This window comes from Helicobacter magdeburgensis, assembly GCF_000765825.2.
GTDB lineage: Bacteria > Campylobacterota > Campylobacteria > Campylobacterales > Helicobacteraceae > Helicobacter_C > Helicobacter_C magdeburgensis.
Genome location: NZ_JRPE02000012.1, coordinates 1 through 56,335, shown reverse-complemented (window position 1 = coordinate 56,335; position 56,335 = coordinate 1). Strand labels below are relative to the sequence as shown.

Below are 56,335 nucleotides of genomic sequence, written 5' to 3'. Positions count from 1 at the left end.
TTCAATATAAGCGGTATTGTTCGGATATGACACGCACAGCGGCGGTGGGCAAAGATATACACTTTAGCAAAAGACAAAAATTTAAAAATAAGCTTCATAGCAAGATTTATGATATTGTGTTAAAGGCTCAAGAAAAGACTATAAGCAAGGCAAGAAGTGGTATGAGCGGCAAGGAGATTGACGCACTTGCAAGGGCTGAGATTGAAAAAGGTGGCTATGGGAAGTATTTTGTCCATAGCACGGGACACGGCGTGGGCTTAGACATACACGAGCTGCCGCGTATTTCACGCTTGAGTGAGGATAGGATTGAAGATAATATGGTCTTTTCCATTGAGCCGGGCATTTATCTCCCCAATGAATTTGGCGTAAGAATTGAAGATTTGGTTGTGATGAAAAATGGACGCGCAGAGATTTTGTAGGAGAGAATCTTAGAATCTTGAGGCTAGATTCTAGACTTAAAGCTTGAGATTTAAAGCTTAAAAGGGCAAAAATAAAGATGAAAGAGCAAATCCCCACACTTTTACATATCGCACAAAGTGGTGATTTAAGCCCACTTGAAACCTATATCACCAAGCGATATGCTATTAATATGGACTTTTTCTCAACCCTTAATCCCAAGCTTTACAATGAACTCCAAGCTAAGCCTAGCCAATACACGCTTTATTGCAAGGATAATGAGCTAAATATCATTGATATACAAAATAATAGCTTTGTCTATCCGGTTGAGAATGCCAAGCGTACGATGATAGAGCAAAATCTTAGCTTGAGTAAAAATCCTTTAAACAATCCCGCCTTTAGCCTTTATACTAACCATCTAGCCCTTCACAAGCTAGATTCACAAAAAATCCCGCTCACGGCTGATATTTGTAACCCCATAATTGAGCTTATGCAAAATGAGTTTAGTGGGAACAATCGCTTTCATCTCCCTAACAACTTCCTGCCTAGCAGCACATTTTTTGGGCTTTTGGGCGGTATGTTTTTGCAGTTTTTACTTGAAAAGGGTTATTTTTTTCACTCACTGCTACTTTTTGAAGAAGATATAGATTTATTTAGAATCTCGCTTTATTTTGTGGATTATCCGCTGTTGTTTGAATCTGTGAGTGATCGTTCTTGCTATCTTTTTGTCAAGGATTTGTTGCATAAGGAATTTGTGCAAAATTACTTCACGCAAAGACGCATTACAAATAATTTTCTCCGCCTAGAATTACAGCTCTATGATAGTCCAAAGATTGAAGCTGTTAGGGATAATGTCGCACAGGCTTATGCGATTAATTCAAGGGGTTGGGGGAGCTTTGATGATGAGATGATAGGGGTGAAAAATACCTTTTGTAATCTTAGCAAGAGTGAGATTCTGCCCTATCCCATTTTGCATTTGCCACAAAGGGTGAATGTGCCAATATGTGTTGTGGGGAATGGAGCGAGTTTAGATTCTCTTTTGCCTTTTATCAAAGCAAATATGGATAGAATGATTATTTTTAGCTGTGGGACGGCATTAAAGCCGCTTAAAAATGCGGGGATTATGCCGGATTTTCAAATTGAAATTGAAAGGATAGATTATCTTAAAGGCGTTTTAGAATCTGCGCCTTTGGGGGATACGACACTGCTTTGTGGGAATATGGTGCAACCAAGTGCTTTAAGTCTTGCTAAGGAAGCCTATATGTTTATGCGTGGGGGCAGTGCGAGTGCGTATTTTGGTAGGGCAAAGAGTGTGGTGGAGTTTGCCGCACCTTATGTGGGGAATGCGGGATTTGCCCTTGCGTGTTTATTGAGCGAAGAGGTGCTGATTTGTGGGCTAGATTGCGGGTATATCAAGGGGCGGACAAAACACGCCAAAGGCTCGTTTTATGGCGATGAGCAAAGTGAGATTCCAAAAAATGCCTATGTCGTGCAGGGCAATGCGGAATGTGAGGTCTATGCCGATGCGTTATTTTCACTCTCTGCTGCGATGATGAGTAGGGCGATTGAAGTTTTTACTCCAAGGCTTGTGCTGAATCTAGGCGAGGGGGCATATATCCGCGGAAGTCGCTCTGCCAAGATAGATGAGTTTGATTTAGCCAAAGTGGATAAAGCCAAAGCCATAGCGGAGCTTAAGGGCTATATGTGTAAGGATAGACACAAGGTGCTAAGTAGCACAGATAGCCATATAAGCGAAGTTAAAGCGTATAAAGAGACTATTTTACAGGCGATGAAAGTAAGTGTGCGTGGGAAAAGGGAGCTTTTTGAAAGGATTGATAAGATTCAGGCTTTGAGCCTTAAGAAAGTGGTAGAACAGCCATTTGTGGGGGTGCTTTTTGAAGGGAGTATCTCGCATATTCTACATAGCATAATGCTCTGTGCGTTGCATATCCCAAATGATGATATTGCCTTATTTTACGCACGATGTGTGGAGCTTGTAGAATCTGGGCTTAATAAAATGGTGATGAGCTACACACTCCTTGCTACAACGCATACAAGCTAGATTCTATATCCACGCAAAAAAGGTGGCTATAAAGCACACAGGCGGTAAGCTTAAACTAAAACACACAAAAAGCAGGGGTAAAATCTTTTGTGTAAAGCGTAAGAGAGTGAGCATAAGCCCAAGGGCAGAGTAGATTAACCCACCGATATGAGCAGATAAAAAGACATCGCGTATGTAAGGCTGAAGCGAAGTAAGCCCTACCTCATTCATATCTTCTAGCGTGATGAAGCCTTGCGTATAGAGAAAAGTTTCTGTTTCTGCAAGGAAAGATGTAAGCTCTATGTCTTTTACTTCAATAAGTGAGCTAAAAAAGAGTAAAGAGTAGATAAAACACGCCATAAGCCACGCATAGCCCATAAGCATACCGGCTTTAGCAAATCGCCCTTTTTGTGAAAGAAGCACAACTCCTGCTGCAATTCCAAAAGATGCAAGCCAAGTAGGGATATTTGGGATATTATAGGCTCTCCAAAATAAAGAAAAAAGTATAATAAACCCAATGCCTACAAATAAGCAAAATCGCTGGAATCCAAAAAATTGCTGTTCTTTATAGTCTAGCGTGAAGTCAAACATAATGTCCCTTTTGTAAAAATTCTTATAAGACTAAGAATCTCATTAGATTCTTGTAGAAGTGGTATTTTAACAAAAAAAAATCCCCAAAACTGCATTATCAATTTAGGGATTTAAAACTGAATCTGGGAATAAGTTAAGAAGAAAGAGTTATTTGCGAAGCTCTTTGATTCTTGCAGCTTTACCGCGTCTTGTGCGTAGGTAGTAGAGTTTAGCACGGCGGACGCGACCGATACGCAATACCTCTATGCTATCCAAACTCTCGCTATAAAGTGGGAAAGTTTTTTCCACACCGATGTTGTTTGCACCCATTTTTCTTGTTGTAAATGTCCTATCTACGCCATTTCCGCGTATGGCAATGCACACACCTTCAAAGTGCTGGATTCTGCTCTTATCGCCTTCTTGAATCTTTATGCCTAGGCGGAGTGTGTCTCCAGCTTTAAATTGTGGCACTTTTCTCTCGCCGATCTGTGCTTTATTGAAGCTCTCAATATATCTATTTCTCATAGGTTGTCCTTTCTTTTTGGGTATGCTTTTTTGCTATCCGCCCGGTTGAAATATGGGCTAAAACGCGGTATGTTTGATACAAATCCGGTCTAAAATATTTCGTCTTGCATATCGCCAAGCGTTTTTTTAAGTCGGCGATTTTACTATGATTTCCCTTTGAATACACTGAAGGCACAGCTAAATTTTGTAAATTTTCATTTGGGCTTGTGGTAAATGGCGGACTTTTAGCAAAATTTGGTGCTTCAAGTAAATGTTCCGCAAAGCTTTCCCCCTGCAAAGATTCTGCATTGCCCAGCACACCTTGAATCTGCCTTGCAATACTATCGCATAGCACAAGGGCTGGAAGCTCCCCACCTGTGAGAATACAATCGCTTATGCTAAAGACTTCATCAGCATACATTTCTATGGCGCGTTCATCAAAGCCCTCATATCGCCCACATACAAAGCTTATATGGGATTCTTGGCTTAGGCGTTTGGCGTCATTGTTGTTAAAAGGTTTGCCACAAGGGCTTAGAAAGATAATATGGGAACTTTTAAGTGGCGCTAATGCTCTGCTTAATACATCTGCTCTCATCACTTGTCCTGCCCCACCGCTGATTGGCGGCTCATCAACCTTTTGGTATTTATCAAGGGCATAATCACGGATATTAATGGTCTCAATACTGATGAGGTTGGTGTTAATGGCGCGTTTAAGAATAGAATCTGTAAAGTAAGATTCAATGAGTGCGGGAAAAAGGGTCAAAAATGAAAAACGCATTTTGCCCCCTTAGCTTTCTTGCAGGAGTAAAAAGGCGTTTTGTGTCGCTATGCAATCTGTGCTAATGTTAAGGACATATTGGCTGATATTTGGGATATAAAACTGCTTTGGCAGCCCTTGAGAAACAAGCTCTGTGTGTGTTTGGATAAGAAAATAGTCAATCTTAGCAATACGCTCAATATCTTTCACAACGCCAAGATTCCTTTGTTTTATGTCTGTGGTGTCGCTAATGGCTGTGCCTATAAGCTCCTGCCATAAGATTTCACCTTTTTTTAGAATCTTTTTGCTTTCTGTCAATGTGGAGTAAAGCTCGTAATTAACTAGCTTTGCGGCACTCTCTCTGCTTTCATAGCCTTGAAAAATCACAAGATTCTTTGTTGTGTCAAATGAGTGAATGCGGATTGTATCAAGTGTGGCTTGGGCGTTTGGAGATTGATTAAAAGATATTTGAGCTGGGGATTGCAGATAAAAAGTCGCCTGTGGGGCAAAAATGGAGGGAAAATCACTCATAATGTGGAGTTTCAACGCTCCATTTACGCCTACAAGCCGCCCAATCTTAGCAACTAAAAGTAGGCAATTTTTATTTGAATGTTCCATTATGTGATGAGTTTAGATTCAATGGGCTTGAATGGCGATTCTATAATTTTTCCCATCTTTAGCTTTTAAGCCTGAAATGAAAGTTTTTAAAGAGCCTACCATTTTACCATCGCGTCCAATCAAACGCCCGACATCTTGAGGATCAGCAAAAATAGTAATTTCACAAGTATTGTCTTCTATATTCTCAAGCTTAATCTCTATCGCCTCTGGATTGTTGGCTATCTTTTTTGCATATTCTTTGACAAAATCTTCAACCATCATCGCTTCTTTATTTTGAAGTCAGTTTAGCTACCCTTTCACTCATCTTTGCACCAACGCTTTTCCAATATTCTAATCGCTGTGCATCATATTTGACAAGTGCAGGTTCAACCAAAGGATTGTAATAACCAAGAGATTCTATCCAGCCACCATCGCGTTTTTTGCGTGAATCTGTAACTACGATACGATAGAAAGGCTTTTTCTTGCGTCCCATTTTAGTAAGTCTAATCACTGTTGCCATATTTTGCTCCTTAACATATTAGCTTTTTAAAAAGCTGAAATTATAATGTGTTTTGCTTAAAGCACGATTATTTTGGCATACGCATATTGCCCATCATACTCATAAGCTCTTGCATACCGCCTTTTTGTGAAAGTTTTTTTGCTAACTTTGCCGCTTGGTCAAACTGCTTAATAATGCGATTTATATCGCTTACCTCTAAGCCACTACCTTGAGCTATTCTCTTGCGTCTTGAGCCATTAAGCAAGTCTGGATTCTCTCTTTCTTTTTTTGTCATAGAATTAACCATTGCACGGATATTTTTAATCTCATTTGATTTGTCTAAATCCACATCTTTTAACGCACTTGCCATTCCGCCAAGCCCGGGAATCATTGAGGCAATGGAACTCATTGAACCAAGCTTTTTAACATTTTCAATTTGATTAATAAAATCTTCAAAGCCAAATTGCCCTTTTTTGATTTTTTTAGCTATGCTTTTAGCTTCATCTTGATTGATGACACTTGCGGTTTTTTCCGCTAATGAAGCAATATCCCCCGCTCCCATAAGACGCGAGATAATGCGTTCAGGCACAAACACATCAAAATCCGCTACTTTCTCCCCACTTCCTATAAACTTCAGCGGAACGCCGATTTGATAGGCAATAGATAGGGCAATCCCGCCTTTGCTATCACTATCAAATTTTGAAAGGATCACCCCATCAATACCGATTTTTTCATTAAAGTTTTGTGCGGAGCGGATTCCATCTTGTCCGCTTAGAGAATCGGCTACATACAGGCACTCTGTGGCGTTAATAGAATCTTTAATCTCTAAAAGCTCCTGCATTAAAGCTTCATCAATGCTTAAGCGTCCTGCACTATCTATGATAACTACATCATAATGTGCGTTGATTGCTTTTTGCTTGGCTTCCTTAGCTACTTGCAGGGCATTTTCAGGCTTTGAGCTTTGATTTGGGGTGAAAATATCCACTTCAATACTTGCGGCTAATTGACTAAGCTGCTGAGTGGCTGCGAGTCTATGCAAATCACACGCCACAAGCAAAACTTTCTTGCCTTTTTGTTTAAGATAAAGGGCGAGTTTGGCACTTGAAGTTGTTTTACCGCTTCCTTGTAAGCCCATCATCAAAATCACGCTAGGCGGCGTTGGTGAGAAGCTAATCCCATAGCTTTTCTTGGATTTTAAAATCTCATTGAGAGAATCTTGCAGAGCATTCATAAAGCTTTGTTTGCCTATGCCATTGCTTTTGGTGCGTTGGCTCACTTCTTGGATAATCTGCTTTGTAGCTTTGTGATACACATCATTTTTTAATAAAGTCTTTTTTAGCTCATCACACGCCCTTTGAAGCGATTTTTCATCATCAGCAAAGCGGATTTTGTTAATAATGCCTTTAAATGAGCTTGTGAGTGTGTCAAACACGATAACTCCTTTGTGAAAATAAAATGCAATAAAAGGCGGGATTCTACATAAAAATCACTTTTATTATGCTTTTATTTGCTTCAAACTTATATATTTAAAGGTAATAATCCATAAAATAGCAAGGAATTGTAATGATAAATTTTGAACAATCTCTACGAGAGAATCAGCTCAAAATTACACCACAGCGACTCGCAATGCTTGATAGGATTCAAAAAAACGGGCATATGAGTGTAGAAGAGCTATATGAGCAGATTCGCTCTATTTTCCCATCTATCTCACTTGCTACGATTTATAAGAATATTCACGCACTTTGTGAAGCAAATATCTTGCGTGAGATTAAAGCTCCAAAGGATAAACAAAAGTATGAGCTAAGTAGTGATAGGCATTTGCACGTGTATTGTGAGGTATGCGGTAAGCTTGAAGACATTAGGCTTGATATACAAGCTTTAGAAAAAGATTGCAGTCAAAATAGCGGATATAGTATTTGTGATATTTCCGCGGTGCTTATAGGCAAATGCCCAGAATGCAGAATCTAGTCTAAAAATAAAAGCTAACAAAATCTTAAAAATCCCACCATACCTCGCGTTTAGGTGGAGTGGTGAAGTCATACACTTCGCCAAGCATAGGCACACTGATAGGGATATTTGCCCCATCGCATAAGGCAATGAGATTTTTGAGTGGCTCATTCCACGCGTGAGAGCCAGAGACAAAGCGTCCATAGTGAATGGGGATAATCATTTTTGCCTTTAAATCAACAGCGGCTTGTAGCACCTCATTTGTAAAAGAGTGTGAAAATCGCCACGCTTGATTGTATTGTCCATTTTCTAAAATCGCTACATCAATTCCGCCAAATTTCTCTCCAATCTCCTTAAAATGCGTATAATAGCCCCCATCACCGCTTAAAAATATTTTTATCCCAGCCATTTCTAGCACATACGAACTCCAAAGTGTCCTGTCCCATTCTATTGTGCGTCCTGAGCTGTGCTGCGAGGGCGTAGAAGTGATTGTGATAGAAGGGGCAAGTTTTAGGCTTTGCCACCATTGTAATTCTGTGATTTTTTGAGAATCCACACCCCAAAATCGTAGATGAGAGTCAACGCCAAGTGGCACGACAAATTGCTTCACCTTATCTTTTAAGGCAATGATAGTAGGATAGTCCAAATGATCATAATGATCGTGGGTAATCACAAGCACATCAATGCTATCAAAGTCTTCCTTGTCCCAATGGATATGAGAGGCAAAAGCACGATTGATCCAAGGATAGGGCGAGGCATAATTGCTAAATACTGGATCAACAAGAATCTTAAAGCCCTGCATTTCTAGCATAAATGAAGAATGCCCAAACCACACAAAAGCAGGATTTTGCGTGTGAAGTGTTTTGAGATTTGTTTGAGAAAATGGCAGGGGGTGTTTGGGTTTAGCATTTTTAGGCTTAAAAAGATAGAATCTTGCCACTTCCCACCACGCTGCGCGTTTAATGTGCTTTGTGTGTGGATTAAGATTTGTAAAATAGCCTTTTTTAATGCCATTTTTATCTTCTTTCCATTCAAAATTTGGCACTGAAGAAAATCTCTGCATTTCTTCAGTATTCGGGCTAGAGCCTTTTGCAAGGTTTTTAGAATCTTGAGAAATTCCACAAGTGGCACTACAAGTCATAATCACGCAAATTATGCAGATTCTTACATTTGACAGCAATGCGGTGCTTCCGTGCTGATGGGTAGTTTTAAATCTTTCCACGCGTTAAATCCACCAACAAGATAATAGACATTATTATAGCCTAGCTTCTTAGCCCACATAATCCCTACAACCGCACTTCCCATAGGTGAAAGTCCATACTCCCCACTATCATAAAATACGATTTTAGAATTCTTGTCTTTTCCAAGCAGGGCTATAAACTCATCTTGTTTGCGAGAGAGAGCATCAGCTTCCCAATTCCACTCACTGCCATTGTCGTTTAGACTTGGACTCAAAGCAAACTCAAAATGTTTGGCATTAGGGATAAGCCCTAGATTATACACACCGCGTGGCAGGGTAGCCATAATAGTATAAGATTCTATGTCTTGTGCCAACTCATCAGGCAGGATAATGCTATAGCCATTTTGCCCTGCGCGTTGAAGAATGGCTGTCGCATCTTGGCTTATCTTTTCATCTATATTGAGCGTTTGGAGTTTGCTTTGGGCTTCTTTGGCTTTATTTTCATCGCCCTTTAGCTTGGCACTTTCAAGTGAGCTAACCACAGGCATAACCTCCACAAGCTGTGTGTAATAGCTGCTTTGCTTAGATTCTGTGGTATTAGAATCTGAATCTCCACAACCTATCAACGCTAGGCAACATACCGCTAAAATAGCATTTTTCACGCTAAAAAATCTCATTTTACTTCTCCTTTTTGTGATTTGTGTTTATGATTGTGAAAGCGTTTTAAGCTCGCTTTGAATCTTAGCATACTTTTCTTGTGCGAGTTCAAGGGCTTGTGTATTTTGCTCTAGCACCGCTTTTGGGGCGTTTTTGATAAAATTTTCATTGCCTAGCATTCCTTGTAGTTTGGCTATCTCTTTTTCAAGCTTTGCTTTTTGATTGTTTAAACGCGTGAGAATGGCACTTAAATCAATGCCTTGAAGATTTATATAGCTCTCACTCAAATCGCTGACATCGCACACACAGCCCATTTGTTTATCTTTAACGATTTGTAAGTTTGTAACCTTAGCAAGTTTTTCTACAAAAAGTTTAAGCATATTTTCATCTACACTTGTATTAAGCTTAACAAATACCTGCTCCACATTCGCATTGCCAAGCTCAAGCATTGCTTTTAATCGGCGGATTGAAATAATCACATCTTCAATCACTTTAAAAGTCTGCTCTATGGCGGATAGCTCTTCACTCACATTCTCTGCCTTTGGATAAGGGGCTATCATAATAGAATCTGCGGATTCTATCTCACTGCCATTCAAGCTATGCCATAGCCAATCGGTAACAAAAGGCATATAAGGGTGCAAAAGTAACAACGCAGTTTTAAAAATCGCTCCAAGCTCATAGACAGAATCTTTACTTGCCTTTGCAAGTTCAATCCCCCAATCGCAAAATTCCCCCCACAAAAAGCGATATAAAATACTCGCTCCATCATTAAAGCGATAAGATTCTAAAGCCAAACGCACTTCATTAATCGCCACTTGCAAACGCACAAACATATACTGACCAAGCGGAGTTTGTATCTCTATCTCATTAAGATTTTTAAAGGCTTTAAAGGTTTTATTTTGAATCTCATCTTGTTGGGAGGCATACATTTTTAGAAACTGCGTGGCGTTATAAAGCTTATTTATAAAATTTTTAGAAATCTCACAGCTTTGGGTGGAGAGCTTCACATCTCGCCCTTGAGCGCATAAAATCGCTAGAGTAAAACGCAAAGTATCCGCCCCATAAGTGCTTATCATTTCCAATGGATCAATGACATTGCCCTTACTCTTACTCATTTTCTGCCCCTTTTCATCTCGCACCAATGCGTGAAGATAGACATCTTTAAAAGGCAGTGAGCCTAGCAAAGATTCGCCACTTAGGAGCATTCTAGCCACCCAGAAAAATAAAATATCAAAACCTGTAATCAGCAAAGAATTAGGATAAAAATCGCTTAAATCTGAATCTGTAAAGAGAGCAGATTCTGTATCTTCATCATCTTTGCTTGCTTGTATGTTGCCCCAGCCAAGTGTGCTAAACGCCCAAAGCCCCGAGCTAAACCAAGTATCAAGCACATCTTCATCTTGCTTTGTAATGAGTGCTTGGCATTTGGGACAAGTGGGATTATCGCTCTCACACGCAATCTTTTCTCCGCATTCGCAATACCACACGGGGATTCTATGCCCCCACCAAAGTTGGCGTGAAATACACCAATCTTTCAGCTCTCTCATCCACGCATTATAATTATTCAACCATTGATTTGGGAAAAACTTTAGCTCCCCTGCATTGACTTTTTTAATAGCCTCTTGTGCGACTTCTTTTTTAACAAACCATTGCTTTGAAATATATGGCTCTACAATACTGCCACAGCGGTAGCATTTGCCAACCTGATTTGTATAATCTTCAATCTTTTCAACAAAGCCAAGCGATTCTAGCTTTTTAATAATAGCTTCTCTTGCTTCTAGTCTTTCCTGCCCTTCAAACTCCCCAGCATAGGCATTTAAAATACCTTTTTCATCAAAAATGGTAATAGATTCTAAATTATGGCGTTTGCCTACCTCATAGTCATTGACATCGTGAGCGGGAGTTACTTTCACACAGCCCGTGCCAAACTCCATATCCACTGCTAAATCCGCAATAATGGGAATCTCCCTATTTAAAAGCGGCAAAATCACACTTTTACCGATACAATCCTTGTATCGCTCATCGTTGGGATTTACCATCACCGCACTATCGCCAAAAAATGTCTCTGGACGCGTGGTAGCGACAACAATAGTCTTTGAAGTGTCTTTAATGGGATAGCGTAGATAGTAGAGTTTGCCAAGATTCTGCTCGTATTCCACTTCAATATCAGATAACGCACCATCATTGACACACCAATTAATCATATAGTTATCCTGCACGATTAAGCCTTGATTATACCACTGAACGAAAGCTTTTTTAACCGCATTTTGCAAACCCTTATCCATTGTGAATCTTAGACGCGACCACGCCGGAGTGATACCTAGATGACGCATTTGATTAAGGATTGCTCCCCCGCTTTGCTCTTTCCACTCCCACACTTTTTTGATAAAAGCTTCCCTGCCTAAAGATTCTTTGCTTATACCCTTTTTTGCAAGTTGCTTTTGCACGACATTTTGCGTGGCAATTCCTGCGTGATCAAGTCCGGGTTGATAGAGCGTTTTAAATCCGTCCATTCTTTTAAAACGCGTGATAATATCCTGCAATGTAAAAGTAAGTGCGTGTCCTATGTGTAAAACACCTGTAACATTAGGTGGGGGCATCATAATACAAAACTTTTCTCCATTTTGAATATGTTTGTTCCCATCAATTTCAAAATATCCCCGAGATTGACAAATATTATAGAATCTAGATTCTATATCTTTGGGATTGTAGCCCTTTTTTTCCTGTGTCGTATTCTCCATAAAATGCCTTTGTGGTATTTAATTTGCTTTAGGTGTATTATAATACCAAATTGCTAAAAACAAATGGAGGTAAAAATGACTTATGAGCTAAAGATGCCAATTTTGGGTTTTGATGATGTTACAAAGGTGGAGCTAGAGCAGATAGATGAGACTTTTAGTAAGCTCCGCTCACTTGATGGAACGCGTCCTTTTGAAATCACACTTGTAAATCCCTTTTCACTTTGCGAATACAACTTTACCATTCCAACCGCTGATGAAAAGCTCCTTGATTTAGATGAGACAAGGGGCGATAAGGTGCTTGTATTTTGTGTAGTGGTGGTGCAAAAGCCTATTGAAAACTCCATTGTGAATCTTATGGCACCTTTTGTGTTTAATCCAAGCAATGCTTCTTGCTTACAGGTTACGACTTTGCCTGTGGCTGAATATCCGCAATTTAGCAAAGTCCAACCTTTAAAAGAGTTTTTATCCCCCGAGATTCTGCAAACACTTAGCAAATAATGCCACTCTCCAATCTTAACCCAGAGCAGTTAGCCGCTGCTACTGCCCCAAGCGGACATAATCTTATTATCGCTTCAGCTGGGACAGGCAAAACTTCCACGATTGTGGGGCGTATAGCCTATCTTTTGCAGCAGGGCTTTAAGCCTAAAGATATTTTATTGCTTACCTTTACAAATAAAGCAAGTAGCGAGATGATTGAGCGAGTGGGGAAAATCTTTGGCTCTAGCCTTGCTAAAGAGATAGAATCTGGCACATTTCACGCCGTGGCGTATCGGTATTTGCGACAGATGAAAAATATTCATCTTAAACAGCCTAAAGAATTGCAAATGCTCTTTAAAAGCCTGTATGAGAAACGCGTTTTTAGCCAAGATTCTATAAAGCCTTATTCTTCGCAGTATTTATATGAAATCTATTCGCTTTTTGTCAATGCCGCGTATAAGGGTAGTTTTGGGGCGTGGATAGTGGATAGGAATCCGCAGCAAGAGCCATACATTGCCATTTATGAGGATGTAATGGAAGAGTTCAAGGCACTAAAGCACACGCATCATTATGCGGATTATAACGACTTGCTTTTATTGTATCGTGAATCTTTGCTAGAGCTTAGCTTACCGCCATTTATGGAAGTGCTATGCGATGAGTATCAAGACACAAACCCTTTGCAAGATTCTATCCTTGATGCGTTAAAGCCCCAAAGCTTATTTTGTGTGGGGGATTATGATCAAAGTATTTATGCGTTTAATGGGGCGGATATTAGCATAATCAGTGGCTTTGGGGATAAGTATGCAGATTCAAAAGTTTTTACTTTAAGTAAAAATTACCGCTCAAGTAAGCATATCCTTGATTTAGCTAATAAGGTGATAGAGAAAAATGAACGGGTATATCCCAAAAGGCTGGAAGTGATTAAGCAAGGCGAGTTTGCCCCGCCAAAGCTTGTATGGTATGATGAGCTATTTTTGCAGTATCAGGGCATTGCTAAACGCATAGCTTTAAGCAACACGCCTTATGAAAATACCGCTATTATTTTTCGCAATAATTCAAGTGCTGATGGGATTGAGGCGAGTTTGCGAGAGCTAAATATCCCTTCAAAACGCAAGGGGAGCGTGAGCTTTTTTGACACAAAAGAAGTCAGTCTCATACTTGATATTTGCTCCCTTACGCATAATCCACGCGATATGATGGCACATATCCATACACTGAGCTATGGTAAAGGCATAGGCAATAGCATTGCTAAGGATATTTATGAGGCGTTGTTTATCTTAGGTGAGGGGGATTGTCATAGGGGTATGTTTATGCCAAAAAGTGATGTAAAAGCCTATCAGCAAAGGGCAAAAAATACACAACTTGGGCTTTTTGATGATTTTTTTGCTTTAGAATCTCAAGGCAGATTTAATGAATATATTACAGGGGGCTTTGCTTCACACCCACTTTTGCAACACCCAAAGATTCAAAAAGAAGGGGCGATATTTTTAAGTGATTTTTATGAAATGCTAGATTCTATAAGACATATTAAAGAGCCAAAAAGGCTGATTGAACGCATTGTGAATGCGAAGTTTTTTACTGATATTATGCAAAATCTAGCTAAAAATCGCTCTAAGACAAAAGAGGGCAGTATAGATTCTGCAAGGCTTGAACAAGCCTTAGAATCTATCAAACGCAAATGTAGCCTTTTGCTTGATTTGGCAAAAAATCACAATGATTTAGGGAAGTTTTTAAATGCGATGATTCTAGGCTCAAGTGAAGCTAGTGAAGGCAGCGGGGTAAATCTATTAAGCATTCACGCAAGTAAGGGGCTAGAGTTTCAAAATGTATATGTGGTGGATTTAATGGATGGGCGATTTCCAAATCGCAAACTCATAAGCAAGGGCGGGAGCATAGAAGAGGAGCGGCGGCTGTTTTATGTAGCCATCACGCGTGCAAAAGAGAATCTTATCCTTTCTTTTGCTAAAAAGGATAATGTGAAAAACATTGACTACACCCCATCAATCTTTCTGTATGAGGGTGAATTGTTAAGCAAGGATAGTGTGGTTTAGGATTTATGCAAATGAGCTATAATGACATTTTTTGCAAGGATTTAGAATGTGGGAGAGAGAAATTTGGAAGTTTTAATAAATGGTGATTTAGTGCCAATCGTGCTTTTTACCTACAATCGCCCAAGGCATACCAAAGCAACTTTGGACGCACTAAAAGCTAATCATCTAGCCCCAAGAGCCGTATTGTATATCTACCAAGATGGACTAAAGGAAAATGCCACAAAGGAGCAACGAGAATCTGTCCTAATTACCAGCAACGAGAATAGCAAATACTTTAAAGAAATTACCCTAATCCAAAGAGAGCGTAATTTTGGACTGGCAGATTCTATCATTGATGGTGTTACAAATATCATCAATAAATACGGCACAATCATTGTGTTGGAAGATGATATTGTTGTATCGCCTGTATTTTTGGACTTTATGAATGCTGCTCTTAATTATTACAAAGATCAGCCAAAAGTATGGAGCATAGCGGGTTGGGGCTACCCAATAACTACACAAGACTTGGGGGACTGCTACTTTTGGAGAATCCCACACTGCTGGGGTTGGGCAAGTTGGAGTGATAGATGGCAGCATTTTAAGCGTGATATGTCTTTGGATTTTAAAAACTCTTTTAACAAAAGCGACATTGCCTATATCAATCTTGATGGAGCTGCTGATTACTTTAGTCATTTTACACTTAATCACAAAGGTAAGTTAAAAACTTGGGCAATATTTAATTATCTTATTGCTCACAAGCATAATGCTTTAACGCTTTGTCCAAGTATCTCATATATCCATCAAATCGGCTTTGATGGAAGTGGGGTGCATTGTGGAGAGGAAGGCAATATGCTTAATCCCCCCAGCATAAATACAAAATTTCCCATTATCTTTCCTAAAGACATAGCAGAATCTGCTCTAGCATTAGATCGGATTAGATCTTTTGAGTTAGTGCATAAAAACACCATACCAAGGCGAATAAGGCATAAATTGGTAAAAGTCTCTACAGCCTTACAAACAAAACTATCACATTTAATAGTATGTAGGGGGGGGGGTATAGATTATCTCCTGTTGCTTATACAAGCATCTTATATAACCATGATGAAAGCAGGGCGGCATAATGACTTATGTCTGCCAAAATGCTATCCTGCTACTCTTTTTCAATCGCCTTGATACTACGCTTGCTACCCTAGAGCAAATTGCCAAAGTTCAGCCTAAAAGAATTTATCTAGCTGCAGATGGGGGTAGAAATGAGACGGAAAAAGAGCATATTGCCACTTTGCGCACAAGTGTATTGAGACATATTACTTGGAAGTGTGAGATACACACACGCTTTTTAAATGCGAATCTTGGCTGCAAAATGGCTGTAAGCTCTGCTATATCGTGGTTTTTCTCACAAGAAAAGCAGGGTATTATCCTAGAAGATGACTGTCTGCCGACTTTAAGCTTTTTTAGATTCTGTGATGAGCTTTTAGAACGCTACAAATATGAAGAAAAAATCTTTATGATAAGTGGCTGGAGTGCGCTTGATTTTGCCAAGAACGCTTCAGTAGAGACATTACACCCAAAGGCGCAGCTACAAGATGACTACTTTTTCTCCAAATATCCGCATATTTGGGGTTGGGCTGGCTGGGCTAGAGCGTGGCAGAAATATCAGCTAGAGTTTAGCGACTTTGAATCTGAATTTAACACGCTTGATAATTTTTACTCCGTGAAAGAAAAGCGATATTGGTATAAAATCTTTAAAACTTATTCTCAAGGCAAAATAAACACTTGGGATTATCCATTTACATATAGTATATGGAAGCATAAGGGGCTTTGTATTTATCCTAAGAATAATATGATTACAAACATTGGTTTTAATAGGAATGATGCCACTCACACCACAGGAGAGTCTAAATTTGCCACAATGCCAAGCTATGATATTGTTTTTCCACTCAAGCACCCAAATAGCACACAAAGAAACAAACAGCTTGATGCTGCAAATTTTGAGATAATTTTTGATGTATCGCCATTGCATAAGAGAATTGTTAATAAAATTAAAAAAATTAAATATAGATGATTGTTCTATGGATTGCACATTTGAATTAAGGCTCTGTGTTCTTTTATTTCTTGCTCTTTTTTAATCTCTTCTTGGGGGATAAGCTTAAAAGTCTCTTTGGCATTTTTGCAGTCTTTAAGCTTATAATATCCCCACGCTAGAGAATCTAAATACGCTGGGTTGCGAGGGGAGATTTCAAGTGCTTTTTTCACATACTCTACGCCCTCTTTGACATTCAGCTCATAATCAATCATCAAATAACCCAAAAAATTAAACAAAAAGCCTAGCTCCGCATTTTGCGAGTTTTGCAAAGCACTATCAATGCGTTCATCTTTTGGCGTGCTTATATCAGGCATTTGCATAAGGTTTATGGCATTTTTGAGATTTTGAGCAATATTTGCTATGGCTTTTTTATCTTTTTTATTGCCAGATTCAAAGGTATAAATCTGTTCCAGAGCTAGAAAATAGGGATTTTTATTTTCATCATAGGCATATTTTGCTTGTTTGGCGGCATTTTTATAATCTTGCTGTGCGATATAAAGCTCTAGGAGAATCTCTGGCTTAAAGGGGAATTGCGTGGCAATTTGCGAGGCTTGTTTGAATTTCTTTTGGTGGGCGTAAATAAGAATAAGATTTTGAGCATTTTCAATGGTGGGCTGGGCTTGAAAAGACTTTTCAAAGACATTTTCAATCTTAGCAATCTTATTAAATTTTCCATACACTTCAATGCTAAATTTACAAAAGCTCCCAAAACAGCCATAATTTTCAATATGGGAATCGAGGAGCTTCAAAGCCTTTTCCTGCTGGGATTGGCTCAAATACACAGCGACAATTTTTTGTAGCACTTCTTGGGCTTTACTCTCATTATAGGCAGATTCAAAATGGATAAGGGCATTTTTAAAATCCCCGAGTGTGGCATAAAGTGAGCCTAAAATATCATTAAGCAGGGCAGAATTTTCACTCTTAGCAATAATCTTTGCTTCCTGCAACGCTTCTTGCGTCATTCCTAGCTTAAGATAAGAATCTAAGAAAATCTTATGGATAATAAGATCTTTTTGCCCACCTTTTGCCACATACTCATTAGCAAAATCAAGCGTAGCGTGGGGGTTATTAAGCGTTGAAGAAAGGATGATTGCCTCTTTAAAATATTCTAGTTTTTTAGTCTCTTCATACAGCACAAGATACAAATCTCTTGCCTTGTCAAACTCCTTTTGTGCCTCATACTCAATAGCTTCAAACAGATAGCTATCCTCATCAAATGCCCCATAGCAAGAGCTTAGCACGATAAAACATAAAGCAAAAACACGCAAAATTTTCATACACATTCCTTTATCTTTATGCCTTTGCATTCATTGCACAGAGTTTGTAAATCTTGCTTATTAAGATTCTTATGAGCTTCCCAAAATGGATAAGTGCGACATTGCTTTGGACGATAGGCATAAATGCTGCATTGCTTAGAATCTGTATCAAAAAACACGCACGCCAAGCCATTTTGATAAGACTTTTCAATAAAGGAAAATCTATAACCCACTTTTCTTACATAAGCTTTGGTAAAAGATTCAAAGCTAAATCCCAAAAAAGAGGCAATTTCTTGCATTTCTTCAATATTCACAAACACATAGCCAGAATCCCCCACACAGCACTTGCCCCCACAGCTTTCACAAGCGGAGTTTTCAAAGCTAAAGGGATAATCTTTATCGGTATTCATAGAAGCTTTTTGCATCGCTTTTGTAGATTCTATTAATGTATTCAACCTGCCCATCTTTCACGCGTTCATTAAAAAAGCGTTTGCCTTGGTTGATTTGAGCGAGTATGAGCTGCTCCACACCCACAGCAGTGGCATAATTTACCCAATCATAGCGTAAATCACCACCTAGAAGCGAAGTGTATTCCACAAGTTTGGGATTTTGATTGTTAATCACATTAGCGATAAAGAGATTCTTGCGATCTTCTTTTTGGATAAGCAATAGAATCTGTGGGTGGAAGTTTGTTTGGACGGAGAGAAATTTATCAGGCTTATTTTTGGCAAGTCCCAGCTGTGAAGCCACAAGCCCTGTCCTTGCTGGGGGAGTGTTAAAAAACACGACATTATTAGCAATGAGACGATCGTGTTTGCTTAGCTTTTGCACAAAGGTTTTAGCAGATTCTGAATCTATTTCTTCTTCAAAGACAACGCGGCTACTTTTATTTTTTAAGATTCCACCAAGTGTTTTGCCAATAAGGCTTTTATCGTTATAAGCGATGATATTTTTGCTCCCAGCTAGAGAGAGCAAAAGCTCAATTTGTGCTTCATAATCAATCCCGCCAAAAATAAGATTTTTAGGCAACGAGCTTATGTTGATTTGTTTTCTATTAATGGTAGGCACATAGGTGGGAAGACTTATATCAAGTGTGGCAAACTCTTGCGCTCCTTTTGGCGTGAGAATGGCAATGACAAAATCATAATTTTCTTTTGCGATGTTTTTGTAAGCGCTGTTAAGATTAGCCCTGCTTTCATCGCCGCTATCAAAAATCTCAAACACAAAGTCATTGCCCCGCGTCATAAGATAGGCCAAAATGGTATCAATACTGCTTGCCGAGTAGCGTCCTATGATTTTTTTAGGCATTAAAAGAGCAAGTTTAATCTTCCCACTGCCCTGCAGTGTCGGTGGCAGCATTTGGTCGGCAATGCCTAAGTCTCCAAGGACTGAAGAGAGCTTAGAGCGAAGCTCGGTATTATCTATGCTAGGGTCAAAAAAGGCAACAAAAGAGAAAAACTCTCCCTTAGCAAAGTAATTCAGTAAGCAAGAGGTGCCACATTTTTCCGTGCTAATATTTAAAATTTCCTGTTGTGGCAAGGGTAGGGGTGAGATAATATAGCTTTTGGCAAAGGCGTGTGTAGCTAAACTCACACTTAAGATTCCATACAAACATAAGGCAAAAATAGGCTTTAAGTAGATGTTCATAATTGTCCTTTCGCAATTAAAAAGTCATTATGTGCTTGTGTTTTGAGTGAGGGATTCCGCACAAGCTCATTGAGTGCATAAGTAATTAAAAACTTTTTGTTATTGTGCCATAAGATTCTACTATGTTCCAAATGACTGCCCAAAATATGCTCACTGACCACATCGCCTAAAAGCACACAGAGCTTTGGTGTAAGGCTTTGAAGCTGTGTGAGCACATAGGGCTTGCAGCTAAGAAGTTCGCTCTTTTCAAAATGGGGATTGAGCGGATCGCATTTAATGAGTGAAAGGATAGAAACTTGTGAAAGGGGGAGCTTGAAAACATTGCTAATGATGTTTTGTAACATTATCGCACTTTTATTTTGCACAAATGCTTGAGATTCACTCACAAGAGGGATTTCACTGATAAAACACAAACTTGCATTTTGATTTATAAGCCCGATATTTGGGGCTTTACAATGTTTAATGCGATTGCAAAGTGAGCAATTTTTGATAAGGGTGTTTATGTCTTGCCCTATGGGAGCGTTGGATTTTGGGGCAAAAAGAGCATTTGCATATTTTTCCCCACAAGCTTGGCGTTTGTAGAGTTGCTTTAATTGAAGAAGTTTTAGAATCTGTGCTTTCATATCGCTTTATATATCCATACTTAAACCAACCGGGCAGTGATCGCTCCCAAAAATATGCGGATAAATCGTGGCATCTTTGAGATGAGATTCCAAAGAAGTAGAACATAAAAAGTAGTCAATCCGCCAACCAGTGTTATTTTCCCTTGCTTTTCCCATATAGCTCCACCAGCTATATGCCCCTTCAAGTGTGGGATAAAAATGGCGAAAGGTATCAATAAAGCCAGATTCTAAAAGCTCACTCATTTTGCCCCGCTCTTCATCGGTGAATCCTGCGTTTCTGCGGTTTGTCTTTGGATTTTTCAAATCAATTTCTTTATGAGCGACATTTAAATCCCCACAAATCACCACAGGCTTATGCTTTTTTAACTTTTTCACAAATGCCCTAAAGTCATTTTCCCACTCCATACGATACTCTAGTCTCTCTAGCTCCCGCTTGGCATTAGGTGTATAGACATTGACAAGATAGAATCTTTCATATTCTGCCGTGATTATCCTGCCCTCCTTATCGTGATGGCTAATCCCCATATCATAGGTTACTTGCAAGGGCTTAATCTTGCTAAGCACAACAACGCCAGAATACCCCTTTTTCTCCGCACTATTCCAATACTCACTATATCCTTGAAAGCTAAAATCCCCCTGCTCCTTTTGCATTTTAGATTCTTGGATACAAAAAATATCTGCATTCACTTCGTTAAAAAAATCCATAAAGCCTTTATTCATACACGCACGCAGTCCATTGACATTCCACGAGATAAGTTTCATTATTAATCCTTGCTTAGATAATGTGTAGATTCTAAAGTATGGCGACCCTTGAAAGATTTGAACTTCCGTTGCCACCGAGAAAGGGTGGTATCCTTGGCCAGCTAGATGAAAGGGTCAGCGGAAGTATAGCAAACTTTATTTAAGATTTTGCTACAATGTGCGGTTTGAAATGAATGCAAAAAATGAAAGGGTAGGAATGTTTTCTGTAAGGTTTTTGGTTTTTCAGGTGACTTTTTTTGGGTTGCTTGTGGCATTTTTAAGCGGGTGTTTTGGCACACAAGCAGAGCCAGGCAAACCCCAAACCCCATATGCTAAAGAAGCTAAAAAAAGTGAGATTATCACACTTAGTTTTGTGGGCGATAATGTGCTTGGGGATTATTATGGGAGCAATGGCGAGACATTTAATTGGCGTTTTGCACAGCAAAAGAGCGATTTTAGCTATTTTTTTGCTAAGGTAAAAGAAGTGCTAGAAAATGATGATATGAGTTTAGGGAATCTTGAAGGACCACTCACAACACATAATGGCGATAGATTAGTAAAGCCATTTGCCTTTAAGGGTGATCCAAGCTATGTGAAAATATTACAAGAGGGAAGTATTGAAGCGGTAAATATTGCTAATAATCACACACGCGATTATGGTGTGAAAGGATTCCAAGATACGCAAAAACATCTCAAAAACGCAGGGATTTATTATAGCGGAGAAGGGGTGCTAAGTATTTATGAGATTAAGGGTAAAAAAATCGGTATGGCAGGGCATAGAGGGTGGAATCTAGCCATCAAACCTCAAGTCAAAGCTGAAATTGCAAAACTGCGTGAGATGGGTGCGGATATTGTGATTTTTACATTCCATTGGGGTGAGGAAAGGGAGTATTATCCTAATAAGATTCAAAAAGAAATAGGCAGATTTGCTATTGATAGCGGTGCGGATTTAGTCATTGGACATCATCCGCACGTGCTTCAAGGCATAGAGGAATACAAGGGTAAAAAAATTGTGTATAGCTTAGGGAATTTTGTCTATGGTGGTGCGAAAAATCCCGCCGATAAAGATAGTGTGATTTATCAGGTGCGTTTTGCCTTTGGTGAATCTAGGGCGGATTTAAGAAATGTAGCACAAAAATATATTTATATTGATAATAAAAAACTCAAAAAAGTTGCGGATTTGCCGCAATGGAGTGAGCTACATAGCTTTGTGCCGGTTTTGATTAGTGGGGTAAAGACTTATAACAACTATCAGCCCATCATCGCCCAAGGGAGTGATAAAGAGCGTATTATCCAAAGAATGACAACCTACTCTGCACCTTTAAATAAGTAGTGTAGAATCTAAAATGAAGTGTTAGATTCCATCGGGGAGATAAAATGCAGGAGTATCTACAAGGCTTTTTTGTCGCTTTTGGGCTGATTAGTGCTATTGGGGCGCAAAATGCTTTTGTTATTAAATGTGCTATAAAAAAGCAGCATACATTTTTAGTATGTGCTGTGTGCGTGGGCTGCGATGTGGTATTTATGAGTATTGGTGTGCTAGGCTTTGGCTCTTGGCTCTCTCAATCTGCTTTTTTGAGTAAGATTCTAGCCTTATGTGGGGCGATATTTTTATGCTACTATGGTTTTTTATCATTTAAATCCGCCCTGCACCCTAAAGCTCGGCTAGATTCCACACAGGAGCAGAAAAGCATTCCCCATAAGGCTGTTTTGCTTCAAACCCTTGCTATCACGCTTTTAAATCCCCATATGTATTTGGATACGATTGTTTTGCTTGGTAGCGTTGGTGTGAGTATGGAATCTCAATTTGATTTTCTGTTAGGCTGTGTGAGTGCCTCCGCGGCGTGGTTTGCCCTGCTTGGCTTTGGGGCAAATGTGCTGTCGCCTTATTTCACTTCGCCAAAAGCCTTTGTTTGGCTTGATGTATGCGTGGGCTGTGTGATGTTTGGTATAGCTTTTAGTCTTTTGCTATGGGTGCTAAAGAATTGATATGATTAAGAATCTCCCTTGCCCCATTGGGCTTAATCTTACTCATCACTTGACTTGATTTTTGCTCCAAACTCTCCCCTTGCAAAGATTCTATAAAATCTAGCACAGATTGAATATCAAGCTCATTTTCTCGTATCACAAAGCCTAAGCTCTCATCAGTAAAGCTTTTAGCATTAAAATACTGATGATCTTTTGCTGCAAAAGGATAAGGCACAAATACGCCTATAAGCCCATTTGCCGCCATTTCCCAAAGGCTTGAAGCACCGGAGCGTGCAATACATAAATCCGCCTGTTGAAGACGCATTACAAGATTCTTATCAAAGGCAAATAAATCAACTTTATTTAAGATTCCAAGTTTCTCATATTCTTGCTTCACTCGTTCAAAATCCCGCTCTCCGCATTGATGAGCGACATTTATGCCTTTTTGTAAAAGCAAGGGAGTAAGCTTTAAGGCAAAGTCATTAATGCCCTTTGCGCCTTGAGAGCCACCTAGAAAAAGGATATTTTTACACTCCTGCCTTATGCGAGAAGTGGTAAAAAACTCATCTCTTACAGGATATGAAGTGTGAATGAAGTTTTTAGAATTTGAGCTAAAACTACCAAAAACGGCTTTAGCAAAGGGGGTAAGAATCTCATTAAGTTTGCCTTTAATGGCATTTTGCTCGTGGATAAAAAGGGGGATTCTAGCTAGAATCGCCCCCATACTTGCTCCACCGGCACTAAATCCACCAACACTTATCACGTGCGTAACTTTGTGAGCTTTAAGAATCTTCCTAGCTTCCAAAGTGGCTTGAAACTGCTTCCATAGGGCTTTGAGTTTATTCAAACCGCTTTTATTCACTACACCGCTAGATTCTAAAAAATAACATTGCGTGAAAAGCTCGCTATTTTCAAACCACGCTTTGTCTTGCCCTAAGGTTGAGCCTATGTAAATAGCTTTAAGATTCTGGGTTTTCAGTTCTTGTGCTAATGCTTTGGCAATGGCTAGATGTCCGCCACTCCCGCCACCTGTGATTGCAAACATAGTTTTCCTTTAAGTGAAATTCTAAGAGTGTCAAATTGTAGTGAAAAATATCAAATAAGGCATTAAGTTAAATTCCTATACAATCCCAAAATTTTATCCCTTATAGAATAGAAAAAAGGCAGAAAATGGAAAAGATTATCACACGCTTTGCACCTTCACCTACGGGCTATTTACACATCGGTGGGCTACGCACAGCATTATTTAATTATCTTTACGCAAGGGCAAATGGCGGGAAGTTTTTACTCCGCATTGAAGATACGGATTTAGCCAGAAACTCACTTGATGCGACAAAGGCGATTATTGAAGCATTTGAGTGGGTGGGGCTAGAATACGATGGCGAGGTGGTATATCAAAGCAAACGATTTGACTTGTATAAGGAGTATATAAAAAAGCTTTTAGATGAGGGCAAGGCGTATTATTGCTATATGAGTAAGGAGGAGCTAGATTTGCTTAGAGCAGAGCAGGAGAAAAATAAGCAAACGCCAAGATATGATAATCGCTATCGTGATTTTACAGGCACACCACCAGAGAGCGTAAAGCCTGTGGTGAGAATCAAAGCTCCGCTTGAAGGGAGTGTGAGCTTTAAAGATGGTGTGAAGGGTGAAATTAACATTCAAGCAAAGGAATTAGATGATTTTATCATAGCACGAAGCGATGGCACACCTACTTATAACTTTGTCGTGGCGGTTGATGATGCGCTTATGGGGGTAAGTGATGTCATACGCGGTGATGATCATTTAAGCAATACACCTAAGCAGATTATTGTGTATGAAGCATTAGGCTTTAAAATACCTAGATTCTATCACGTGCCGATGATTTTAAATCCACAAGGTAGGAAGCTAAGCAAACGCGATGGGGCAATGGGTGTAATGGACTATAAGCAAATGGGCTATTTGCCTGAAGCGATTTTAAATTTCCTTGTCCGTCTTGGCTGGAGCTATGGGGACAAGGAGATTTTCTCCCTTAAAGAAATGCTAGAGTTATTTAATCCAAATGACTTAAACAGCTCCCCTAGTGCATATAATGAGACGAAGTTTTTATGGCTTAATCAGCATTATTTGAAGCAAACTCCAAATGAGAATCTTGAATCTTTGCTGTTAGATTTTGGGGTAAAAAGCCTTGAATCTCACAAGCGAGATGTGCTTTATAATGCGTTAAAAGATAGGTGCAATACGCTTATTAGCTTTGCTCAAGGCTTTGATGAGGTGATGAATGCTCCAAGTGTGTATGATGAGAAGATGTATGCTAAGCTTGATAGGGCAGCTATTGCGGCTTTGGGGGCGTTTTGCGATGAGTTGAGCTTGGCAAAATGGGAGATTGTGAATCTTGATGAGCTGTTACATAGTTTTGCTGAAAAAAATGGTATGAAAATAGGTAAATTTATGCCGACTTTGCGTTGTGCCTTGCTAGGTAAAAGTGGGGGTATTGGTGTGTGCGAGGCATTGTTTATTTTAGGATTAGAAGAGAGTTTGGCAAGATTTAGGGCATTTAGGGCATTTGCAGGGTAGATAGGGGACTAGATTCAAAAAGGGTTAATCCTTGTTTGACACATTGGCAGAAAAGTTAGATAATGGCGGATTTATTTCGCTTAAAAAGGAATACACAATGAAAATCAGTGCGAGAAATCAGCTTAAGGGTAAGGTCGTTTCTATTCAAAAGGGCAGTGTAAATGCGATTGTAGAGATTGATATAGGTGGGGGGAATGTGATAACTTCTACCATTTCTTTAGAATCTTTACAAGCATTGCAACTTGAAGTAGGCAAGGAAGCCTATGCGATTATCAAGGCTACATCGGTTATGGTGGGTGTGGAGTAAGAATGCTCCATAGATACATTTTTATTAGCCTGTGTGCGTTTGAGTTTGCTTTTGGCGGGTGGTTTGTAGAATCTTGGAGTTTAGAAGATCCACCTACGCTAGAGCAAAGTCTAAATGCTTTGTTGGAAGTGGATTGCAAAAAAGTAGAATTGCTTAAAGGGATAACGCCAAAGTCTCATTATAAAGGTAGCGAAGCAGTGAAAGAATGTGAGATTGAGCAAAAACTGCTTAGAGTGATTATTGAAGATGACGCACAGGACTATCAAAAAATGCTTGACAATAATCAGTGGAGCAGGTATTTTTTATTCTACACAACCCAATCCCCAAGGCTTGAAATCACACCGCTTATGGTGTCAATCGTGTTTGATTCATATAATGTCTTTGAGCTTATTTTGGCAGAATCTGGCAGGGTTGATTTGCTTACAAAGGATAAGCCAAGATTTAATATTAATCGTATGATGTTAGATGACTACTCTTCGCTTGGGGCATTTCAATTACAAGATAGAATCTTTGATGTGAATGGTGTATCTGCACTTGATTTGGCTGCAATGTATCATCGCTATGGTATGTTTTGGGAGATTCTAAAAAAAGGTGCGGAGTATAATAATCGCAAACACCCAAACAGCAATGGTATTGTAACTTTTGGGGATTCTCATATTTTGGAGCTTATGCTGTATTTTGATGAGAGTTTTTTGCGTGATTTTGGTGGAGGGAATATGCTGCACTTTGTCGCACGCGATGGCAATATGGAGCTTTTGGAATATTTGATTAAAGAAAAGCAAGTCCCTATAGATTCGCTGAAAGCTGGTGAAACACCCCTTGATGTGGCACTCAATGCTAAGAATTTTCAAAAAAAGCCTCAAATTGAGATCGCAAAAAAACTCATTGAGCTAGGTGCAACACCAAGTGAAGCCAATGAGAGACGATTAAAAAGGCTACTACAAAAAGAGCAATAAGGGCAGGATTCTATTAGGTTTGTTAAGACACTAGGGTTGCGAAAATCTTATGTGAAATCTTGTGTAATACTTGCTCCTACAACACAAGATTTAAGAATGGTTGGTTTTTTGATGTAAAGGCTAAGTTTTTGGATATTGCTGTATTGTGTCTTTAGAATCTTAGCCATATCAAGTAAGGCTACTTCTAAAAGCCCATAGGCATTGTCGTGTAAAGATGTGGTGATGAGATTGCAAATCCCTACATAGTCTAAAAATGTGTTTGTATAGGCGTAGGTAATTTCCGCATTTATCTCAATGGGCTGGGGAGTGTGGCGTTCCTGCTCTAAGATTCCAATAATGGCTTGTATGCGGAGATTTTCAATGTGGAGTGTGATACTTGCACTCACAGCACTTTGCTTTCTTTACCGCTAAAAAGTCGTTTGATGTTGGGGATATGTGTATAGAGAATGAAAAGCCCTATAAGCACCACAGGCGTGTGCGTGTCAATCTGTGCGATAATAGATATAGAATCTGGCAAAGGCACAACATAAGGAATAACAAATGTAAGAATAATCCCGCTTAAAACGCCAACAAGTGATGAGATAGACGAGATTTTAAAGACTTTGCCTACAATGCCCCACACAATCAGCCCACAAATCCCTTCCACTGGGATAAGGAGTAAAACAGAGCCAATGGCGGTTGCTACGCCTTTACCGCCTTTGAATCCTAAATAAGGGCTATAACAATGCCCCAAAATCGCCAAAAGTGCGATAAGCCACTGGGCTGAAAAGCCTAGCCCAAGCATTTTAGCAAATGCCACGACAATAAGCCCCTTTATCGCATCAAGGATAATGGTAAGGATAGAAAAAGCTTTTGCCTTGCGTTCATCAAGCTCTTTTACCGCCCGATAGACATTTGTCGCACCAATGCTCCCAGAGCCAACTTGACGAATATCTTGCTTATAGATAAGCTTCACAAGAAGCCAACCAAATGGTATGCCACCAAAGAGAAAGGCGATGATGTAAAAAATCACATTGATATTTGAAAGTGTGTATAAAATATCTGTCATAACATTCCTTTTTTGCGATATTACTGCGTGATGAGCTGAATCTTTGCTTGAGCAAGGGAGCTAAACTCATCATCATAGAAATAGACATTCTCTAGCCCCTCTTGCACAAGCTCTGTGCCTAAAATACTTGCCGTATGCCCAGAGTAGCACACAAGCACACATTTTTTATCTTTATTTTTTTTGATATGTGCATACACATCGTAGGGATTATTAAGCTGCAGAGAATCTTTAATATGGCAGAGTGCGTAGTCTTCTGGATAGCGAATATCAATAATGCAATAGCTTTCATCTAAATCTTTAGCATAGAGTGGCTTGGCAAGGCTCATATTATTTTTGCCTTTGAGTTCCCCTTTGAAATCCATAGTGTATAGTCCTTTATGTAATTTTTGGCATTGTATCTTAAGTTGGTTAAAATCTCTTAAAAGGGGAAGTGAGTTTGTATTGACTTTGGGGATTAAGAAAAGTTTTTGGTAATTTATCACCTTCATTTTTGGAGATTCTATAAGTTTATAGAATCTCGCTTGATAAGCCCATTAGTGTTCTATGGCTTAGAGAGAAGTGTGTTGCTTTGGTCTGTTTCTTTTGCCTTGTTTTGGGACTTTGCTTTTGTGACTACTTTTGAATCTTTGCTAGATTTTGGTTTAGCCATTTTGGATTCTGCTTTAGATTCTTGCTTTGCAATTTCTTGTTTTTTTGTAGCATTTTTTTGGGCTTTTTTCTCTTTCTTTTCTGCTTCTTTGGCTTCTTTTAACTCTTTGAGCTGTTTTTGAATCTCTTTTGCAGGATCAAGATGAGTGCCTTGATATTGCGAGTAAGTCCATACAATGCTAGGATCTGGCAAAAGACATACGGCAGTTTGATCCTTGCCTTCATAGTCAATTTTGCTTAGAATATCTCGTGCGATATTGAGCCTTGCGCGTTTTTTATCATTTGTATTGACAATTGTCCAAGGGCAAATGTGTGTGTGTGTGCGTGCGAACATCTTTTCAAATGCTTCTGTGTATTGCTCCCACAAATCAAGCGATTTACCATCAATTGGGCTAAGCTTCCACATTCTTAAAGGATCTGTTTTTCGGCGTAAGATTCTGCGTTTTTGTTCATCTCTGCCTACATCAAGGAAATATTTAAAAATCATTGTTCCACTTGAGATAAGCATTTGTTCAAGGTTAGCAACCTGCACAATAAACTCTTTGTATTGCTCTTGGGTGCAGAAATTCATCACTTTTTCAACACCCGCTCGGTTATACCAGCTCCTATCGTAAAAGACAATCTCCCCACCGCTTGGCAATGTGCTGATGTATCGCTTAAAATACCACTCTGTTTTTTCTGTTTCAGTAGGCTTATTTAGAGCAACTACACGGCAACCGCGTGGATTCATATGGCTTGTTAGAGCCTTGATTGTTCCACCTTTACCTGCTGCATCGCGTCCTTCCATAATAATGATGACTTTTTGCTTTGTAGCTTTCACCCAGTTTTGAAGCTTTAAAAGCTCAATTTGAAGTTTTGTTAGCTCTTCAAGATAAAAATCCTCTTTCATACGCCCATTTTTTGCTTTGTAGATCTCTTGGACATTCCTTTCGCTCTCTGGTCGAATGACGATTTGTCGTTCTTGCTTTGCCATAACCCACTCCTTGTGTAAAATTTATGTTATTATAATGTATATAATGTATTGTTTTTTGATAAAAATCAAGTCGTAAGCAGAGATTTGTTTCAAGGAGTTACAAAATGAAGCCAAAAAGCGTTACAGATTCTATAATTTTGCATAGTGATTTAGCACAAAAAGCCCTTATTTTGCTATCTCAAAAGGGGCTTAAAGTGGGCATAGCTGAAAGCTGCACGGGCGGATTGTTGAGCTATCATTTCACTTCTCTTGCTGGAGCTTCTAATGTGCTTGATGGTGCGATGATAAGCTATGCTAATGAGATAAAAGCCTCTTGGCTTGGTGTAGATAGGGGCGATTTACAAAGTTTTGGTGCTGTAAGTGAGCAGGTAGTTAGAGGAATGTGTGAGGGGATATTACAACAGACACAAGCTGATGTGGCAATGGCTACAAGTGGCATTGCAGGACCAAGTGGTGGGAGTAGTCAAAAGCCTGTGGGAAGTGTATTTGTAGGTGTGCAGCTTAAGGGCGAGAGTGCGCATATTGCGTATTGTCATTTTGGTGGGGATAGACTATCCGTGCAATCTCAAAGTTGTGCTAAAGTGCTTGAAATGTTGATAATGGCATTGGACTCTTGACAAATTGAGTTAAACTCACTATAATTTCGCTCTTTTGTGTCTAAGGCAATAGGGCAATAGCAATGTTATGCTTGAGATACAATGTTGAAGGGCAGATGACCCGTTAGCTCAGCTGGTAGAGCAATTCCCTTTTAAGGAATGGGCCGTTGGTTCGAATCCAACACGGGTCACCACCAAGGATAAAAGTGGCCCCTTCATCTAACGGTTAGGATACCACCCTTTCACGGTGGCTACAGGGGTTCGAATCCCCTAGGGGTCACCACTTTTATTTTTTTGCTTAATCCCATTTGGTCGCTTAGCTCAGTTGGTAGAGCGCCACCCTTACAAGGTGGATGTCACAAGTTCGAGCCTTGTAGCGACCACCACTTAATTTTTTTTCGCTAAGCGATATTCTATGGAGCGGTAGTTCAGCTGGTTAGAATACCTGCCTGTCACGCAGGGGGTCGCGGGTTCGAGCCCCGTCCGCTCCGCCACCTTCAAGTCTCATTTTAATTCTTCTCTTTGTTACACACTTCTAAAACGAGTTATCAAACTTGTCGTGTTTTAGAATCTTTTTCTTATCTCATCAATAATGATTTCGTATTGATATAAAAATAATCTTTAAATGTCCTGTTGCGTATGGGATTGTAAGTGATAGAATCTCAAGTCTATAATTCATATTAAAATAAATTATTTAGAATATCTAATTAAAAAAATTTATAAAACTTTATATAAATAGGCTAAACTTTGATATTTTTAGCAATATTTTTATTTATTTGCTAATTTATTTACTTTTTTTATGTTACAATGCCACCTGTTTCATTAGAAACCTGAAACAAACTTAGCAAACAATACAAGATATTGCGAGTTTTTAAACAAATTACAAAGCAAATTGCAAGGTATGTCTATAAACAGAATGAGAGGAAGTGATGAGTAAAAAAGATTTACTGCTTTGCCGTGTTATCGTTGAGTATTTGCAGCATAAAGAACCTATTGGCTCTGAGTCGCTCAAAACCTTAATGAATACAAAAATCTCATCTGCAACTATACGCAATTATTTTAAGGCATTGAGCGATGAGGGACTATTGTTTCAGCCGCATATCAGTGGAGGGCGTATCCCTACACTCAGTGCGTTAAAGGCGTATTGGTATAGGCATATTGATGCAAGATCCACCATAGAAGCGGATTCTATGGAATGTATTCAAAAGGCGTGTTTGGCTTGTGATATATTTTGTGTTTTAAGCGTAGAGCAAAGCAATAAGCTTGTATCTGTGTCTCATATAGATAATAAGCTTTTGCTTGATTTTGAGCATATCGGTATCACTCTGCCTTTTAGCAGTGCTTTGGAAAGATTCTTAGGCGAGTTAAAGGGGCTAGATGTAATAGATATGAGAAAGATTGCCTATCAAGTTCGTGCGACAGGTTTGCTTGATGCGTTGCAATGTGTGCAGAGTCGCAACTTGCAGTTTTTTGGCGTTGGTGCATTGGCAGAAGTTTGCAAGGACGATGATGGCAGATTCCATCATATTATCAGCGGAGATATGTTTGATACGCTAGAGAATGGTATGTATTGCGAGGAGGTGTTGCCTAGCGGATATTTAGCCATTATGCAAGAGATAAGGCTAAAGTCCCACCTTGATAAAAAAGGAATGGATAAAAAAGCAAGAATGCTCTGCATTGGGGCGTTAGATAGAGACTTTACACAATTTTATTCGTGTATTCAATCTTAAAAAAAGGAGTGGTTTATATGGAAGAAAACAAACAAAGTCAAGATTTTGAGGATTTGCAGGATACAGATGAGAATCTAGAATCTGCAGATTCACAAAATCAAGCCCAAGATACAGACGGCACCGAGATTCAAGATGAGCAGAATGAAAATTGGGAAGGCAAATACGCAGAGCTAAAAGATCAATATGTAAGGGCTTTTGCAGATTTTGAGAATACAAAAAAGCGTTTAGAGCGAGATAAGAATCAAAGCTTGGAATACGCAAATGAGCGTGTGATGAGCGATTTGCTTCCTGTGCTTGATACGCTTGAAAAAGCCTTAGAATCTGCACGGCAAAATCCACAAGCTTCAGCCATTGCTGAAGGGCTAGAGCTTACACTTGAAAGTTTTATTAAGGTGCTAAATAAGCACGGCGTTGAGTTGATTGCCACAGATGGGGAGTTTGACCCTAATTTGCACGAATGCTTAATGCAAGTGCCAAGTCAAGAAAAAGCTGATGGAGAAATTCTCCAAACGCTACAAAAAGGGTTTGTATATAAACAAAGAGTGCTACGACCAGCGATGGTGAGTGTAGTAAAAAATAACTAAAAAAGGAGAACACAATGGCAAAAGTAATAGGAATAGATTTAGGAACAACAAACTCCGCAATGGCGGTATATGAAGGCAATGAAGCAAAAATCATTGCTAACAAAGAGGGTAAAAACACCACGCCTTCAATCGTGGCTTTCACGGACAAAGGCGAGATTCTAGTCGGTGAGCCGGCTAAGAGACAAGCTGTTACCAATCCTAAAAAAACGATTTATTCTATCAAGCGCATTATGGGGCTTATGTTTAATGAAGACAAGGCAAAAGAGGCAGAGAAAAGACTGCCTTATAATATTGTAGATAGAAATGGTGCGTGTGCGGTAGAGATTGCTGATAAGATCTACACACCCCAAGAGATTTCAGCCAAGATTCTAATGAAGCTCAAAGAAGATGCGGAAAGTTACTTGGGAGAGAGTGTAACAGAAGCAGTTATTACCGTCCCAGCGTATTTTAACGATTCTCAACGCAAGGCAACCAAAGAAGCCGGGACAATTGCGGGATTAAATGTGCTTAGAATCATCAATGAACCTACTTCAGCGGCACTTGCCTATGGGCTAGATAAAAAAGAAGCAGAAAAGATTATGGTTTATGACTTGGGCGGTGGGACATTTGATGTTACCGTGCTTGAGACTGGTGATAATGTCGTGGAGGTCCTTGCTACCGGCGGAGATGCGTTTTTGGGCGGTGATGATTTTGATAATAGAATCATTGACTGGGCGGCTGAAGAGTTTAAAAGCGATGAAGGGATTGATTTAAAAAATGATGTAATGGCATTGCAGCGGCTCAAAGACGCGGCAGAAAATGCCAAAAAAGAGCTAAGTAGCGCACAAGAAACAGAGATTAACTTACCCTTTATCACTGCTGATGCGAGCGGTCCAAAGCACTTGGTGAAAAAAATCACTCGTGCGAAGTTTGAGAGTTTGATTGATGATTTAATTGAGGATACGATTAAAAAAATTGAATTTGTGATTAAAGATGCGGGAATTTCACAAAGTGATATAAGCGAAGTGGTAATGGTGGGCGGTTCTACGCGGATTCCAAAAGTGCAAGAACGCGTGAAAGCCTTTATCGGCAAGGATTTGAATAAGTCTGTGAATCCTGATGAGGTTGTGGCTGTGGGTGCGGCAATCCAAGGTGGTGTTTTAAAAGGCGATGTCAAAGATGTGCTCCTCCTTGATGTTACACCTTTGAGTTTAGGTATTGAAACTGCTGGTGGTATTTCAACCAAAGTCGTTGAACGCGGTGTAACTATCCCTACAAAGAAAACGCAAGTATTCTCTACCTACGAAGACAATCAACCTGCAGTGAGCATTAATGTACTGCAAGGAGAAAGGGAATTAGCGCGTGATAATAAATCGCTTGGGCGCTTTGATTTAAGCGGTATTCCGGCAGCTCCTCGTGGTGTGCCACAAATTGAAGTAACATTTGATATTGATGCAAATGGAATCTTAACCGTTTCAGCAAAGGATAAAGCCACAGGAAAATCTCAAGAGATTAAGATTAGCGGTTCAAGCGGGCTTTCAGATGCTGAAATTGAAAAAATGGTCAAAGAAGCAGAATTACACAAAGAAGAGGATACGAAGAAAAAAGCAATTATTGAATTGCGTAATAATGCGGATTCTCTAGTGTATCAAACAAAAAAGAGCCTTGAAGAGTTTAAAGACAAGATAGATTCTGCTGAAGTGGCTAAGATAGAATCTGCGTTAAGTGAGCTAGAAACAACGCTTAAGAATGAAAATGCTTCAAAAGAGGAGATTGAAACAAAGATTAAAAATCTCACAGAAGCAAGTCATCAGCTCGCTCAAGCTGCCTATGCTAAGGAGCAAGGCAATGCTCAAGCAGGTGGGGATTCAAAGAAAAAAGATGATGATGTCATTGATGCGGAAGTGGAATAAATTCTCAAAAATCCTTCAAAATCTCCCTTGACATACAATACTAAATCTCCTACAATAGAATCTTGTTTTAGCGTAGGAGGTTGGTATGGGCTATGTAACAAAAACTTTATGGAAACTTACTATTTGTGCTATGCTTGTGGCGACTTTGGGCTGCTCTGATTCTAAAGAGAAGCAACAAAAAGAGCAAAAGGAGCAAACTTTGCAAGATTCGCATAATACACGACATAATACAGCAAAGCCAAATGTTGTTATTCTCGCCACAGGTGGGACAATTGCCGGAGCGGTTGATTCTTCATTGCAAACAACAGGCTACCAAGCAGGAGTGCTAAGTATAGAATCTTTGCTGCAATCTGTGCCAGAGCTTGCTAGTATCGCAAACTTAGAAAGTGAGCAAATTGCCAATATTGATAGTGCGGATATGAGCGATGAGATATGGCTTAAACTTGCTAAACGCGTGAATGCCTTGCTTAAAAGCTCTCAAGTTGATGGTGTGGTGATAACGCACGGCACAGACACAATGGAAGAGAGTGCGTTTTTCTTGCATTTAGTGGCAAAAAGTGATAAGCCCATTGTGTTTGTGGGGGCTATGCGTCCAAGCACGGCTCTTAGTGCCGATGGTCCTAAAAATCTCTATAATGCTATCTCTCTTGCAGCAAGCCCAGAATCTAAAGGCAAAGGCGTTATGGTGGTAATGAATGATAGGATTCAGAGTGCGAGATATGTGAGTAAAACTCACACGCTTAATGTCAATGCCTTCGCTTCACCAAATGCCGGTGATATGGGCTATATCCTTGATGGCAAGGCATTTTTCTATACAATCCCAGCTAAGCCTCATACCTTGCAAAGTGAGTTTGATGTAGATAAGCTAGATTCTTTGCCAAAAGTTGATATTCTCTATTCCTATGCTAATGATAACTCCCAAGTGGCGGCTCAAGCGTTGTTTAACCACGGCACAAAAGGGCTTGTTATTGCAGGAAGCGGAGCAGGGAGTATCCATAAAAATCACAAAGATATGCTTAAAAAGCTTATACAAAATGGCTTAGTGGTGGTGCAAAGCTCAAGGGTGAATAGTGGCTTGGTCATCGCAAATGAGGCGGATTCTAAGCTTGGGTTTATCAGTAGCTATGATCTCAATCCACAAAAGGCACGAGTGTTGCTGATGTTGGCTTTAAGCAAAACAGATAATAATGAGCGTATTGCTAAGATTTTTGAATCTTATTAGAGCTAAAAAATGTTTTGTTTGGGTTTTTTTGTAAATTTTATGCTAGATTCTAAAAGGGCGGTAGGCGTAATTCAACAAAGGAGCGGCGATGAGCGTGTTATCAATAGTTTTGACACTCTTAGTGGTGATTGGCACGGGATATTATGTGCTAAAGGCATACAATCCTATTTTTGTTTTGCTTTTCTCTGGCATAGTTGTGTTGTGTGGGGCGTTTTTTCTCTATGGTGCGGAAGTGCCACTGCCTAAAAATACCTCTTCACAAGGTGTTTTTTTAGATGTGTATAAATTCCTATCAGTCACTTTTGCAAAGACACTCTCAGAAGTTGGATTGATTATTATGTCTGTGGCTGGGTTTGCCGCATATATGAAGCATATTAATGCCTCTTCAAAACTCGCCTTTGTCGCAAACGCCCCGTTAGGTAAAATCAAAAATAAATACCTTATCCTAAGTGGGACTTTTGTGGTAGGTATGATGCTAAAGATTGTCATTTCAAGCTATGCTGGGCTTATTTTGTTGCTGTTAGCAAGCATTTATCCTGTGCTTATCTCTCTTGGTATCCGCCCCATTACAGCGGTTTCTGTGCTTTCACTCATTACACTTGATTATGGTCCAAAAGATGGCAACTCAATCAATATGGCAAAAATGGTGGGGGAGCCTGATAATGTTGTGGGATTATTTTTGAACTATCAGTTATGGAGTGTTGTGGCGTATGTTGTTATTATCGCTCTTGTGATACCGCTGTATTATGCGTATGTGGATAAAAGAGATAGGGCAAAATTAGAGGCTGAAAATGTGGAGGTTGCAGAAATTACCAATCCACAATGCCCGTTTTTTTATATTTTATTGCCGTGGCTGCCTATTGTGCTGCTGTTTGGGACATATTTTGCTGGAATCAAGCTTGATGTGGTGAGTGCAAATTTTATTGCCATCTCTTTTTGCTTTTTGATTGAGTTTATCCGCCATAGGGACGGCAAAAGAGTGAGTGAAGATATTATCGTGGTGCTAAAGGCAATGGCGGAGATTTTTGTCTCTGTGGTGAGTATCATCATCGCTGCAAGTGTGTTTGCTGAAGGGATAAAAGCTCTAGGTGGGCTTGAAGTCATAGTGGGGTATTTAGCAAGTATGGGGAATGTCGCTGTGCTACTTTGCATTATTGTGTTAAGTTTCCTTGTCTTTGGGATTACAATCATTATGGGAAGTGGGATAGCGGCATTTAGTGCTATTGGAAACATCGCGGCAAATCTCGCTCCAAAGCTTGGTATCAAGCCTATTATCTTGGTTTTACCCCTTGAGATAGCTTCGTGTCTTGGTAGGGCTGCTTCGCCCATTGCTGGTGGCATTTTAGCCCTAGCTGGATTTGCCAAGCTAGAGCCTTTGGCGATTATCAAACGCACCTTGCCACTTTTGCTTTTAGGTATGGTGATAAATATTGTCGTAGCGTGGAGCTTTACGCTCTAGGCTTTGGATTCTAGAATCTATTGTGCTGTGTGCTAAGGGAGTGAGAGAGTGGAGCTTATAGAATCTTGTAAAAAGATTCTATAAGGAGTTTTTAGAATAAGAGTGAATAGTATAAATTCAAGTATGAGTAACCATAACCCAATGTCAAATCAAGGCGATGTTTGTTTTCAATTGTTAAACTTCCACCTGCTCGGACAGAGTAGGCTATGCCAAAATCGCTAGAGTTTGTTTTGTATGGAAAAGTTCCACTCCAATCATAATTTGTCGTTAGAGAGACAAAGCCCACACCTGCCCCGGCAAAAAGCCCCCATACGAATTTTTCTCCGGGATTTAAATCAAGCAAATAATCCGCACCGACGATGACAGGGATATAGTGATAGATCCATTTGCTATAAAGGCTAGTATTGCTACCATAGCCATAACTCACAGAGCCATATGCTCGAATACCCTGTCGTAACTTGTCTTCAATGAATGTATCTTTTGGAAAATAGTGAATATATCCTGCGTGAGCCGTTAAGCCACCAAGACTGTATCCTAAACCGCCTAATGATAGTCCGCCGCCCACAAAAAACTTATCCTTTGGCACTTTAGCCGTTTTATCCATAGCTACAAGTGGTAGCCCACACAACAAAGCTGCCAACAAAGGAGCTTTTAAAAGTTTTGCTTTCATTATTTTGTCCTTTACATTAAGAATTTTTAAATCCCTATCATAGCGTTTTTTTTTTTTTTGTAGAGTCAAGGGGTGATTTTCATTATTTTTTTGATTTTGTGTTACAATTTTGGCTTAAAAACGCTACCCTAAGGCATAAAATGAAAGGCACATAATGGATTCTTATGAATATGGCGAGTTGTTAAAAACTCTGCAAAATAAGGCGCAAAATATCGCAAAGATTCTAAACCCAGATTCCCTGCAAAAGCGATTAGATGAGATTAACGCATTAGAATCGCACCAAGAGTTTTGGAATGACGCAAAAAAGGCGGGGGAAATCACAAAGGAAAAGCGAAAATGTGAGCGGATTTTAAGCACTTATACGGAGATGAAAGCCGAGCTAGATGACGCAAAAGAGCTATTTGAGATAACAGAGAGCGAGGGGGATTCTAGCACTTTGGAGCTGTTGTTTGAAAATGTAGAATCCTTGCAGAGCCACATACAAAAGGTAGAAATTGAGGTTATGCTAAGTGGGGAGTTTGACTCATCAAATGCCATTATTACCATTCAGCCCGGAGCCGGTGGGACGGAGTCTCAAGACTGGGCAAGTATGCTCTATCGTATGTATTTGCGTTGGAGTGAGCGGAGAGGCTTTAAGGTGGAGCTGCTAGACTATCAAGACGGCGAAGAGGCAGGCATTAAGGGGGTGGCGTTTATCATCAAAGGTGAGAATGCCTATGGTTATGCCAAAAGCGAAAATGGCGTGCATAGGCTTGTTAGAATCTCGCCCTTTGATGCCAATGCCAAGCGACACACAAGCTTTGCTAGCGTGCAGGTAAGTCCGGAGCTAAGTGAAGACATAGATATAGAGATTTTGGATAAGGACATTCGCATTGATACCTATCGTGCCAGTGGTGCGGGCGGACAGCACGTGAATAAGACAGAATCTGCTATCCGCATAACGCACTTTCCAACAGGCATAGTCGTGCAGTGTCAAAATGATCGCAGTCAGCATAAAAATAAGGCAACGGCTATGAAAATGCTGCAGAGCAAACTCTATGAGCTAGAGCGGTTGAAACAAAGTGAGGGCGTGGCAAATGCCGAAAAAAGCGAGATAGGCTGGGGACATCAAATCCGTAGCTATGTCCTAGCCCCATATCAGCAGGTAAAGGACTTGCGGAGCAATTACGCTACAAGCGATACCGATGGTGTGCTAGATGGGGATATTGATAAATTGATAGAATCTGTGCTTGTTTTGGGGGAGAGTGGGAATTAAAAAAAGTTAGAAAGTTTGGATTAAATATAGCGAGTGAGTTTAATAAAATTGCAGCAATTTAGAATCATCTTACAAATAATAGGGTATAATCCAAGCTTATTTTGTCAAAGTTTCAAGAGTAAGGATAGGCAATGACACAAGAAGAGCTAGATTCTCTAATGAATGGAGAGCCTGATATCGCCCAAGTAGATGAAGCTCCAGAGCAAGAAGAGGAGTTTAAAAAAGAGACTTTTGATCCTAATGATTTTCGTGTGGAAGCGGATAAGAAGTGGCCACCACCACCGCCAACAGAAGATCACAAAGTCGTTCATCAGCTTGATGAGGTAACAAAAGATACAGAGGTCAAAGGCACACAGATTTTTGATCAGCTTGAGATTATGGGCGATGGTGCGGGGAAGATTCAAAAACAGGCAAAAAATCTTAAAAAATACCTTGAAACACAAGAAGAGCTTTTCTCTAAACTTTGTGCGGCATTCCCACATATTCAAAGCTTTCAAAATGCTCTAGAATCTACGCAGTCGGTTAAGGATAATATCAAGGAGATTCTTAACGCTTCAGATGAGATTAATGATGCGTCAATGCAGGCTATGGACTTAATGCAGTATCAGGATATTCATAGGCAAAAGATTGAACGCGTTATCAATGTAATGCGAGCCTTGGCACAATATATGAACTCGCTCTTTGAGGGCAAGATTGATGATAGTAAGCGTGTGAGCTCGGCGGTATTTATCGCTGGGGATAATAAAGATGATGTGGCAAATGAAGAGGATATTGAGGCGTTGATTGCTTCATTTGGTGCAAAGTAGCCTTACACACATAAGAATCTAGACTTTATTTTTTAATGAGATATGACTATGCAACAAAATACAGAATCTAAAAACAATACAGAATCTACTGCCGGGGTATCTAAAAAAGTCCAACTTCTCTCCCCTGCTGGGAATTTGCATAAGCTAAAAATCGCCCTTGCCTATGGGGCGGACGCGGTGTATGGAGGGGTGAGCCACTTTTCACTTCGCACAAGGGCAGGGAAGGAATTTAGCTATGAAGATTTCGCACAAGGTGTTGCATATGCTCACGAGCGTGGTAAAAAGGTATTTGTTACAATTAATGGATTTCCTTTTAATTCTCAACTCAAACTTTTAGAATCTCATATTGCTAAAATGGCATCTTTAAAGCCTGATGCGTTTATTGTAGCGGCACCGGGTGTAGTGAGATTAAGCAAAAAGGTTGCTCCGCAAATTCCTATTCATTTATCTACTCAAGCCAATGTGCTGAATGTGCTTGATGCGGAAGTGTTTTATGAAATGGGTGTCAAACGCATAGTCGCTGCACGCGAGATTAGCCTAAAAGACGCAATGGAGATTAAAAAGCATTTGCCAGATTTAGAGATTGAGATTTTTATACACGGCAGTATGTGCTTTGCCTTTTCTGGGCGATGTCTTATCTCGGCATTGCAGAGTGGGCGTGTGCCAAACCGCGGGAGCTGTGCGAATGACTGCCGATTTGATTATGAATATTTTGTGCGAAATATGGAGAATGATGAGCTTGTGAAGTTTGATGGCAAGGAATTGTATGTCAAAAATCCCGATAATGGCGTGATGATGAGACTAGAAGAGGAAGATGGCTTAGGGACACATATTTTTAACTCTAAGGATTTGAATCTAAGCGGACATATAAAGGAGATTTTAGATTCTGGAGCGATTGACGCACTAAAGATTGAGGGCAGGACAAAGTCAAATTATTATGCTGGGATTACCGCTAGGGCGTATCGTGCAGCAATTGATAGCTATTATAGTGGCAAGGGAGATTCTAATTTTTATACAAACGAGCTACAAACGCTGAAAAATCGCGGATTCACCGATGGCTACATTATCCATCGCCCTTATGAAAAGCTTAACACTCAAAATCACCAAACCGCCATAAGTGAAGGGAGCTATCAAGTCAATGCCGAAGTTGATGAAAGCGGAGAATGGGCAGTGTGTAAGCACACCATAAGAGTGGGGGAGGCAAAGGAGATTGTCGCACCTTTTGGGCAAAATGTGGTGTGTGGCACAAGTGAGCTAGGCGAGATATTTGTAGAAAATGGCGTGCAGTATATGCGATTTGATAGAATCTGTTTGAAAGATAATAAAGAGCTAGATTCTATCCATAGTGGCAATACTAATGCCTTTAAGCTCCCCTTGCCCCTTCCACCTTTTAGCTTCTTGCGTGAGAAGATTCAAAATTAGAATCTACACAAGATGGTTTGTGTTATTGAGCTTATACAGCATAGGGCTAAAGGCTTTTTGGGCGATGACAACCTGCTCCCCTATACTAAATTCTAAGCTCTGCTCTCTATCATACACAATCCGTAGGATTTCAGCATTACACAGCACACTGATAATACAAAATAGCTCCTGCATATCAATGGCAATAATCTGCCCCACAAGCGTGATTTTCGCACTGAGTCGCTTTTGAATAAAGACTTCTTGATTGCTTCCATCACTTAGAATCTGCCCAGATTCTACAACAAAGCTCCTTGAGGCAAGTGAGAAAATTTCACTTAAACTATGGCTTACAAGCAGGGTAGTGAGATTGAAAAGTTTATGAATCTTTTTTAGCTCATTTTGCAAAGTCTGTGCCATTGCGTTATCAAGGGCGGAGAAAGGCTCATCAAGCAAAAGGATTTTTGGTTTTGAGCTTAATGCCCGAGCCAAAGCCACGCGTTGAGATTGCCCACCGGAAAGCTGGGAGATTCTAGCGTTTTTAAGAGAGTGTAAATCCATAAGCTCCATAAGCTCATTAGCAAAGCTTTTGTCGTGCTTGTTTTTAAGCCCAAAGCAAATGTTTTGATATACGCTAAGATGTGGAAAAAGCGCATAATTTTGAAAGACAAAGCCAATATGACGTTTTTGCGGGGCGAGATGAATACCCTTTTGTGAATCTAGCCACACTTCATCGCCCACACGGATATAGCCCTGCTCCACACTATCTAGTCCGCTTAGAATCCGCAAAATACTCGTTTTCCCTGCACCCGATTTACCAAAAAGAGCGATAAACTCACCAAAATTAATGTGCTTATCAATCTCTAAACGGAACTTGCCTTTATTGCCAAGCAGGGTTTTGTGAAAATGCAAGTGAATATCGCTCATACAATACCCTTTTTTTGAAAATGTTTGTTAAGATAAAAAATGGCTAGAAGCAACACAAAGCAAATGAGAAAGAGACTTAGGGCGTATTGATGGGCTAGGGGGTAGTTAAGCGATTCTACTTCATCATAGATGGCAATACTTGCTACGCGTGTTTGGTTTGGGATATTGCCCCCTATCATCATCACAACGCCAAACTCCCCTATGGTATGGGCAAAGCTCGTTACACAGCCAAGCAAAATAGCAGGAATTATATTTGGCAGAAGGACGAAAAAGAGTGTGTAGATTCTGCCTTTGCCAAGCGTAAAGCTTGCCTCCTTTAAGCTTTTAGACAGGGAAGATAGAGCTGATTTTATGGGATTTGCCATAAAGGGCAGTGAGAAAATCACACTTGCCAAGATTAAGCCTTCAAAGCTAAAGACAAGCTTGAAGTTAAAATGCTCTAGCAAAAATGCCCCTAGTGCATTTTTTGGGCTAAAAGTGATAAGTAAATAGAATCCTAGCACTGATGGGGGCAGCACAAGGGGCATCCACACAAGCACTTCAATCACAGGACGCAGTGGGCTTTGCGAGAATGCAAGGTAATTGCCAAGGGCTATGCCTATGGGGAGTAAAATAAGCGTGGTAAGAAATGCCACGAGAAAAGTAAGCTTCATTGTGTCAAAAAACTCTGCCATATTTGCTATGAAAGTGAGATTTAAAGATTCTAAAAACTCCACTGCCTACCCCTTTACATATACTTTTCTAGCAAAATATGTGAGCTTGGGATATGCCATTTGCAAGGCTGATTTTGGCTTATCTCTATTGGGGTAAGGCTAGGGAATAGGGCGTAAATGGGGGTAATATTTTGAGATTTTGTATTGTCTATAAAATCCTGTGAGTGTGTATAATCTAGCGTATTTTGTGTGGTTGGTATAAGCTTAAGACGCGTGAAAAAACCGCTTGTTTGAATATCTGTGATTTGAGCTTCAAAGATGTTAAGGCGTGAAAGCAAGGCGTATTGCGTATGTGGCGTAGAATAGAAAGGAATAATCTCATTTTCTTTAAAAGTAGCTATGACTTTGTCATTAGAGCTAAACTCGCAAGGCTCAAGTATGAGGCTATGAAGTGTGCCAAAGCTACATTGCAGCTCTAGCAACACACAGCCATTTTGCTTAAATATTTGAGTTACACAAGCGGGAATCTTATTCATTTGAGCCTATTTTGAGCTATCACTGCTTATTTATCAGCCTTGTCATAGCCATATTCTTGGAATATTTTCTCTGCCACTTTGGAAGTTAAGATATATTCTACAAACTCTTTAGCAAGCTTAGAATCTTTGCCGTGATTTGGGATAATCAAAGCTTGATTTATCGGCTTATAGCTGCTTTCATCAATGAGTGTGTAAGTGAGATTTGGAGTTTTATCCTTAATCACCATTGATAACGCACTAAAGCCTACCTCACTTGCCCCTTGCAACACATAGCTTGTCGCCTGACCGATAGAATCCCCAACACTTAGTTTTGATTTAAGCTTTTTCTCTAGCTTTTGTGATTGTAAAAACTCTTCTGCCGCTCTGCCGTAGGGGGCAAGTTTTGGATTTGGAATAGCAATATGCTTGATTTTATCATTTTTCAAAATCTCAATGCTATCTGCCTTAAAGTCGGCATTAGCACTAAAAAGCACGAGTTTGCCCTTGGCGTAGTTGCTTGGCTGACTGGGAGCTAGTTTTTCATCATAGAGTTTTTGTGGGTAGCTCACATCTGCGGCGATAAAAAGATGCGTGGGAGAGCCATTTTGAATCTGTGCATACGCCTTGCCAGAAGAGATGTAGCTCACTTCAATCTTGTCTTTTTTATGCGTTTTTAAAAACTCACTTTTAATATCTTCTAGGACATATCTAAGACTAGCAGCAGCTAGAACATTAATCTGCTCCGCCATTGCATTGACACACATAAAGGCACTTAAAGCACAAACGCTTAGGATTTTTTTCATTTTCATAGTCATTCCTTGTGGTGAAATATTGAAATTAAATAATATATAAATTTATATAACCATAAAACATTTTGCAACAAGCAAGACATAAAATCGCCTATGAGACAAGAATCTACTTTGCTTTAAAATCTTCAAGGGCGGATTCTAAATCGCTTAGTCTTTTTGTCAGCTCGGCAAAGTCCTGTGAATTATCCAAATAATCAAAAAAGATATTTTTCACGCGTTCTAGCTCATTAAAAGCCTTCAACGCTTCAAAGCCAAGGGGGGTGAGCTTTGTCCCGCCACCGCCTTTTCCGCCATTGCAAGATTCTACAAGGGGGCTAGGAGAGAGCTTATTCATAATGTCTACACTATCCCACGCAGCCTTGTAGCTCATACCCATTTGTTTAGCTGCTTTTGAGATAGAGCCGCTTTCTGCTATACGCGTCAGCAGTTCAGCCCGCCCAACGCCGATATAGCTTTTCTCATTTTTTTCAAACCAAAATCGTGCAAATACATTCATTTTTATACTCTCAATATAAAATAATATAGCTTTTCACAGAGCCGTGCACACCAAAGACGGTTTGTAGCTCAATATCCGCTGTGCGTGAGGGACCGGCGATGAAAATCATATTAGTAGGGAGTTTGCCATTCTCACCTTGTGCTTTAAGCGTTTGCACCCCTTCGTAGAAATTCTCTACAACATCTTGTTTTTTAAGCAAAGCAATGCAAGTGCGTGTGATGAGTGAAGAAAGGCGAGGGGCTTTTACATTTGAAGCCACGCCGATGACGCCTAGATTTGCCACGCCACAGCTTGCCTGCACGATTGAAGTATCAAAAGCAAAGAGATTTGCCCTTTGCTCATCAACACTTTTTTCATACGCCACAAACTGCATAGAATCTTGCGTATCAAGTGCTTTTAAGCTTTGTGGATTAATGTCAATATTTGGATTGTAAAGGACATTTTTTGCTTGAGATTCTGCGAGTGCTTTGTAAATATCCTGTGCTAAGCTCTCTTGGCTAGATTCTATCACAATGGCTTTGTTTGCCCCCTGCCACGCGATGTATTCCTGCACTTTATCATCATTTGTGCGTTTCATAGGGTTTGCGTAGTTTGGGAATTGTGCTTGAATCTTGTTCTCTTGCAATGAAGCCTTGACATTATTTAAAATACTCTGCTTACTCATAAATCACCCCCTGCATTTTTGATACTTTCTTATGGAGATTCCCGCTTAGCTCTGGAAATGCCCTATATGCTACCCAATTTTTTAAGCCGGGTATAAATGAAGCAAAGGGCTTTGCAAGTGGGGCAAAAAATGCAGCTAAACTTAGCATTCTTCTCCACGAGCTACCATTACTTGCTAGATTGGCAAATTTTGTCATACCAAACTGCTCTTGCCTATCTTTCAAGCTGCCATCGTTATTTTTAAGATTCTTCCTGCCTTGCCCCACTTTTTCACTTCGCAAATCTCGTATAAGCTCGGCAAGTGGGATTTTGACAGGGCAGACTTCAGAGCATCGCCCACAAAGGGAGCAGAGATTCACCATATGTCCGTAGTTTTTCATACCAAAGAGCTGTGGGGAGATGACTTCCCCGATAGGTCCGGGATATGTGCTAAGGTAAGCGTGTCCGCCGATTTTATCATACACGGGGCAGTGATTCAGGCAAGTTCCACAGCGGATACAGCTAAGGGATTTGTAAAAATGTGAATCTTTTAAGATTGTGGAGCGATTGTTATCAAGCAAGATGATATGCACTTCCTTTGGTCCATCAAGCTCACCCTCTTTTCGTGGAGAAGTGATGATATTGTTATAGCAAGTAATCGCCGCTCCTGTGGCTGAAGGCACAAGCAAGGCATCAAGGATAGAGGCATCTTCAAAACTTTCTACAATCTTTTCAATCCCACAAATAGCTATGTGAATATCACTCGCAGTGGTACTCATACGCCCATTGCCTTCATTTTCAATAAGCCAAATCGCCCCCTCATCAGCAATGGCAAAATTTACTCCACTTAGCCCCATTTTAAACTCTTGAAACTCTTTGCGTAAATGCACACGAGCAATTTCATTGAGCTTTTCTGGCTCAGATTCTAGATTTGCCCCAAGCTTTTGAGCGAAAATCTCGCCGATTTGATAGCGATTTTTATGAATCGCAGGGGCGACAATATGCACAGGTGGTTCATCTATAAGCTGAATGATAAGCTCACCTAAATCCGTCTCAATGGGGTCTAGCCCCTTTTGCTTCAAAAAGGCGTTTAAGTGGGTTTCCTCACTTGCCATTGACTTGCCTTTTAGAATCTTAGTTACGCCCTTTTCTTTCATAAGTGAGTAAATAATCTCATTTGCTTCCTTGCTATCACTCGCCCAGTGGATAATAAAGCCATTTTTACTTGCATTTTGCTCAAATCGCTCTAATAAAACATCAAGCCGTGACAATGTCTTTTGTTTGAGTGCTTTGCCCTTCTCGCGTAGCTCTTCCCAATCTGTGTAGCGTGAAGCTATGAGATTCTTGCGATTTGTTTTAAGGGTATCCATTACATTTTTAAGATTTACTCTTAATTGCTTATCACTAAGCTTGGTATTAACAATATCGTGATGTCCTTGATAGCTCATATTACGCTCCTAGCCCAATTCTTTGTGCCAAAAAGTCATAGAGATGTATGGGTTTGACTTGGGCATTTTGCTTTTTTAATGCTCCACTAATATTCAGCAGACAACCCGCATCAGCAGAGATGACATACTCTACATTGCGTGAGAGGATATCTTCAATCTTTTGGCTTACCATTGCGTGTGAGACTTCAGGCTCTTTGACACTAAAGCTTCCGCCAAATCCACAGCACTCTTCTTCACGCTCTAATTCTATAAGTTCTACATTTTGCAGTGAGTTTATTAACGCCTTTGCACTATCTACAACCTTTGAAGTCCGCAAAGCGTGGCAATTACTATGCCAAGTAACTTTCACAGGATTCCCTTTGTCTTCATACTTCACACCTAGCACTTTGTGGAGATATTCGCCCAAGTCATAAACGCGTTGGCAAAATTGCTTTACTTCAGCAAACTCACTTCTACCTTCAAACAGCTCCAAATAATCCTCTCTCATCATTCCTGCACAAGAGCCAGAAGGCACGATAATTGGCTCTTCACCCTTAAAAAGATTGATATTATGCAAGGCTACCTTGCGACTTTCATCATAATAGCCGGAGTTGTAGCTTGGTTGAGCACAACAAGTTTGATCTTTTTTGAAAACCACCTCACAGCCCTCTTTTTGCAAAAGTTTTATCGCATTAACACAGGTGTCAGCATACGCTACACCGCCAAGACAGGTTGAGAAAAAAAACACTCGCATCACTTGCTCCTTCCTTGTATATAGAGCAGTTATGATATATATAACGAGCTTTAAAATAACAAAAGGTTAAAAATTACTTGCTTTTATTTTATTAATTTTGTTTCAATTCTACACAAATATATAAACAATAAATAATCGTATAAATGTGAATATTTTACACATTTACATATAAAACATTCTTATTAGTATATTTTTGTAAGGTTAAATTTTTTTATAATATTTGCCAAGCAAACTATGCTTTTATACCTAAAAATTTCAAAAAGGAGAATCTAAATATGGAAGTATGGCAACAAGTCTATGACCCATTTAACAGTATTTGGCTAAGTGCAACCGTGGCATTTCTGCCGATTGCTTGTTTTTTGGCGTGTTTGTTAGTTTTTAAGCTCAAAGGGTATCAGGCTGGATTCCTTACCGTTGTGTTGGCTTCAGTTTTGGCAGTTTTTGCTTATGATATGCCTTTTTCTCTTGTTGGAGCGAGTTTTGTTCAAGGATTTGCACAAGGTATTTGGCCTATCGCGTGGATCATCATCGCGGCAATTTTCTTGTATAAACTCTCTGTCAAATCCGGTGCATTTGAGGTGATTAAATCAAGCGTTATCACTATAACGCCAGATCACAGAATCCAAGTGATTTTGATAGGATTCTGCTTTGGCTCATTTTTAGAGGGCGCGATAGGATTTGGCGGACCTGTAGCAATTACTGCGGCATTACTTGTGGGCTTAGGACTTCGCCCATTATATGCAGCAGGGCTATGCCTGATTGCCAATACTGCACCTGTGGCATTTGGTGCTGTTGGGATTCCAATCATTGCGATGACAAATCTCGTGCATATTGAGCAGTATGCGGTTGCGGCGATGGTTGGGCGTATGCTTGTGCCATTGAGCTTGACAATTCCTTTTTTCATCGTATTTTTGATGGACGGATTTAAGGGTGTGAGAGAGACTTTCCCAGCGATTTTGGTCGCTGCTATAAGTTTCACAGGGACACAATATTTTAGCTCAAATCATTGGGGTGCGGAATTGCCAGATATTGTTTCTGCGATTGTTTCACTCCTTTGCACCACACTCTTTTTGCGTATTTGGCAGCCAAAAAATATTTTTAGGCTTGATGATGAAAAAGATTTCTCTAAGAAAAGCACCTTGAGTGCAGGGCAGATTTTCAAGGCGTGGCTACCTTTTGTGTTGCTTATCGTGTGTATTGTTATTTGGACACAGCCTTGGTTTAAGGCTCTTTTTGAAAAAGGTGCGATTTTTGACTACACACAAGTAACAATTGCCTTTAATAATATCGCTTTATCCATTGTAGATCCAAAAGGTGCAGCTGTTTCTTTGGTACTTCCTGTGAATTTTATCGCACTCCAAGCAGGGACGGCGATTTTGGTTGCGGCATTTTTGACGATTCTTTTCTTGCGTATCAAATCTAGCGATGCGGCAGAATGCTTTTGGGATACGCTTAAAGAAATGGCTATTCCTTGTATTACAATCGGGCTTGTTGTTGCCTTTGCCTTTGTGTCAAAAAATAGCGGTATGAGTGCGACTTTGGGGACAGCTTTTGCAAAAACAGGCGATATGTTTGCATTCTTTAGCCCGGTTATTGGGTGGCTTGGCGTGTTTATTACCGGCAGTGATACAAGCTCAAATCTGCTCTTTGGGACATTACAGCAAATCACAGCACAAGAGCTTGGTGTTAAAGAGGCATTATTCTTGGCGGCAAACTCTGTTGGTGGCGTTGTTGGTAAGATGATAAGCCCACAAAGTATAGCCATTGCTTGTGCGGCGGTTGGGCTAGTTGGCAGGGAATCCGAGCTATTTAAATTTACACTCAAATATTCCCTTGCTCTCATTATTCTCATTGGGATTTGGACGACAATTATTGCTATGTTTTTGCCGACAATTATCCCAGATGTTGTGCCACTACATTAACAACTACTTCAAGCTTCCTAAGAAGAATCTTAGGAAGCTTTATTTTTCAAATATAATTTCATTAGGATTTTAAAAGTTTTAGAGTCTTTAGATTCTAAGTGAATCAATCTGCCCCGTGTAGTAAAAATACTTCTCAAGCACTAAAAGTGAGATAATACTTTCTCGCTCTCTATCAAAAAACTGCTTCACATATTGATGTGCGTTGTGGATAATCCCTTCTGCAAAGCTTGGATTTTTCAAACAATACTCTAGCTTTTCTTCTACATCGGCGTAGTCATCACGAATCTGCAAGTAGTGAATATCTGGCTCTAGATACCCTTCCATAAACCAAGTTTCAAACTTTGGCTTTGGCATAACCGCTAGAGAGTTTGAGCTCATCACCCATTTAAGATTGCTTGCCACATCATTGCCCTCCAGCGATAACAAAAACTTATAGGGCAAATGTTTGGCAATACTTATTTTTGGTTTTTGCCAAGCGTGATGCACACTTTTGTGTCCGGTATGTCCTAAATCACAAAGTGGGTGGTTAAAATATTTTTCAAAAAATTGTGTCCTGTGGGCTTGGTAGATTCCACCGCGGTAGAAAAGTTTATCTTGCTTTGTGGCAAAAGTATAAGGATCGTTAATAAAAGTAAAATGACGGATTTTCTCAAGATTCAAAAGTGTAGAGTTGGAAAATGGTGGGATATTATCCCCCCCCCCAGTAGTTTTTTGAGATTCCACATAGGCTTTGGTGGGGCGAGATTTTGTAATAGAAGGTTTGGGGCAGATATAATTCACATCGCCAAATTCAAAATATGCCTTAAAATCCTGCGGAAAATAGCGTGTAAATTCATACGCATCAAAATTATACATCGTCTTTTTCTTAGCAAACCGCACGCAGCTAATGTTTTTGGCATTTTCATCAAGCGTGATTTTAGAATCTAGCTGACAATAATAATCCACCCTTTGTTTGATATACTCTATATCATCGCGTGTTTGAATTGAGTGTAGAATTTTTTCTCGGCTTGGGAGCAAAAAGCGAGGGGAAAGCATACGCATAACACCGCTAAGATTATAGGCTAAGCGATTATTTCTCATTAGTTAAATCCTTATGCTTGAAGTGTTTTAAAATACGCAATAGTCTTTTCTAGCCCCTCTCTTAACTGCACTTTTGGACTAAAGTTTAGCTCTTTTTTGGCTAGGGTTATGTCTGGTTGGCGTTGCTTTGGGTCATCTTGGGGCAGGGGTAAAAACACAAGCTTTGATGTAGAGCCTGTAAGCTCAAGCACATTTTGTGCGAGTTCTAGCATACTAAATTCGTGTGGGTTGCCAATATTTACCGGTCCATAGAATCCATCTTTGCTATCCATAAGAGAAATCATTCCATCAATCAAATCATCTACATAGCAAAAGCTTCGCGTTTGACTCCCATCGCCATAAATGGTAATGTCCTCCCCACGCAACGCTTGAATGATAAAGTTACTCACCACTCGCCCATCATTTGGGTGCATTCTAGGACCATAGGTATTAAAAATCCGCATTACTTTAATGTTTAAATTATGCTGCCTTTGATAGTCAAAAAACAGCGTCTCCGCACATCTCTTGCCCTCATCATAGCACGCCCTTATGCCGATGGGATTGACAGAGCCTTTATAAGATTCTACTTGCGGATGGATTTCAGGATCGCCATAGACTTCGCTTGTAGAAGCCTGCAAAATCTTAGCCTTCACGCGTTTAGCAAGCCCTAGCATATTGATCGCCCCCATTACAGAAGTTTTCGTCGTTTGCACAGGGTCAAACTGATAATGCACCGGGCTTGCTGGACAAGCAAGGTTATAAATCTCATCAACCTCCACATACAGCGGAAAGGTTACATCGTGTCGCATAAACTCAAATCTAGGATTTGACAAAAGGTGTAGAATATTTTGCTTTGTGCCTGTGAATAGATTATCCACACATAGCACTTCATCGCCGCGATCAAGCAGTCTTTCGCATAAATGTGAGCCTAAAAACCCAGCCCCTCCAGTTACTAGAATCTTTTTGTTTAGCATTGAAACTCCTTTGACATAAAAGTGTGGATTCTAGCATAAATATTATGTATGAGAAACAGCCTTTATGCTATTTTCTTACGATAAAAGTAATGCATTGGGATATAGATAATACTCGCCCAAGAGCCCAAATACCATAACACAAAGCAAAAATGTCTGTGGATATAGCTATGCGATTTGCCAAGCACAAACCAGCTTATTGCAGGTAGGGCAAAGCATATAAGCAAGGCGATATAGAAGTTTCTGTAACTTTTATTAGATTCCACAAAACATACAAAAATACTTAAGCAAAGAAGAATAAGAAGCTTTGTGTTTGCTGTGAGATAAATTTTTATCACTTCTAACGCACTTGCATTAAGCGAATCGGCATAGACAGGATGAAAGTCCTTAGGATTACCACCTGTCATTCTGCGTAAAAAGTCATTGTGATAAATATCCATAAGTCCAGCCCATAAATCCCCACCACCGCGGATATAAGTATGGATTATAAAGGTAAGCAAAAACCCCACACAAGCAAGGATAAAAAGCCCTAAGCCATATTTGAAAGCTCTTTTTGCTGGCATACTAAGAAAGGGGCTTTGAGAGCCTGTAAGCACCCCATAGATAAAGCTTACAATAAATGGACTAAGAGAAAACAGAATAATGCTTGTAAGAAACTCATAACTCATACTTGCACGCAGGGCTATGGCAAACATATAGGCTAGGCAAAATAGAGTGAGTGTGGTTTTAGAGAGTTTGTTTTGTGTTGCTACCATTCTATATAAGCTAAAAGCAATAATTGCAGGGAGAATCCAAAAAGTAAGACTAAAGTAAAGACTTCCGCCAAAGTTTGCCACCCAACCGCTTGTAAAAAGAGACAGAAAGAATATAATCCCAAACGCTCTACCAAAGATTTTGCCGAGCAGAAACGCGCATATAAGTAACGCCATTGCACTCAAAAAGGCATTAAGCCAATAGAGAGCTTTAAAGCTTGTGAGATTAAGGGTTTGATATAGCCACGCATAGAAAAAGCCCTGCACGCCTATGGTTGATCTGTAATGACCAAAAGAATCTGGGACAATCCCCTCATTTAAGATTCTTAATGTCCCATTGCCATAAGTATCCTCTATGCCCTTAGCACCAACAAAGCTTAGCCCATATCCCTCCAAATCATAGCCATATTGCAGGGCTAAAATTGTCGCTGGGATATGACTCTCCACATCGGCAAATCTATTTGCTTTTGTGTAGAAAATACTACTTGTAACAAGTAGGACAAAAACGCCCCCAAGTAGCATATATGCCCTATTTCGTGCGATAGAATCCACACTCTGCAGAAATCGTGTAAAAAGATTGTGTAACATTGTTTGCTCCTTTGTATTTTGCTTATTAGCTGATTTTCTCGTTATTTTCTTCTTCTAGGATTCTAGGAATTGCGGTGTTGCTAGTGGAGCTTTTAGCAAATTTTGGGGTGGAGCTAGACATAAGGTCTGCGGTTACCCCAAAATTTGCTAAATCGCCGCTATGATTACCCAAGACCGAATCCTATGCACTATGCTTTGCCGCTCTCTTGGTAGTCATAATCTGTGTTAATACCCCACAAATCACACTCCCTGCCCAAAATCTTATCCGCACACATAAGCCCCATAAGAATGCTATGGTCTTGATTGTTATACTTAAAGCTGCCATTTCTCCCGATGAAATACAAATCTTTAAAGCTATCTAGGGCTTTGTAGATTTTATGGAGATTGTCTTTGTAGCCTTTCTCATACACAGGGTAGCTTTTGTGGATTTTTAGCACGCTGGTGTTTTTGATAAGGCTAGAATCTGCTACAAGCTTAGATTCTAGCAAATCCCTTTTTGCCATCTCGCTTAGGGCATTATCATCGAGATTCCACAAGGCTTCATCATCATTTGCCCAATACTCAAGGCATAAAATCGCAGAATCTTGTCCGCATTGCAAGTCCTTAGTCCAATTGGCGAAGTTGGTGATTCTGCCGGTTTGGGTATCCTTGCTATGCACATAAATCCAATTATCCTTGAATAGCTTTGTCTCTTTGGTGCTTTTAGCGGATTGTTCGCTCAAGGCTCGGTCATTTGCGTTTGAGCCACTCCCTTCGCCTTTCGCTCCAAAACCACTAAAATCACTCAAAGATACTTTGCTATTCCCAAACACATTTCCTTGCGATTTTTGCGTGTTATTTTCAGAAATGGTTTCTAGGTTGTCGGCGTTTTCACGCCAAGCCTCTTTCTCTTCTTCTAGGATTCTAGGAATTGCGGTATTGCTTTCGTAGTTTTTTGGGGATTTTGGGGCAGAGCTAGACTTGAGATCTGCGGTTGCCTCAAAATCCCCAAAATCTGCGGAATGCTCACCCAAAACAAGCGAAGCGTTCGGAGATAGCCGATGTTTCTTTAGTAAAGCCAAATCCCCTACTTCTACATAAACTAAAATCGTGTTTCTAAACTTCAACCCCCTTGCCATTTCTTTCACACTAGAATCTAGCTCTTCTAGCGACAACACCATATCCTTAAAAGGTGCGGTTGAAATCACAATATCCCCGCTAAACTCGCCCTTGTTTGTGCTGATACCCACCGCCTTTTTGCCCTGCGTTGTAATGCCTAGCACTTCAATATCACAATGCACCACGCCGCCGCGTTTGATAATCTCTTGCTTCATATTTTCATACACCACGCCACAGCCCTTTTTGGGGTAGCTAAACTCATCAACCAAAGTCTTATGCTTTTTGCCCCCACCACCAAAGAATGCGGATTTTATCGCTTCATAGAGATTAAGCCCTTTAATGCGTTGCGCGGCAAAATCCGCATCTAGCTCACTGCATTTTATCCCCCAGAGCTTTTCTGTGTAGCTTTTAAAAAATATGCTATATAAGCGATAGCCAAAGGCATTTGCCACCCACGATTCAAAGCTATCGCCTTTAAAGGGGCTAATTTTTGCCTTTATATAGCTAAAAACACAAAGGGCAGATTCTACAAGCCCAAGTTTAAATAGTGCGTCAAACCCACGCAAAGGATAGTAGAAAAACTTGCGGTTATAAAAGATTCTAGTCAATCGTGAGACTTTCTCATACTCACCATTTGTGTGAGAATGCCAAAAGTCATTTAAGCGAGTATCCTTGCTAAAGAAGCGATGCGGTCCAATATCCACAATCTGTGAAAATAGCTCTATGCTTTTACTCATTCCGCCAACTTTAGATTCTAGCTCAAAAATCTCTACACTATATCCATTCTCACTTAGCACCCTAGCCGCGCTAAGCCCAGCCGGTCCTGCACCGATGATTAAGACTTTTTTATTTTGTCTCACTTGTTATCCTTTCTTGTAAATTTAATAAAACTAAAATATTTATGCCCCAAATAGTTGCAGATAAAGCCCACGCCCACACCGCTAATGTGGGCTACAAACTCTAAATGCTTTTGATGAAGTAGGAAGCTTTTGTGTGGGGCTAAAAAGGGGCAAGATTGTATAAAATCCTGCAAAGTTGTATAAAAACTCTGTAAAAGCCAAAGTGTCCCCACACTCACAAATAAGGCAATAAGTAGCCCAAAAAGAGCCACAATACTAAAGCGGATAAAGGCTAGTCTTAAGCTAATATTGCGAGAAAAGATATACCTTGCAGACAAGGCGAAATTCACAAAATGCCCTAAGATATAGGCGATAATCACACTGCTTGAAAAGCTTATGTAAAAGCTTAGAAAATGCCTTGAGATGAGATTGACAAATAGGGCTAGAAAAGCAACACAAACATACTTTATTAACTGCATTAACTTCCCTTTATTTAATAGCGTGGGTTGCTATGCCAGTTGAGTGCTGAAGATAGGATTATCTCAATATCTGCAAAATGTGCCTTCCAGCCTAGAATCTGCTTTGCCTTAGAGCTATCGCCAATGAGTGTGGCAGGGTCGCCCTCTCGTCTAGATTCTAGGCAAGAGGGGATTTTTTTATTGCAGAGCTTACTCGCACACTCCAGCAGCTCAAAGATAGAGAAGCCCTCCCCATTGCCAAGATTAAAGGCTTCGCTTTTGCCACCATTTAGGAGATACTTTAGGGCTAGAATATGTGCGTTTGCTAAGTCGTCTATATGGATATAATCCCTTATGCAAGAGCCATCTTTTGTAGGGTAGTCATCGCCATAAATGCTAAGAACTTCTCTCTGCCCCAAAGCAGTCTGTAAAAGAAGTGGGATTAAATGCGTCTCTGGGCTATGAGATTCACCAATATCAAAAAGCATACTCGCCCCAGCGGCGTTAAAATAACGCAAGATGACATACTCTAGCCCATAAGCGTGGCTAAAGTCTTTTAGCATATTTTCTACCACAAGCTTTGAGTAGCCATAGGGATTTATGGGATTTTGCGGATGGGATTCTGTGATGGGTAGGTGCAGGGGATTACCATAAGTGGCACAAGTGGAGCTAAAGATAATGTTTTTGACATTTGCCTTACGCATAGATTCTAGGAGATTTAGCGAGTTGGCGATATTGTTGTAATAATATTTGCTAGGGTCTTTGACACTCTCACCCACATAGGCAAAGGCAGCAAAGTGCATAACCGCTTGTATTTGATATGTGCTAAAGATAGAATCTAGAGTGGCTTTATCGCTTAAATCGGCGTGGATAAAAGTGGTATTTTTGTGGGCGGTGTGAAGTTGGCGGGATAAATCATTATTTGAGTTTAAGTTAGATTTAAGATTGTTATAGAGAATAGAATTCTGTGTATTTACCCCCCCCCCCGTTAAAATTTTGCTCTAATTGTGTAAGAAAATTGAGCGTAGAATCTTGTATCTTAGAATTTATAGAATCTAGAATCTGCGTTGTCTCTTGCGTGCTTTTGCGGGAGTTTGCTTTTTTTGCTTCGGCACTACCGCTTAGGTAGCTTCTCGCAAAAAAAGCTTCACAACCCGCAAAATCATCACAAGATACTTCCGCAGTTGGCGTTTTTTGGGTTTTAGATTCTATGTTTTTAGAATATGGGGGTGCGATAAATGGATTATTATAAGAAAAAGGAAGTGGTGCATAATGTAAAGATTCTTTATGCCCATAGACTAAATTATCTAGTACAATGGTTTGAAATCCTAGAGTATTCAGCAGGGCATTTGCGTGAGAGCCGATATATCCCGCCCCACCGGTTACTAGAATCTTTTTGTTTGGCATTGAAATCCTTTTGTTTGTAAATAAAACATCGCTTGGGTTAAATCACGCAATTGTAGCAGAAGTTTCTTAAGTTAATTTTGTCTATCTTGTAGATTTATTTGTTAGAAATGCCCTACCTTATCGGTCTATTTTTTACCACATTTGCACTTGTTGGGGTGAGTAATGCGATTAATATTATTGATGGGTTTAATGGCTTAGCAAGTGGTG

At 39.9% G+C, this 56,335-nt stretch carries 59 protein-coding genes, 5 tRNA genes and 1 pseudogene (1 of these 65 cut by a window edge); 27 read left to right on the top strand and 38 right to left on the bottom strand.

Features of this window, described 5'->3' with window-relative positions; genetic code table 11:
* Together LS74_RS08380 and LS74_RS08375 are read left to right on the top strand one after the other, a co-directional pair.
* Positions 1 to 419 carry the 3' end of a M24 family metallopeptidase gene (locus tag LS74_RS08380; RefSeq protein ID WP_034587568.1) on the top strand. The gene continues 622 nt to the left of window position 1, outside the view, so only the last 419 of its 1,041 coding nucleotides appear in the window; the start codon falls outside the window, past its left edge; its stop codon occupies positions 417 to 419.
* Between the two features lie 77 nt (positions 420 to 496).
* Positions 497 to 2,458 (top strand): 6-hydroxymethylpterin diphosphokinase MptE-like protein, encoded by a 1,962-nt coding sequence (locus LS74_RS08375; RefSeq protein WP_034587566.1) that lies wholly within the window; start codon positions 497 to 499, stop codon positions 2,456 to 2,458.
* A 3-nt stretch (positions 2,459 to 2,461) separates the two neighbouring features.
* Here the strand turns inward: LS74_RS08375 and LS74_RS08370 are convergent, their stop codons facing one another.
* From LS74_RS08370 to ffh, 7 genes are all read right to left on the bottom strand, one after another.
* On the bottom strand, positions 2,462 to 3,028 hold the full coding sequence (locus LS74_RS08370; RefSeq protein WP_034587564.1) for a hypothetical protein: 567 nt from the start codon (positions 3,026 to 3,028) through the stop codon (positions 2,462 to 2,464).
* A gap of 147 nt (positions 3,029 to 3,175) precedes the next feature.
* Positions 3,176 to 3,532 (bottom strand): 50S ribosomal protein L19, encoded by a 357-nt coding sequence (gene rplS, locus LS74_RS08365; RefSeq protein ID WP_002957355.1) that lies wholly within the window; start codon positions 3,530 to 3,532, stop codon positions 3,176 to 3,178.
* Positions 3,522 to 4,289 (bottom strand): tRNA (guanosine(37)-N1)-methyltransferase TrmD, encoded by a 768-nt coding sequence (gene trmD, locus LS74_RS08360; protein WP_034587562.1) that lies wholly within the window; start codon positions 4,287 to 4,289, stop codon positions 3,522 to 3,524. The genes rplS and trmD overlap by 11 nt, the downstream gene beginning before the upstream one ends.
* Positions 4,290 to 4,298: 9 nt before the next feature.
* A complete protein-coding gene (gene rimM, locus LS74_RS08355; protein WP_034587560.1) occupies positions 4,299 to 4,886 on the bottom strand; it encodes a ribosome maturation factor RimM in 588 nt (195 codons plus the stop codon).
* An 18-nt stretch (positions 4,887 to 4,904) separates the two neighbouring features.
* On the bottom strand, positions 4,905 to 5,144 hold the full coding sequence (locus tag LS74_RS08350; RefSeq protein ID WP_034587558.1) for a KH domain-containing protein: 240 nt from the start codon (positions 5,142 to 5,144) through the stop codon (positions 4,905 to 4,907).
* 10 nt (positions 5,145 to 5,154) lie between these two features.
* On the bottom strand, positions 5,155 to 5,385 hold the full coding sequence (gene rpsP / locus LS74_RS08345; RefSeq protein WP_002957351.1) for a 30S ribosomal protein S16: 231 nt from the start codon (positions 5,383 to 5,385) through the stop codon (positions 5,155 to 5,157).
* Between the two features lie 67 nt (positions 5,386 to 5,452).
* Positions 5,453 to 6,796, bottom strand: a complete 1,344-nt coding sequence (ffh, locus tag LS74_RS08340) for a signal recognition particle protein (RefSeq protein WP_034587556.1) — start codon at positions 6,794 to 6,796, stop codon at positions 5,453 to 5,455.
* A gap of 131 nt (positions 6,797 to 6,927) precedes the next feature.
* On the opposite strand from ffh, the gene LS74_RS08335 reads away from it, so the two are divergent.
* Entirely contained in the window at positions 6,928 to 7,332 is a 405-nt protein-coding gene (locus tag LS74_RS08335; RefSeq protein WP_034587555.1) for a Fur family transcriptional regulator, read from the top strand.
* Positions 7,333 to 7,357: 25 nt separating this feature from the next.
* On the opposite strand, the gene LS74_RS08330 is transcribed toward LS74_RS08335, so the two are convergent.
* From LS74_RS08330 to LS74_RS08320, 3 genes are read right to left on the bottom strand one after another with little or no spacing between them, the layout of a single operon-like run.
* Positions 7,358 to 8,533 (bottom strand): MBL fold metallo-hydrolase, encoded by a 1,176-nt coding sequence (locus LS74_RS08330; RefSeq protein WP_236096879.1) that lies wholly within the window; start codon positions 8,531 to 8,533, stop codon positions 7,358 to 7,360.
* Positions 8,476 to 9,168, bottom strand: a complete 693-nt coding sequence (locus LS74_RS08325; protein WP_034589508.1) for a rhodanese-like domain-containing protein — start codon at positions 9,166 to 9,168, stop codon at positions 8,476 to 8,478. Before LS74_RS08325 ends, LS74_RS08330 begins: the two co-directional genes overlap by 58 nt.
* 27 nt (positions 9,169 to 9,195) lie before the next feature.
* Positions 9,196 to 11,889, bottom strand: coding sequence for a valine--tRNA ligase (locus LS74_RS08320; protein WP_138129013.1), 2,694 nt, complete (start codon positions 11,887 to 11,889; stop codon positions 9,196 to 9,198).
* Positions 11,890 to 11,964: 75 nt separating this feature from the next.
* Between LS74_RS08320 and fliW the strand changes: the two genes are divergently transcribed.
* From fliW to LS74_RS08300, 4 genes are read left to right on the top strand one after another with little or no spacing between them, the layout of a single operon-like run.
* On the top strand, positions 11,965 to 12,387 hold the full coding sequence (fliW, locus tag LS74_RS08315; protein WP_034586971.1) for a flagellar assembly protein FliW: 423 nt from the start codon (positions 11,965 to 11,967) through the stop codon (positions 12,385 to 12,387).
* Complete coding sequence (locus LS74_RS08310; RefSeq protein WP_034586969.1) at positions 12,387 to 14,417, top strand: ATP-dependent helicase; 2,031 nt, start codon at positions 12,387 to 12,389, stop codon at positions 14,415 to 14,417. The genes fliW and LS74_RS08310 overlap by 1 nt, the downstream gene beginning before the upstream one ends.
* A 48-nt stretch (positions 14,418 to 14,465) precedes the next feature.
* On the top strand, positions 14,466 to 15,569 hold the full coding sequence (locus LS74_RS08305) for a glycosyltransferase family protein (protein ID WP_052086401.1): 1,104 nt from the start codon (positions 14,466 to 14,468) through the stop codon (positions 15,567 to 15,569).
* Positions 15,517 to 16,458: a methyltransferase FkbM gene (locus LS74_RS08300; protein ID WP_236096878.1), complete on the top strand. Its 942-nt coding sequence runs from the start codon at positions 15,517 to 15,519 to the stop codon at positions 16,456 to 16,458. Before LS74_RS08305 ends, LS74_RS08300 begins: the two co-directional genes overlap by 53 nt.
* Positions 16,459 to 16,463: 5 nt before the next feature.
* On the opposite strand, the gene LS74_RS08295 is transcribed toward LS74_RS08300, so the two are convergent.
* The 6 genes from LS74_RS08295 to LS74_RS08270 form a co-directional block, all read right to left on the bottom strand.
* The gene (locus LS74_RS08295; RefSeq protein ID WP_034586965.1) at positions 16,464 to 17,756 is read right to left on the bottom strand and encodes a tetratricopeptide repeat protein; all 1,293 of its coding nucleotides are present in this window, start codon (positions 17,754 to 17,756) and stop codon (positions 16,464 to 16,466) included.
* Positions 17,753 to 18,145 carry a YkgJ family cysteine cluster protein gene (locus LS74_RS08290; RefSeq protein ID WP_034586976.1) on the bottom strand — a complete coding sequence of 131 codons (393 nt, stop codon included), beginning with the start codon at positions 18,143 to 18,145 and terminating at the stop codon, positions 17,753 to 17,755. The genes LS74_RS08295 and LS74_RS08290 overlap by 4 nt, the downstream gene beginning before the upstream one ends.
* Positions 18,132 to 19,382, bottom strand: coding sequence for a hypothetical protein (locus LS74_RS08285; RefSeq protein WP_034586963.1), 1,251 nt, complete (start codon positions 19,380 to 19,382; stop codon positions 18,132 to 18,134). The genes LS74_RS08290 and LS74_RS08285 overlap by 14 nt, the downstream gene beginning before the upstream one ends.
* Entirely contained in the window at positions 19,379 to 20,005 is a 627-nt protein-coding gene (locus tag LS74_RS08280; protein WP_034586960.1) for a uracil-DNA glycosylase family protein, read from the bottom strand. Before LS74_RS08280 ends, LS74_RS08285 begins: the two co-directional genes overlap by 4 nt.
* A gap of 6 nt (positions 20,006 to 20,011) precedes the next feature.
* On the bottom strand, positions 20,012 to 20,767 hold the full coding sequence (locus LS74_RS08275; protein ID WP_034586959.1) for an exodeoxyribonuclease III: 756 nt from the start codon (positions 20,765 to 20,767) through the stop codon (positions 20,012 to 20,014).
* 39 nt (positions 20,768 to 20,806) lie between these two features.
* A tRNA-Glu gene (locus LS74_RS08270) sits at positions 20,807 to 20,883 on the bottom strand.
* An 80-nt stretch (positions 20,884 to 20,963) separates the two neighbouring features.
* Between LS74_RS08270 and LS74_RS08265 the strand changes: the two genes are divergently transcribed.
* Entirely contained in the window at positions 20,964 to 22,079 is a 1,116-nt protein-coding gene (locus LS74_RS08265; RefSeq protein WP_167480477.1) for a CapA family protein, read from the top strand.
* Between the two features lie 44 nt (positions 22,080 to 22,123).
* On the top strand, positions 22,124 to 22,735 hold the full coding sequence (locus LS74_RS08260) for a LysE/ArgO family amino acid transporter (RefSeq protein WP_034586957.1): 612 nt from the start codon (positions 22,124 to 22,126) through the stop codon (positions 22,733 to 22,735).
* Here LS74_RS08260 and murG read toward each other — a convergent pair.
* A complete protein-coding gene (gene murG, locus LS74_RS08255) occupies positions 22,704 to 23,759 on the bottom strand; it encodes an undecaprenyldiphospho-muramoylpentapeptide beta-N-acetylglucosaminyltransferase (protein WP_138129011.1) in 1,056 nt (351 codons plus the stop codon). The genes LS74_RS08260 and murG overlap by 32 nt on opposite strands.
* A gap of 125 nt (positions 23,760 to 23,884) precedes the next feature.
* Here murG and gltX point away from each other — a divergent pair, with 125 nt between their 5' ends.
* Genes gltX through LS74_RS08240 form a run of 3 tightly spaced genes read left to right on the top strand, consistent with a single transcriptional unit; the run spans position 23,885 to position 26,530 of the window.
* Positions 23,885 to 25,267, top strand: a complete 1,383-nt coding sequence (gene gltX, locus LS74_RS08250; RefSeq protein WP_034587175.1) for a glutamate--tRNA ligase — start codon at positions 23,885 to 23,887, stop codon at positions 25,265 to 25,267.
* Between the two features lie 31 nt (positions 25,268 to 25,298).
* Entirely contained in the window at positions 25,299 to 25,574 is a 276-nt protein-coding gene (locus tag LS74_RS08245) for a TOBE domain-containing protein (RefSeq protein ID WP_236096877.1), read from the top strand.
* A gap of 2 nt (positions 25,575 to 25,576) precedes the next feature.
* A complete protein-coding gene (locus LS74_RS08240; protein ID WP_034587177.1) occupies positions 25,577 to 26,530 on the top strand; it encodes an ankyrin repeat domain-containing protein in 954 nt (317 codons plus the stop codon).
* Positions 26,531 to 26,577: 47 nt separating this feature from the next.
* Here LS74_RS08240 and LS74_RS08235 read toward each other — a convergent pair whose 3' ends face one another.
* From LS74_RS08235 to ppk2, 4 genes are all read right to left on the bottom strand, one after another.
* The gene (locus LS74_RS08235; RefSeq protein WP_034587179.1) at positions 26,578 to 26,916 is read right to left on the bottom strand and encodes a dihydroneopterin aldolase; all 339 of its coding nucleotides are present in this window, start codon (positions 26,914 to 26,916) and stop codon (positions 26,578 to 26,580) included.
* Entirely contained in the window at positions 26,913 to 27,578 is a 666-nt protein-coding gene (gene plsY, locus LS74_RS08230; protein WP_034587182.1) for a glycerol-3-phosphate 1-O-acyltransferase PlsY, read from the bottom strand. The genes LS74_RS08235 and plsY overlap by 4 nt, the downstream gene beginning before the upstream one ends.
* A 20-nt stretch (positions 27,579 to 27,598) precedes the next feature.
* On the bottom strand, positions 27,599 to 27,940 hold the full coding sequence (locus tag LS74_RS08225; protein ID WP_034587184.1) for a rhodanese-like domain-containing protein: 342 nt from the start codon (positions 27,938 to 27,940) through the stop codon (positions 27,599 to 27,601).
* A 179-nt stretch (positions 27,941 to 28,119) separates the two neighbouring features.
* On the bottom strand, positions 28,120 to 29,199 hold the full coding sequence (ppk2, locus tag LS74_RS08220; protein ID WP_034587185.1) for a polyphosphate kinase 2: 1,080 nt from the start codon (positions 29,197 to 29,199) through the stop codon (positions 28,120 to 28,122).
* 104 nt (positions 29,200 to 29,303) lie between these two features.
* Between ppk2 and LS74_RS08215 the strand changes: the two genes are divergently transcribed.
* From LS74_RS08215 to dcuC, 10 genes are all read left to right on the top strand, one after another.
* Positions 29,304 to 29,816 carry a CinA family protein gene (locus LS74_RS08215; protein ID WP_034587187.1) on the top strand — a complete coding sequence of 171 codons (513 nt, stop codon included), beginning with the start codon at positions 29,304 to 29,306 and terminating at the stop codon, positions 29,814 to 29,816.
* 97 nt (positions 29,817 to 29,913) lie between these two features.
* Positions 29,914 to 29,989: transfer RNA gene (locus LS74_RS08210), tRNA-Lys, on the top strand.
* A 14-nt stretch (positions 29,990 to 30,003) separates the two neighbouring features.
* Positions 30,004 to 30,078 (top strand) — tRNA-Glu (locus LS74_RS08205).
* Between the two features lie 27 nt (positions 30,079 to 30,105).
* Positions 30,106 to 30,181 (top strand) — tRNA-Val (locus LS74_RS08200).
* A 31-nt stretch (positions 30,182 to 30,212) separates the two neighbouring features.
* Positions 30,213 to 30,289, top strand: a tRNA-Asp gene (locus LS74_RS08195).
* A 435-nt stretch (positions 30,290 to 30,724) separates the two neighbouring features.
* A complete protein-coding gene (locus tag LS74_RS08190; RefSeq protein WP_201274721.1) occupies positions 30,725 to 31,525 on the top strand; it encodes an HrcA family transcriptional regulator in 801 nt (266 codons plus the stop codon).
* A 17-nt stretch (positions 31,526 to 31,542) separates the two neighbouring features.
* On the top strand, positions 31,543 to 32,109 hold the full coding sequence (gene grpE / locus LS74_RS08185) for a nucleotide exchange factor GrpE (RefSeq protein WP_034587190.1): 567 nt from the start codon (positions 31,543 to 31,545) through the stop codon (positions 32,107 to 32,109).
* A 14-nt stretch (positions 32,110 to 32,123) separates the two neighbouring features.
* Entirely contained in the window at positions 32,124 to 34,001 is a 1,878-nt protein-coding gene (gene dnaK / locus LS74_RS08180) for a molecular chaperone DnaK (protein WP_034587197.1), read from the top strand.
* Between the two features lie 85 nt (positions 34,002 to 34,086).
* The gene (locus tag LS74_RS08175; protein WP_034587199.1) at positions 34,087 to 35,223 is read left to right on the top strand and encodes an asparaginase; all 1,137 of its coding nucleotides are present in this window, start codon (positions 34,087 to 34,089) and stop codon (positions 35,221 to 35,223) included.
* A gap of 88 nt (positions 35,224 to 35,311) precedes the next feature.
* Entirely contained in the window at positions 35,312 to 36,682 is a 1,371-nt protein-coding gene (dcuC, locus tag LS74_RS08170; RefSeq protein WP_201274719.1) for a C4-dicarboxylate transporter DcuC, read from the top strand.
* Positions 36,683 to 36,773: 91 nt separating this feature from the next.
* Here the strand turns inward: dcuC and LS74_RS08165 are convergent, their stop codons facing one another.
* Positions 36,774 to 37,352, bottom strand: coding sequence for an outer membrane beta-barrel protein (locus LS74_RS08165; protein WP_034587009.1), 579 nt, complete (start codon positions 37,350 to 37,352; stop codon positions 36,774 to 36,776).
* Between the two features lie 154 nt (positions 37,353 to 37,506).
* On the opposite strand from LS74_RS08165, the gene prfB reads away from it, so the two are divergent.
* The 3 genes from prfB to LS74_RS08150 all read left to right on the top strand — a co-directional run bounded on the left by prfB (position 37,507) and on the right by LS74_RS08150 (position 40,835).
* Entirely contained in the window at positions 37,507 to 38,607 is a 1,101-nt protein-coding gene (gene prfB, locus LS74_RS08160) for a peptide chain release factor 2 (RefSeq protein ID WP_034587007.1), read from the top strand.
* A 131-nt stretch (positions 38,608 to 38,738) separates the two neighbouring features.
* Entirely contained in the window at positions 38,739 to 39,413 is a 675-nt protein-coding gene (locus tag LS74_RS08155; RefSeq protein WP_034587006.1) for a hypothetical protein, read from the top strand.
* A 48-nt stretch (positions 39,414 to 39,461) separates the two neighbouring features.
* On the top strand, positions 39,462 to 40,835 hold the full coding sequence (locus tag LS74_RS08150; protein WP_034587005.1) for a peptidase U32 family protein: 1,374 nt from the start codon (positions 39,462 to 39,464) through the stop codon (positions 40,833 to 40,835).
* Positions 40,836 to 40,838: 3 nt separating this feature from the next.
* Here the strand turns inward: LS74_RS08150 and LS74_RS08145 are convergent, their stop codons facing one another.
* The 8 genes from LS74_RS08145 to LS74_RS08110 form a co-directional block, all read right to left on the bottom strand.
* Positions 40,839 to 41,738, bottom strand: a complete 900-nt coding sequence (locus tag LS74_RS08145; protein ID WP_034587003.1) for an ATP-binding cassette domain-containing protein — start codon at positions 41,736 to 41,738, stop codon at positions 40,839 to 40,841.
* Positions 41,735 to 42,412 (bottom strand): molybdate ABC transporter permease subunit, encoded by a 678-nt coding sequence (modB, locus tag LS74_RS08140; RefSeq protein ID WP_201274720.1) that lies wholly within the window; start codon positions 42,410 to 42,412, stop codon positions 41,735 to 41,737. Before modB ends, LS74_RS08145 begins: the two co-directional genes overlap by 4 nt.
* Before the next feature lie 53 nt (positions 42,413 to 42,465).
* Positions 42,466 to 42,927: a hypothetical protein gene (locus tag LS74_RS08135; RefSeq protein ID WP_034586999.1), complete on the bottom strand. Its 462-nt coding sequence runs from the start codon at positions 42,925 to 42,927 to the stop codon at positions 42,466 to 42,468.
* A 26-nt stretch (positions 42,928 to 42,953) separates the two neighbouring features.
* Positions 42,954 to 43,715: a molybdate ABC transporter substrate-binding protein gene (gene modA, locus LS74_RS08130; protein ID WP_034586997.1), complete on the bottom strand. Its 762-nt coding sequence runs from the start codon at positions 43,713 to 43,715 to the stop codon at positions 42,954 to 42,956.
* Between the two features lie 106 nt (positions 43,716 to 43,821).
* Positions 43,822 to 44,211 carry a winged helix-turn-helix domain-containing protein gene (locus LS74_RS08125; RefSeq protein ID WP_034586994.1) on the bottom strand — a complete coding sequence of 130 codons (390 nt, stop codon included), beginning with the start codon at positions 44,209 to 44,211 and terminating at the stop codon, positions 43,822 to 43,824.
* A gap of 10 nt (positions 44,212 to 44,221) precedes the next feature.
* Positions 44,222 to 44,875, bottom strand: a complete 654-nt coding sequence (locus LS74_RS08120; protein ID WP_034586992.1) for a LutC/YkgG family protein — start codon at positions 44,873 to 44,875, stop codon at positions 44,222 to 44,224.
* On the bottom strand, positions 44,868 to 46,301 hold the full coding sequence (locus LS74_RS08115; RefSeq protein ID WP_034586990.1) for a LutB/LldF family L-lactate oxidation iron-sulfur protein: 1,434 nt from the start codon (positions 46,299 to 46,301) through the stop codon (positions 44,868 to 44,870). The genes LS74_RS08120 and LS74_RS08115 overlap by 8 nt, the downstream gene beginning before the upstream one ends.
* Before the next feature lies 1 nt (position 46,302).
* The gene (locus LS74_RS08110; protein WP_034586987.1) at positions 46,303 to 47,034 is read right to left on the bottom strand and encodes a (Fe-S)-binding protein; all 732 of its coding nucleotides are present in this window, start codon (positions 47,032 to 47,034) and stop codon (positions 46,303 to 46,305) included.
* Between the two features lie 275 nt (positions 47,035 to 47,309).
* On the opposite strand from LS74_RS08110, the gene LS74_RS08105 reads away from it, so the two are divergent.
* Positions 47,310 to 48,956, top strand: a complete 1,647-nt coding sequence (locus LS74_RS08105) for an L-lactate permease (protein WP_034586984.1) — start codon at positions 47,310 to 47,312, stop codon at positions 48,954 to 48,956.
* An 87-nt stretch (positions 48,957 to 49,043) separates the two neighbouring features.
* Here LS74_RS08105 and LS74_RS08100 read toward each other — a convergent pair whose 3' ends face one another.
* From LS74_RS08100 to LS74_RS11405, 8 genes are all read right to left on the bottom strand, one after another.
* Positions 49,044 to 50,036, bottom strand: a complete 993-nt coding sequence (locus LS74_RS08100; RefSeq protein WP_138129009.1) for a glycosyl transferase family 90 — start codon at positions 50,034 to 50,036, stop codon at positions 49,044 to 49,046.
* Between the two features lie 11 nt (positions 50,037 to 50,047).
* Positions 50,048 to 50,989: a UDP-glucuronic acid decarboxylase family protein gene (locus LS74_RS08095; RefSeq protein WP_034588516.1), complete on the bottom strand. Its 942-nt coding sequence runs from the start codon at positions 50,987 to 50,989 to the stop codon at positions 50,048 to 50,050.
* A gap of 62 nt (positions 50,990 to 51,051) precedes the next feature.
* Entirely contained in the window at positions 51,052 to 52,326 is a 1,275-nt protein-coding gene (locus tag LS74_RS08090) for a hypothetical protein (protein WP_034588514.1), read from the bottom strand.
* A gap of 25 nt (positions 52,327 to 52,351) precedes the next feature.
* Positions 52,352 to 52,498 carry a hypothetical protein gene (locus LS74_RS10930; RefSeq protein WP_167480476.1) on the bottom strand — a complete coding sequence of 49 codons (147 nt, stop codon included), beginning with the start codon at positions 52,496 to 52,498 and terminating at the stop codon, positions 52,352 to 52,354.
* 16 nt (positions 52,499 to 52,514) lie between these two features.
* The gene (locus tag LS74_RS08085) at positions 52,515 to 54,284 is read right to left on the bottom strand and encodes an FAD-dependent oxidoreductase (protein WP_034588512.1); all 1,770 of its coding nucleotides are present in this window, start codon (positions 54,282 to 54,284) and stop codon (positions 52,515 to 52,517) included.
* Entirely contained in the window at positions 54,281 to 54,742 is a 462-nt protein-coding gene (locus LS74_RS08080) for a GtrA family protein (RefSeq protein WP_002957209.1), read from the bottom strand. The genes LS74_RS08085 and LS74_RS08080 overlap by 4 nt, the downstream gene beginning before the upstream one ends.
* 14 nt (positions 54,743 to 54,756) lie before the next feature.
* Positions 54,757 to 55,680 carry a UDP-glucose 4-epimerase GalE gene (gene galE / locus LS74_RS08075; RefSeq protein ID WP_236096880.1) on the bottom strand — a complete coding sequence of 308 codons (924 nt, stop codon included), beginning with the start codon at positions 55,678 to 55,680 and terminating at the stop codon, positions 54,757 to 54,759.
* Positions 55,670 to 56,128, bottom strand: a complete 459-nt coding sequence (locus LS74_RS11405) for an NAD-dependent epimerase/dehydratase family protein (protein ID WP_236096876.1) — start codon at positions 56,126 to 56,128, stop codon at positions 55,670 to 55,672. The genes galE and LS74_RS11405 overlap by 11 nt, the downstream gene beginning before the upstream one ends.
* A gap of 98 nt (positions 56,129 to 56,226) precedes the next feature.
* Here LS74_RS11405 and LS74_RS08070 point away from each other — a divergent pair.
* Positions 56,227 to 56,335: pseudogene (locus LS74_RS08070) on the top strand (undecaprenyl/decaprenyl-phosphate alpha-N-acetylglucosaminyl 1-phosphate transferase); the annotation flags it as partial.

Excerpts from the sequence above, each read along its gene's own strand:
- LS74_RS08375 (WP_034587566.1), top strand. The coding sequence starts at position 497 with ATGAAAGAGCAAATCCCCACACTTTTACATATCGCACAAAGTGGTGAT.
- LS74_RS08370 (WP_034587564.1), bottom strand. The coding sequence starts at position 3,028 with ATGTTTGACTTCACGCTAGACTATAAAGAACAGCAATTTTTTGGATTC.
- rplS (WP_002957355.1), bottom strand. The coding sequence starts at position 3,532 with ATGAGAAATAGATATATTGAGAGCTTCAATAAAGCACAGATCGGCGAG.
- trmD (WP_034587562.1), bottom strand. The coding sequence starts at position 4,289 with ATGCGTTTTTCATTTTTGACCCTTTTTCCCGCACTCATTGAATCTTAC.
- rimM (WP_034587560.1), bottom strand. The coding sequence starts at position 4,886 with ATGGAACATTCAAATAAAAATTGCCTACTTTTAGTTGCTAAGATTGGG.
- LS74_RS08350 (WP_034587558.1), bottom strand. The coding sequence starts at position 5,144 with ATGGTTGAAGATTTTGTCAAAGAATATGCAAAAAAGATAGCCAACAAT.
- rpsP (WP_002957351.1), bottom strand. The coding sequence starts at position 5,385 with ATGGCAACAGTGATTAGACTTACTAAAATGGGACGCAAGAAAAAGCCT.
- LS74_RS08335 (WP_034587555.1), top strand. The coding sequence starts at position 6,928 with ATGATAAATTTTGAACAATCTCTACGAGAGAATCAGCTCAAAATTACA.
- LS74_RS08325 (WP_034589508.1), bottom strand. The coding sequence starts at position 9,168 with ATGAGATTTTTTAGCGTGAAAAATGCTATTTTAGCGGTATGTTGCCTA.
- LS74_RS08320 (WP_138129013.1), bottom strand. The coding sequence starts at position 11,889 with ATGGAGAATACGACACAGGAAAAAAAGGGCTACAATCCCAAAGATATA.
- fliW (WP_034586971.1), top strand. The coding sequence starts at position 11,965 with ATGACTTATGAGCTAAAGATGCCAATTTTGGGTTTTGATGATGTTACA.
- LS74_RS08310 (WP_034586969.1), top strand. The coding sequence starts at position 12,387 with ATGCCACTCTCCAATCTTAACCCAGAGCAGTTAGCCGCTGCTACTGCC.
- LS74_RS08300 (WP_236096878.1), top strand. The coding sequence starts at position 15,517 with ATGACTTATGTCTGCCAAAATGCTATCCTGCTACTCTTTTTCAATCGC.
- LS74_RS08295 (WP_034586965.1), bottom strand. The coding sequence starts at position 17,756 with ATGAAAATTTTGCGTGTTTTTGCTTTATGTTTTATCGTGCTAAGCTCT.
- LS74_RS08290 (WP_034586976.1), bottom strand. The coding sequence starts at position 18,145 with ATGAATACCGATAAAGATTATCCCTTTAGCTTTGAAAACTCCGCTTGT.
- LS74_RS08285 (WP_034586963.1), bottom strand. The coding sequence starts at position 19,382 with ATGAACATCTACTTAAAGCCTATTTTTGCCTTATGTTTGTATGGAATC.
- LS74_RS08280 (WP_034586960.1), bottom strand. The coding sequence starts at position 20,005 with ATGAAAGCACAGATTCTAAAACTTCTTCAATTAAAGCAACTCTACAAA.
- LS74_RS08275 (WP_034586959.1), bottom strand. The coding sequence starts at position 20,767 with ATGAAACTTATCTCGTGGAATGTCAATGGACTGCGTGCGTGTATGAAT.
- LS74_RS08265 (WP_167480477.1), top strand. The coding sequence starts at position 20,964 with ATGTTTTCTGTAAGGTTTTTGGTTTTTCAGGTGACTTTTTTTGGGTTG.
- LS74_RS08260 (WP_034586957.1), top strand. The coding sequence starts at position 22,124 with ATGCAGGAGTATCTACAAGGCTTTTTTGTCGCTTTTGGGCTGATTAGT.
- murG (WP_138129011.1), bottom strand. The coding sequence starts at position 23,759 with ATGTTTGCAATCACAGGTGGCGGGAGTGGCGGACATCTAGCCATTGCC.
- gltX (WP_034587175.1), top strand. The coding sequence starts at position 23,885 with ATGGAAAAGATTATCACACGCTTTGCACCTTCACCTACGGGCTATTTA.
- LS74_RS08240 (WP_034587177.1), top strand. The coding sequence starts at position 25,577 with ATGCTCCATAGATACATTTTTATTAGCCTGTGTGCGTTTGAGTTTGCT.
- plsY (WP_034587182.1), bottom strand. The coding sequence starts at position 27,578 with ATGACAGATATTTTATACACACTTTCAAATATCAATGTGATTTTTTAC.
- LS74_RS08225 (WP_034587184.1), bottom strand. The coding sequence starts at position 27,940 with ATGGATTTCAAAGGGGAACTCAAAGGCAAAAATAATATGAGCCTTGCC.
- ppk2 (WP_034587185.1), bottom strand. The coding sequence starts at position 29,199 with ATGGCAAAGCAAGAACGACAAATCGTCATTCGACCAGAGAGCGAAAGG.
- LS74_RS08215 (WP_034587187.1), top strand. The coding sequence starts at position 29,304 with ATGAAGCCAAAAAGCGTTACAGATTCTATAATTTTGCATAGTGATTTA.
- LS74_RS08190 (WP_201274721.1), top strand. The coding sequence starts at position 30,725 with ATGAGTAAAAAAGATTTACTGCTTTGCCGTGTTATCGTTGAGTATTTG.
- grpE (WP_034587190.1), top strand. The coding sequence starts at position 31,543 with ATGGAAGAAAACAAACAAAGTCAAGATTTTGAGGATTTGCAGGATACA.
- dnaK (WP_034587197.1), top strand. The coding sequence starts at position 32,124 with ATGGCAAAAGTAATAGGAATAGATTTAGGAACAACAAACTCCGCAATG.
- LS74_RS08175 (WP_034587199.1), top strand. The coding sequence starts at position 34,087 with ATGGGCTATGTAACAAAAACTTTATGGAAACTTACTATTTGTGCTATG.
- dcuC (WP_201274719.1), top strand. The coding sequence starts at position 35,312 with ATGAGCGTGTTATCAATAGTTTTGACACTCTTAGTGGTGATTGGCACG.
- LS74_RS08165 (WP_034587009.1), bottom strand. The coding sequence starts at position 37,352 with ATGAAAGCAAAACTTTTAAAAGCTCCTTTGTTGGCAGCTTTGTTGTGT.
- prfB (WP_034587007.1), top strand. The coding sequence starts at position 37,507 with ATGGATTCTTATGAATATGGCGAGTTGTTAAAAACTCTGCAAAATAAG.
- LS74_RS08155 (WP_034587006.1), top strand. The coding sequence starts at position 38,739 with ATGACACAAGAAGAGCTAGATTCTCTAATGAATGGAGAGCCTGATATC.
- LS74_RS08150 (WP_034587005.1), top strand. The coding sequence starts at position 39,462 with ATGCAACAAAATACAGAATCTAAAAACAATACAGAATCTACTGCCGGG.
- LS74_RS08145 (WP_034587003.1), bottom strand. The coding sequence starts at position 41,738 with ATGAGCGATATTCACTTGCATTTTCACAAAACCCTGCTTGGCAATAAA.
- modB (WP_201274720.1), bottom strand. The coding sequence starts at position 42,412 with ATGGCAGAGTTTTTTGACACAATGAAGCTTACTTTTCTCGTGGCATTT.
- LS74_RS08135 (WP_034586999.1), bottom strand. The coding sequence starts at position 42,927 with ATGAATAAGATTCCCGCTTGTGTAACTCAAATATTTAAGCAAAATGGC.
- modA (WP_034586997.1), bottom strand. The coding sequence starts at position 43,715 with ATGAAAATGAAAAAAATCCTAAGCGTTTGTGCTTTAAGTGCCTTTATG.
- LS74_RS08125 (WP_034586994.1), bottom strand. The coding sequence starts at position 44,211 with ATGAATGTATTTGCACGATTTTGGTTTGAAAAAAATGAGAAAAGCTAT.
- LS74_RS08120 (WP_034586992.1), bottom strand. The coding sequence starts at position 44,875 with ATGAGTAAGCAGAGTATTTTAAATAATGTCAAGGCTTCATTGCAAGAG.
- LS74_RS08115 (WP_034586990.1), bottom strand. The coding sequence starts at position 46,301 with ATGAGCTATCAAGGACATCACGATATTGTTAATACCAAGCTTAGTGAT.
- LS74_RS08110 (WP_034586987.1), bottom strand. The coding sequence starts at position 47,034 with ATGCGAGTGTTTTTTTTCTCAACCTGTCTTGGCGGTGTAGCGTATGCT.
- LS74_RS08105 (WP_034586984.1), top strand. The coding sequence starts at position 47,310 with ATGGAAGTATGGCAACAAGTCTATGACCCATTTAACAGTATTTGGCTA.
- LS74_RS08100 (WP_138129009.1), bottom strand. The coding sequence starts at position 50,036 with ATGAGAAATAATCGCTTAGCCTATAATCTTAGCGGTGTTATGCGTATG.
- LS74_RS08095 (WP_034588516.1), bottom strand. The coding sequence starts at position 50,989 with ATGCTAAACAAAAAGATTCTAGTAACTGGAGGGGCTGGGTTTTTAGGC.
- LS74_RS08090 (WP_034588514.1), bottom strand. The coding sequence starts at position 52,326 with ATGTTACACAATCTTTTTACACGATTTCTGCAGAGTGTGGATTCTATC.
- LS74_RS08080 (WP_002957209.1), bottom strand. The coding sequence starts at position 54,742 with ATGCAGTTAATAAAGTATGTTTGTGTTGCTTTTCTAGCCCTATTTGTC.
- LS74_RS11405 (WP_236096876.1), bottom strand. The coding sequence starts at position 56,128 with ATGCCAAACAAAAAGATTCTAGTAACCGGTGGGGCGGGATATATCGGC.